Here is a 41,416-nt window from a genome sequence, read left to right on the forward strand (position 1 = left end):
ATTGGCGCCTGGATCGCCGCCGGCTCGCCACGCAGCAACTACATCGGCGTCCAGTTCGTCTTTGCCTTTGCACTGTCGCAGCTTGGCCGCTTCGGGCCGACCACGGACCTGACCGAGATTCGCGACCGCATGATCGGCATCCTGATCGGTGTTGGGGTGTCCATCGCCATTTCCACGGCGCTCTGGCCCGAACGCGAAGGCGACGCCCTGAAGCGGCTGCTCGCACGGCTGCTGCGCAGTGTCGCCGAGCTGGCACGCGCCGGACACGATGCGCCGGGCACTCCGGACGCGTCCGAACTCCGGACCCGGCGCGACGCCATCGACAACGCCAGACTGCGCGGTTGGTCGCTGCTTGCGCAAAACCGGGAAATGCAGGCGCGCGTCGCGTTGGAACCTGGCTGGCAGTATGCGCACGATACGGTCACTCTGGAAATCACCACGGCCCTCGCGCAAACACAGGAAATCCTGTTCGCCGTCAATTGGCTCCATATCCAGGTGCAGGACGCGGGGTCCTACCTGCCACAGGCGACTGCCGATGCGCTGCGGGCCTTGCGCGAGCACGCCGCGGTGCGGCTGGATCGGATCGCGAACCGATTTGAATATCCCGACGAACCCGCACCGCATGCATCCGATGTGATTCCTGCCCTGCCTCGTAGTCTTGTCGACGCCGGCGCGGCATCGACGGGATGGCTGGCGGACATCCTGCAGGCCGCCCGTGTGCTCGACGAACGCATCGCACAACTTGACCGCCGCCTGTCGGCGCCGGTCCATTGACTGACGAGGGGACCATGGACGCACGTCCAACGCATTGCCATTTCCCGGCGCGACTTGCCGCGACCGCAGCGGCCCTGTCGCTGCTGCTGGCCACCGCCGGCTGCGCGCTGATCCGCGAGGACACGGCCCCGGCGGCGCAAATTCCTACCGAACAGGTTCGCCTGGCGCAGGACAGCCAACTGCCGCAGGGCAACTGGCCGTCAACCAAATGGTGGAAGGCCTGCAACGACGATCAGCTCACTGCGCTGGTGGACCGGGCGTTACAGGATTCGCCCACGATGGCGGTCGCCAAAGCGCGTGTCGAGGCGAGCCGCGCCCAAGCGAAGCTGGTCGACGCGTCGAGCGGCCTGCTGATCGGCCTGTCCGCGTCGGTCAACCGCCAGAGCGTATCGGAGAACGGCTTCCTCGGTCCGTTCGCCCACACCGACCCTGCGCTGGGCACCACTGGCCCGTGGTACACGGAAGGCACCATCGGACTTTATGCCAACTATTCGGTCGACCTGTGGGGCAAGGACCGGGCGCGCGTCAATGCCGCGATGGGTGTCACCCGGGCCCGCGAGGCCGAGGCGGCACAGGCTGCCCTGCTGCTGTCGTCGCAGGTCGTCCATGTCTACTACGAAATCCAGACTACCTATGCCCTACGCGACCTGCTGGTGAAGGCGCGGGAAATCCGTCAGGAACAACGCGACGCCACCCAGGCCCGCATCGCGCGAGGCCTGGTGTCACGAACGCAGATGGAAGGCGCCGAAGCCCAGTGCATGCAACTTGACCAGCAGATCGACTCCGCACAGTCGCGAATTCGCACGCTGCACGAAATGTTGCGGCAGTTGACCGGCGCCGGACCAGACGCCCTCCCCGCGATTGCGCAACGGCCGCTGCCGGACAGCGCCGCTGGCGTGCCGGCGTCGCTCGGCTATGAACTGCTCGCCCGGCGGCCGGACTTGCAGGCGATGCGCTGGTACGTCCAGTCGTCGATGGATCAGATCGACGCGGCGAAGGCGGCGTTCTACCCGAGCTTCGATATCCGCGCGTTCATCGGGCTGGATTCGCTGCACATGGTCGACCTGCTGCGCAAGTCGAGCCGGCAGATCGACCTGATACCGGGCCTGAGCCTGCCGATCTTCGACAGCGGACGGCTGAACGCCAACCTCGCCGCCACGCGCGCCGAGAGCAACCTGCTGATTGCCCAATACAACGAGTCGGTACTGAATGCGGTGCGTGAAGTCGCTCAGGCCGGCATCGAACTGGACAGCCTGGGCCACCAGCAGGTATTGCAGGAAGGCAAGCTGAAGGCCGCTGCCTTTGCCTACGACAGCGCCACCGCCCAATATCGGCAAGGGCTGCTCGACAAATCCACCGCGCAGGAGGCAATGCTGTCGGTGCTGATGGAGCAGAGCCAGGCCGTCGAAATCCGCAGCCAGCAACTCCAGGCGGCGGTCACGCTGTCGACGGTGCTTGGAGGAGGCTACGTTGCCGAGGGCGAAGGCAAAGATCATGTGGTGAAGCCCGAGTGAACGGACGCGCTTTGTCGTATTCACATTGTTCCCGCCGCACCGGGATCACGGAGCGCCGGGGCTAGAGCGTCAAGGAGGTCTGGTCGCACGGCCTCTGCAACGAAGTGTCTTCTGACCTGCGACCTCTACATGTCAGCACCGCTGTTGTCGCTCAATGTCCCACAGAGGTGTTGCCGATTCCTCTGCTTATATTGCAGCGCTCCATAGGAATGCGCGTGTTGCCAGTTGGTTAAACGATTATTATGCTGACTTTGCTAGGCAATTCGAAACCATCAGCCAGGAAGCGAGAGATGCACGGTCCATATCGACTATATACAGACGTCGGTCGCGCACACGAAGTGCACTTGGACTTTCCGGCACCGGCGGAGCGATCATCGCGTAAAACCCCGTCCGGAGCGGACCCAGCGTCGAGTGGGAGAGCGAAATACGCTGGCCGGCAAGCATAACGGTGCCGTCTAGTCCGAGCAAGCCCTCCCCCTTCCAAGAGCGCCGCCGCAGTTTTCGCGATCATGGCCAATTGTCCCGCCACTACGTTCATAACGTGCCGGATGGGGCCAACCATTCGGTGGCGTCTTGGGGAGTGGTCAATGCACCAAGCACCCGCAATACATCCCTGCCCTCGTTCGTAATCGAAAACTCCTGCCAGCCCGGTTCGCGCTCAATCCGTTGCGCGAGCCCTGCATCGTGAAGCGCAGTCATGTCAAGATCCTCCACTTCCACGTCGACCTTGACTGGCGCATTGGCGAGCAGCATCAATGCCGCCATCTCGTGCGCGCTCAGACGCGGCGAGCCTGATTCCGGATTCACTACACGTGGATTTTTCATTAGCATTCCTTCTTCAATGAGGCGATTTCAGCCCCTTTGCGGAAACCCCATGCGCTGCGATGACTCTGTCTGAAGCACGACGCAAGTCGGACGCGCGGCCAGATTCCGAGCTTGCTACCGAAACCCGCGCAAGGTTCGAAGTGGCCGCACTTCGCTCACGGACAGTCGCAATACCGATATCTACGTGGCGCGATGAGGTTCCTGGAAAGTAATTACGATGCTTACCGCTTGGCTGATTTGCAAGACGGTGGCTCAAAGGAAAGAGACGCAGACGTCCTGCCTTTCAGGCAGCGAAACGACTCGGGGGACGGGAACTTCGGATGGCGCTCAAATGAACGGCTTTATCTTTCGGATATTCAAATGTTCTATCACGCAGTGGCGGACCGGTAAGTAAAAACATCGTAAAGGCCCCAAACTACTCTGCCGCGGCAAATCCGCCCTCCCATTCCACGTGCAGCACGACGAGCCAGCGGCGCGGGCATTCCGGCCGGATCACGACCGCGCTGCCGCGGGCTATCGCGACGGGGCTGACGAACCCAGATTCGACCGCGTCCTCCCACGCGTGCTTCCCATCCGTCCGAATCCAGACAATCAGCACGGCACATAACGCGACGCTGAACAGCGTAGTGAGGCCGAACGCGACGTCGGGGTAATTGCTGTGCGCAAGAAAGGCAAACGCTGTAGTGAGGATCTGGTTGGCGAGCACAACCAGGACCGCGATCTTGACAAGTGCACGCCTGTGCGGCGAGCCTCGACCGCGGCGCAACGTTGCGGCACGAGTGCCCCGCGGTCCGGGCTTTTCATTTCTTGCACTCATTCCAGCATCTCTCTGCGAAAGCACCTATTGGGGGCAATGGTACGTGGAGATCTTGCTCATCGCGAGCGATAGCGGACCCGCGACATTCGGAAACACGGCCAGCCGGGCAGGCTCGGCCGGGTAAAGACGGCACTTTCGTATCCACAGCCAGGAAATCGGACTGTATCAACCAGACTGAAGCCCTGGCTGCGGTAGAAATCCAGCAGGCCCTGCGCGTTCATCGGCGCTTCCAGGGCCAATTGCATATATCCGTGCGCGGCGACCCAGCGGTTGGCGAACGAAAGCAGCGTCCGACCGATGCCCCGCCGCTGCCTCGATGGTTCCACACCATACCGATCTACCGTGGCGACATCTGGCCGTCGAAAGTGCCGACAGGCCGAAACCGGGTCCGCCCCGCGCAGGGTTAGCGTTCCCGCGAGGCGACCCTTGCACACAGCGACAAAGCACGCTTCGTCCACGGTGCCCCGATGCACCGTACGCTCCCTTCGGTGACAATGGCCCGGGAGGTTGCTCGGCACATCAACCGACGCGGCTGCCCGGCGCAGCAGTTTCGCGGTCTGCGAACTCAGATCGAGGTCGGGGTCAAACGGCCTGATGCTCACCCGGCCAGTATCCAGTGAATTCTGCATGAAGCTAGCGTCAGTTGGTATCGAAGTGGGCGTGCACCGCATAGCGCCTCCTGCCTCACCGGGAAAGGATGATCAGCGGCGCAAGCGATGCGAGGTATGCAGCAAGGCCAACAACGGCCCAGCCCGACGCGACCGCGACGCAGGCAACGAGCGCACCCGCGATACCGATCGCGCGCATGAATTGCAGACGTGCGCACTGGCGATCAAATCCCATTCCAGAATCGTCCGGATTTCGACCACTGGTTCGAAGTGTAAAGCGCACCAAAGTAGACATACGGTAGTCCTGTTGGAGCATTGCAACTTTGCATGCATTAGAGCTTACGACACGCAATCTAAAAATCGCGTAAAAGGGATTTGGCGCTCCATAAACGTTTTGTTTCTGCCGACGCCGTTCCACCTGATTCACCGGGTTGCCCCTTGATGCACCGTGCCGACGGCCGCCCGATGCCGGACGAAGATGACCTTCCAACACCCTCCAGCTTTTATGAGGTTTATCCGATTTTTACGTGCACTACTGATTTTTTTTGAAAACTACAACGATATCGTCTTTACAGTGCTTGCATCCGGGCTCCTCCCTGATCATATGCACGAACATAAACCTGGTGTTGCCAAAGCATGTCGGAAGTACGCACTATTGCGCCTTGCCTTGATGACGGCGGCCCTCGCACTATGTAGCCTCTTGCACTACGCGCATGCGCAAACGTTAGGCGCCTCTGCTGCAAGCGAGGCTCGTCCCTTTTCGAGGCCCGACGACATCGTCGCAGCGCTGCGCGCGCAGTTTCGCGTGTCGGCTGCTGACTCGTTGAAGATTGCACAAGCTGTCCTGACCGAAGCGAACCGCTATTCGATGTCCCCTATTCTGCTTTTGTCGGTGATGGCTGTCGAATCCGGCTTCGACCCGCATGCGGTGAGCGCGGTCGGTGCACGTGGGCTGATGCAGATACTGCCCGCCGCCCATCCGCAGGCGTTCGCTAGCGTCAACGAACTCGACGATCCCGCAGTCAATGTCCGCATCGGCTCGTCGATATTGCGCGACTACCTTGACGCTTCCGGGGGCGACGTTAACGCCGCGCTGTGGCGGTACAGCGGTGGCGAAAAGGGCTATGCGCGCCGCGTTGGCATGCATATGCAGCATTTTGCGATATTACTGGGCACACAAAATGAGTAACCAACGATCTGATCAACTGCTCCAGCTCGACCACCAACCGTCGGGGAACAGTACAAAGCCCTTCTTCGTTTCCTCGAGGCGAAAGACTACTTCTGAAGAACAACAAACGGGACCGTTAGGTGTGTGGGCGAATCTTGCTTACAGTTGACGTTGCATTGAACTGCCTTGCTCCCGGTCCGTCACGTTCCGCAGCATCTTGCACCTCGAAATCGGCAAAGAGTTGACATACAGCGTGCGGGTCCGCGCAGGCGCGGAGTCGCTCCCGGAACCGTTGATCGCAAAAGCGCTCCGCCACTTCAGCGAGTAAGTGCAGATGCGTCATGTTCGCCCATTCCGGCACGAACAGCACAACCAGGTCGGTCACGGGCTCGCCGTCTGGCGCATCGAACGGAATCGGCATGACAGGACGTACATACAGCACCAGAGCGCCCCGCAGTCCTTTGATCTGGCCATGAGGCACGGCCACGCCCTGGCCGAGCGCCGTGGAGCCCAAAGCTTCGCGGGCGGCAAGACCGGCCATCACGGCCGCTGCCTCCAGGCCATAGCGTTGCTCGAGTAGTTGTGCAAGACGTGCGTACAGAGATTCGCGATCAGCAACCGCGAGATTTAGCAAAACATGACTCTCGGTCAGCAGGTAAGCGATCGTATCCTCGTCCGTGACCTCGCCCTTGCGTCTTCCATGAATATCGGCATGCGGCGACTCGGGGCGTTGCATCAGTTTGCTCCACCTGTCGGTGGGTGTATCCGGTACTTCCAGCAATTGCGCAATCTCCGCGGTCGGCGCCAGCTGCGTCACCCGCTGCATCGCCTCCTTCAACGCCGACCTCGGCAGGTAGAGTATGAGGCGCACCCGATCCGTTCCGTGCAGCGGCGTCATGCGGATCGTCCACGACTGGCCGGCACAGTCGCGGATCAACGCCAGACGCAACGGCATCGCATGCTGTGCGTCGAGCGTGATGCGCATGACGACATCGCGGCTCGCAGGCGGCTGGGAAGTGCGATGAGATCCAATGTGCCTCAGATCAAAGAGGGTTTTCAGATCTGCCAGAGAATGCTTCATGTTGTTCCTCGATTTGCCGTTCCCGTCTCTGTTTGATTCGGCAGCTTTGGGCAGCGATTACGCAGGCGGCCCATACCGGTGGCGCAGCTCGAGATTGATCTCAAGCACGTTGACAAGAGGCTCGCCGACCAGCCCTGCAAACGGCGCGTGAGCAGTGTCGCGCAACATTGCGCCGATTTCCGCGCGTATCCCGGCAGGATGGTGCTTCGTATCCTTCGCCCACGCTGCCGCCACGCAGTCGAGCTGATACATCGCATTGGCGAGCGTGATGTCCGGATCGAGCCCTGAGCCGGAGGTGGTGACGAAATCACCCGGAACGTCCTGCAGAGCAATGTCCGGATTATCCTGCCGCCACATATCAAAGAACATCGCCTGAATGTCCGTGCCCTCCTTCACCGATTCGATCGCGGTCACACTCTTTCCATCGCTGCCCGTGCGGGTCACGGCCGAAGGGAACAACCCCGGATGCTCGCCCGAGAACGACTCGAAGAACGGCACCGCGAGATCCGGCGCCTTCGGTTGCGGCGTGCCGGGATTCGCCGCGATCCACTGTTGCACCACCTGCGCATGTTGCTTCGCCCAGTCGTCCACGTACTTCGCGTGCGACGGATCCGCCTTGACCCACGCCTGCGCGAGGCTGTTGTGCGCGTCGGCCCATTGCGCGACGATATGCGGTTTGCCACCCGCGTGATCGCCCTGGAACCAGGCTTCGACGTCGGGCGCGACAAGTTGCCCGGCCTTGGGCCCTTGCGCATAGTGCGCAATCGCCCCCAGCATGCGCGCAACGCGGTCGCGCAGCGCGTAGTTCGCAGCACCCAACGTCGATGACCCCGAGGCGGAGGCATCGTATGAGACCGCCGATGGCCGCGGCTGGAAATATTCATCCTTTGAATGGCTGGGCAATCAATATCGAGCCAACCGGCTTGCCGTCCGGACCGTCCACGATGCTGCCGTTCGCCTGAAACCGGAACGCCGTTTGGCCGATGACCCAGAGGATACCGGGATAGATACCAGATGCGCGTGAAGAATGCCGCGTATAACACCGACGGTGATATTCCGAATGCGAACATCGGCGCATTCGACCCAACCTCGGGCTTGCACGACGGTCGGAAGGAAACGCTGTATTGGTCCGCGTTTTATCATCTGTCAAAGCGCACCGAAGTGTATCTGGCCGGCGACTATATGAGGCTGCATGGCGGCTACACGGTCGGCACCACGTTCGGCGCGACGAACCAGCTCGAACTGACCAGGGGTGTGCGTACTCGATTCTGATCGGGAAACACGGCCTCGCAGCGCATCCGTTTCGATTGACGTTCTTTAGCTAGCGGCCGCGGACCTTTCCGCGGCCGCTTCTTCTTGTGCGCCGGGCCGGACGCACTCCTGCGGATGCAAGTCCCGCCATCAGCGTGTCACAGCAAGTGAAGTGAAGCGCAACCGCGGCGCGGTTGCGGTGTTACGGTTGACCGAGCCGCACAATTTTCCCGGCGAGCAAACCGGGAAGCGGGCTGTGGCAGTTTCCGGACTTTCGACCGATTGCGCATCCTGATGCCCGCGACATTGATGCGACCGCGGCCGCCAGGGTCATGGCAACACAACCTGTGCGGCGATTGAAGGTCAAAACGGCGAAGAGGGGGGAACAAGGGGGCGAAATGGACACTCGAACGATGCCGCGCAGGGTTGCGACCGTTTTGCTCGCAGGAATGGTTTTCTTTTGCCTCGGCGGTTGCGAAGCGTTGAGGGGGCCGCCCGCGGCGGAATGGCCAGGTCCGCACGCACCGTATCCCTTCCCTGACGATGTTCCGCATCGAACGCAGTGATTCCGACGACGCCCCCGGATAGCCCAGTTCGACCCGCTGATCGTCGTGGCTAGGCTACCGTCAAACCACTTTCGCCGAACGATCCACCGCGCCACCGCGACGATACAGCACAAGCGTCGCAACCAGCCCGCACAACGCGGCGAAGCTCATCCAATATCCCGGTGCTGCCTTATCATGCGTGACCTCAATCAGAAATGTCGACACCGCAGGCGTAAATCCGCCGAAGAGCGCCGTCGCGAGACTGTATGCCAGCGAAAACCCTGCCACGCGGACACTTACCGGCATCACTTCGGTCAGCGCGACGACCATCGCCCCGTTGTAGATGCCGAAGAAGAATGAGAGCCACTGCAGGACGAGCAGCATCCGGAGGAAGCTCGGCGCTGCCGCCAGCCACGAAAGCGCCGGATAGGTGGTGAAGATGGCAAGCACCGTAATCCCGATCAGAAGCGGCCGGCGTCCAATACGATCCGATAGCGCACCGCCAATTGGCAGCCAGATGAAATTGGAAACGCCAACGCACAGCGTGACGACAAGACTGTCGGCGGTGCTGAGTTTCAGGACGGCCCGGCCGAACGTCGGCGTGTAAACGGTAATCAGATAGAACGTGGTGGTCGTCATCGCCACCAACAGCATGCCGGCGAACACGATTTGCCAGTTCGCGATCATCGTCGCGAGAATTTCCTTTGTCTTCGGATGGTGCTGCCTCGCTTTGAACTCCTCGGTTTCCTGTAGCGAACGGCGCAATACGAACAGGAACGGTACGATCGCGCAGCCGATAAAGAACGGGATGCGCCAGCCCCACACTCCGATACTCGCCGCGGACATCAAGCTGTTGAGCCCATAGCCGAGCCCCGCTGCAACCACAATCGCGACCTGCTGGCTTGCAGACTGCCAGCTCGTATAAAAGCCCTTATGGCCTGGCGTCGCCATTTCAGCCAGATAGACCGACACGCCGCCCAGTTCGGCGCCAGCCGAGAAACCCTGTAGCAGCCGGCCGATCAGCACCAGTGCCGGCGCCAGCATTCCGATCGTTGCGTAGCCGGGGACTGCGGCGATGAGTATCGTGCCACTCGCCATGAGCGACAGCGTCACGATCAGGCCCTTGCGACGGCCGACTTCGTCGATGTAGGCGCCAAGCACGATGGCGCCTAGCGGCCGCATCAGGAAGCCCGCGCCAAACACGGCGAACGTCAACATCAGCGAGGCGAACTCGCTGCTCGACGGAAAAAACACCTTCGAAATGTAGGTGGCGTAAAAGCCAAACAGAAAGAAGTCGAACTGTTCGAGCAAGTTACCGCTGGTGACGCGCAAAACGGCGCCGACCTTGGAGCGGGACGGTTTCCGTGCGTCTGCCACCACGCCGGTTGAAGGGTTCATGATTAATGTCTCCTTGCGCTTGTCTGTCTGGCTTGTGAGCCGGCAGATCCAGGGCATTTGTATTGCTGACCTGACGGCACCGCACTGTGAAAACGAACCGCGCACAGCGTCAATCCGATCCCACCTGTGCACCGCTCTTCTGTCGCCTTTCGATTGCCGATTTCGGTAATGCCGCGCCGCGGTAGTGCCATTGCGTCTGTGGAGCGCACCATGAACGGTGGCCATGGATATTCAGCATACTTCCCAGCACGAACTTTCGCCATTGCCGCCGCAATCGTCCGCGCAGACTCGTACGGAGGCGTGTACTGGCAGCGCGCAATAGAGGTCTGTCTGACGAATGTACGGCAGGGGTAGAGACGCTATCCGCGCAGCGCACGCAGTGCTGCGCTCTGAATGCTCCGCGCACGATGCCATTAAGTGCCGACTTCAGCCAAGCTGCGGACGATCCATTCAGCGGTTGTGGTGGGAATTGCGGTGCGAGCATGAACGGCGAGAGACCGCAGCCGGCTGCGCGGCGTGGCAGTCGCTTCCCCCGATATTTCGGACGACGACGTGTTGCAGCTGAACAGGCAAGGTGCCCATGATGCTAACGGAAGGCGGGCACCGATCGACAGGACCGAAAGCGTGCGTCGGTTGTTCGGGTTGGTACGGACATTCTAACGGCCGCGTGCAGGACTGGTTGAATGTCTCTGGATGGCCGAGAACACCAGTTCAGCGAACTTCCTGCCGGAGCTGGCGCGGGAGTCTTCAATGGCAGCTTTCGGCGAGGGAGCCGAATGCGTACTTCCGGCCATGCAGCGACGCTCGATTCGTCGAAGTAAAAGTCCGCAGGATTGCGCAAAAGAGCCATTCGCCAAAGAGCGTCGCTTTTAAACGCCACCGCTCGCACGCCACCGCCCCATCACCGGATCAGCGATGGTCGCTGCCGTGGATCTGGGTCGGCCGCGCACGGCGGTTGCGAGGCGGGTAGACCCTCGGCGGCCGTTATCGGCGCCGAATTCAGTGTCCTGCGCTGTGGCGCACTGTCAGTATGGCCCAGCGCATACGGGCTAGACGGGTAAGCTATCTGGAAGAGCCAGCAGCGCTTCACCCTTGGCGGCAGCCCTTCCAAAGGCATCTCGCTGTGTAACCCTGCCAACATACTCCAGGAAGGCGTCACGCTTGGGCAGCGTCCCGAGCCCCAGACCCCAGCCGATATGCGATCCGACGTAGACGTCAGCAGCAGTGAATCGCTCTCCGGCAATGAAAGTGCTTGAACGCACTGCGCGTTCGAGCTGGTCCACCGTGCGCTCATAGCTGCCGTGGCCGAAGAAGAACTCCTCCTGCGGAGCCGGCACGAACCCGGCTCGATGGTTGGTGACAGCCTGCTCGACCGGTCCCGCCGCGAAAAACATCCACCGGTAATAATTAGCGCGCTCCTCCGCAGTCGGCGCCAGCCCCGCGTCCGGGAAGGTTTCGGCCAGGTACGCGCAGATTGCCGCACTCTCGGATATCACCCGGCCGTCATGCACAATCGCCGGCACCTTACCCATCGGGTTCACTTCCGTGAAAAAGCGACTGCGCTGGTCGAGAATGCCGTACGAACGCGCGAGCGCTGCGCCACCCCATCGATCCGCCTCGCTGGAGCGTTCGTAATCGAGCACAACCGTTTCGTACTCGCACCCCACCTCTTCGAGCATCCAGTGCACAATGCGGCCGCGGGAGTTGGGGTTGGTATAAAACGTCAGTGGCAATGTCCCACTCCTCCGAACCCGATCTTCAGCTTCGTTACTCACTCTCGTCTGCATAGTTACTCTCCTCTGGACATTGCGCCCGCTACGTGGATGACGGGAGAAAGATAAAACAATGGCCGCATGGCCGCATTGACTTGACACGCCAGATAACTTGCGGAGTACGCCAATCGCGAATACAGTGCGATCCAATGCGTGATTGCAGACGAAAGTTGCTATCAAATCCTTCGCAGAGCGGACGGCCGCCTCTTTCTGCACGGCCACGGCCGCAGCGAAGGGTTCCTTCGCGTCCGCCAGAAATCTTTGATGTGGGAGGCGACCAGGCAGTCCAAGTCGTTAAATACAGATGGCGCCATTGAAGGGAAACTCTGTGAAAGATGTTCGTGGGGACCGCTGCAAAGTGCCAGAATCCTTCTGGCGAGCCGTTGAGCTACAAGGATTGCGCGCTGAGGCGGTCCTGAGGGCGGCCGGTCTTCCTGTCATGCTCCGCCACAATGCTGCGGCGAGCATCAGCACCGCTCAGCTTTTCGCAATTTGGCGAGCCATCGAATCATTGTCAGGCGATGCAAGCTTCGGCATCAAGATGGTCCGTGATACCAGCACCGCAACGCATAAGCTCGCGTTCCTCGCCGCGACCTATGCCGAAAATTATCGTGATGGTCTGGCGAGGGTCATACGATTCAAGCGGCTTTGCAGCCCCGATAAGCTCCATTGCGACGAGAAGAACGGCCGGGTCTCAATCACGATCGAATGGCCGCCGGGCACTGAGCCTGAGCCTGATCTCTCAGTCGATGCCAGCTTTGCAATGCTGATTGAGTTGGGACGTCGAGGAACGGGTCAAAATCTAGCTCCCGTCGCGGTTGAGTTCAAGCGGGCTGGCCCCGTCATGGACTTGCACGGCGCCTACTTCAACTGCCCGATCCGTTGCGGCGCGACCCAAAACCGGTTCGTTCTGGCTTCCGCCGATCTTGACCGCCCGTTTATCAATCACAACCCGGAGCTCTTGCATATGCTTGCGCCCGCACTGGCGCAAGCGATGGGCGAACTGGAAGCCGAAAGCACCTTGGTTGAGCAAATCAAAACGGTGCTCAAGCGAATTATGCCGAGCGGCCGTCCCGAGATCACCAGTGTCGGTCGCGAGCTCGGCATGAGCGAACGCACTTTACAGCGTCGCATTACAGCGGAAGGCACGACGTTCCGTGCGCTCCTCGGCGATGCTCGTCGGGAGCTCGGCATGCAACTGCTGTCGGACCCCGCTTTAGATATCCAGGAAGTGGCTTGGCTCTTAGGATACCAGGATACAAATTCGTTCTACCGTGCCTTCCGGGAATGGGCGGACACGACGCCAGGGAAATGGCGTCAATTGAAACGATCAGCAAATAACGGAAAACACCTCAGTTGAACAAATCAAAGCAGCACTTAAGCAGGTCATGCCTAGCGGCCGCTCCCTGTCGCTTGACGGTCACTCGCCGGAACTAGGCGACAGGCAGTTCAGGGTCGTGAAGACTCGTTCGCCAATAGGGAATGCTGACACTCGCCGACACCGGATCGCGAATGTCCGCGAGACGATCTAAAACGGCCACACGTTCCTGATCGGCCGCCGTCGGCTATGGCCGAATTCTGTGCGTAGCTCGTCCGTCAGGTCTCTGAGTACAGCAGCCATATGCCGAGCAAGCTGACCGGCAAGTGCTCGACCATACCTGACCTTCAGGTATCGCATCCGTCAGGCGGCAACGAGTCGGCGAAACCCTGTCATCGTTCGACAACGCACACTACCCTCGCACAGACATTCCGCCGGACTTATACGCTTGGTCTGTCGAACGCGTATTACCGTGCTGCTCGATAAACTCGGTGCCGTCAGGGGTGTGCCCACGCCGGCGTCTGTCAGGATTGTCTTGAATGGGCCAGCCCTGATTGAACCCAAACTGCAAGGTGGCGCGGCGAAACAAGTGGCCATCCGAGATTAAGCTTCAGGGCCGTTTAAAAACCAGAAGGCGCATTTCCACTCGCTGACAAAGCTCACCTTGCTGGTTCATCGTGTCGCTGCGGACTGTCGCGATGCCGCGGTCGGGTTTGGAACGCGACGGCGCGATCTCCAGGACGGTGCTGACGACGTGCAGGACATCGTTCGGGCGAGTGGGTCTTGGCCACGCGATTTCGCCGCTCGCACCAATAATGCCACCCGCAATCGGCAGGCTCTGAACGAGAAGTTTCATGGTGATCGCTGCCGTGTGCCAGCCGCTCGCTGCAAGCCCCGCAAAGAAGGAGCGTTGAGCGCTTCCTCGTCCAGATGGAAAGGTTGGGGATCGAACTGTCGCGCGAAGGCGTGTATCTGGTCGACATCGAGTTTATGCTCCGCGCTTTTGTACACCGCACCCACGGCGAGATCTTCCAGATACAGAGTCTCTGATTTCATGCGTTACTCCTGAAACGTTTTATTCGCTGATATTGGCTCTTCGAACGCCCCTTCTGTGGTGACGTTCGACGTTGATGGTGCTATCCCTATCCGAAGGATAGTCTTGCGCGGAGAATCCGAGAGTGGCCCGGGGGCCTCGCCGCTAGCGACTTCGAAGCCGGTCGCACTGCCTGCCCATTAGCTGCGCAGCGGGCGAAAATCGGCATCTCAAAGGCTGCGGGGCAAGTCTGACGATGCGACGACAAGGCTCCATAGACGAGCATGCATCCATTCGGGGCCAATTGACGCGCAAGCGCGGCGCCCGTGCGGCCGCGACGCAGTCGATCGCCTTCGCGATGCCATTGCCGCCAGTGGCCGTCTTCAACTGCTCGGACCAGTTTTGGTCCGCAGTGCATAGCACGACGTCACCCCCAAGCGCCTTGATTTCCGTGACCTGCTCTTCGCGGCGATCGAGGTTGATGGTGCGGAACCCCTGCGCTTTAGCGATCTGCAGGACGAGCCGACCGACCGTCGAGCCGGCCGCGCTCTGCACAAGCCAGTCGCCGCACCCGAGCTGGTGCTCGCTCACCGTCATCGCCCATGCCGTCATCGGGTTGATGAGTGCCTGTGCTGCGTCCTCGTCGGAGATCGCCTGCGGTACAGGTATCGCACGGTCGGCCGGACTAATAACCTGCTCTCTCCAGGTTCCGGGCACGTCCAGCAAGACGACACGCTCTCCTGTCCGCGTGCGGGCACGTCGTTGCCCACGGCGTCGATGATGCCGACGCCCTCGGATCCCGGTGAAGCCGGCAGTTCCGGCTGACGCTGACAGGCGAAACGGCCACGGATGACGTGCAGGTCAGACGGGTGCACGGGCGCCAGCAGCATCCTCACGCGGACTTCGCCCCGCCCGGGCGTGGGATCGGGCGCATCACGCCAGTGAACTACTTCTGACGGCTCCCCATTGCGTTCGAATATCAGGGCCTTCATGTACTGTCTCCTTCACCTGCGTAGGTATGAACGTACGATGCCCAACGGCTCGCGCCCTTTGGCAACGATGGGTGCCAGACACTTTCACGACGGACGGCGACTCGCTGCATCGCTACGCGTATTGCTACGGCCGCACTTCCTCGGCGAATAGTAAGAGGTGGTCAATAGGAGGCGTGGCGGTCGGTTTGTCGCGCTGCCCGGGGCGAGCCCGTCCGACAATCACTCTGGTTGACCATGGAAGAATCCGGGCCACCCAAACAAATCTCCGTTTTGGTATCGAGCGATACCTCTAGAAAGACTTGGGCGAAAGCCCGGTTTTCACCGCAGTCGTTCGAGTTCAAGCCCCTGCTAGTTGCGGAACTGACTGATGCACTCAACCTTCGCTCGGCTCATATGGCGACGCCCGGTTTTCCAGCTTCCATTTCTTCTCAGCTTCCGTGTCAGGCCGAGGTGGTCGAATGCCATCGATCAACCACAGTTCGCGCGGCGTTTCGCCGACGTGCAGCTCGTAGTGATAGCCCCGCTCCTGGACAAACGGCGCAATCGCAGCGTTCGCCTTGCGCAACCACGACTCAGTCCACACGGGGTCCTTGGCGATGTGCCTTGCGAATTGATCTAATCGGATTCTGACAAAATCGTCCCGCGACACTCCCCCCATAAAGAAGGAGTCTTTCGGCTGTTCGTGAAACAGTACACCGACGTAGAAGCGAGGGATGATGTAAATGTCGGCAATTCGCTTCGCCATCTCCTGCTTGTCTTCTGCCGTGTAGGCACCGACGGGATGATAGATATTCCACAAAGGCATTTTTCTCTCCATGCATCGATAGATGCCGCATTCCCTATTCCAGAGCATCCAGATCTCCTGAAACAAAGGATGAACCAGACATGAGTGAGGCGGCGGTATGAATAGCCAAAGAATAGGCTACCGCTTTAAAACAATGCTTTCGCAACGCAGCATTTTTAGTGAATTCAGTCCCGCATCTATTGGCGATGGGGAAGGCCGAGTATTTTGCGCGTCTCGTCAGGTGTTGCCACGTCCGCGCCAATGCTTCTGACGATACTGACCGCGCGTTTGACCAGTGCAGCGTTGCCCGGCGCCAGTTCCCCTTTGGCAAGATAAAGGTTGTCCTCGAGGCCGACGCGAACATGTCCGCCAAGAATTACACTCTGCGCCACGATTGGAAATTGAGCGCGCGAGATGCCGAATGCCGACCAGCGGGCGTTCTCCGGCAGATAGCGTTTCATCTGCAGAAGGCTCTCGGTGTCGGCGGACGCGCCCCATGGCACGCCAAGACACAGCTGAAACAGCGGAGCCTGCAGAATGCCCTGCGTTTCGATCAGGTGGCGCGCCAGCCGCACGTGGCCCAGATCGAATACCTCGATTTCTGGCTTCACGCCCGCTTCTTCAATCAAGGTTGCCATCTTGATCAGATGGTCGGGCACGTTCACGAATGCGTGACTGCCGAAGTTCATCGTCGCAATGTCCAGGGTGCAGATTTCCGGACGCAACTCGAGCACATGCCGCACGCGCGCCTCGGGCGTCATCATCGTACTTAGTTCGCTTCCCCGATTCGGGTCTTCGTCGCTGGGAACGAAACGTGCGCCTGGGCCCGTCGTCAGATTGATCAAAATCGGGCACCCGCTATCGCGGATGCGCGAGACGACTTCACCATAGAGCGACAACTCAGTGCTCGGAGTGCCTGTTTTGGGATCCCTTACGTGAATGTGCGCGATGCTCGCACCGGCTTCACACGCAGCGATGGCCTCATTGGCGATTTGCTCGGGCGTCACGGGCACTGCGGGGTTCAGCCGCGGTGTATCGTCGCTTCCTGTGAGTGCACAACTGATAATCGTCTTGCCTGTCATGATGTTCGTTCAAAAAATTGGGAATCAAGCAATGCCATCGTGCGTTCATGCGGCCCGCGCGGGGCCGAACGGCGCAGCCCCAACGGGTGCAACCCTGATCAGCTTTTTGTTGACGAATTCGTCGAAGCCCAACTGAGACAGCTCCCGGCCAAAGCCTGAACGTTTGACACCACCGAACGGCAGTTCGGCCGCCGTGCCGAACGGCTGATTGATGAACACCATGCCGCTGTCGATCTGCGCGGCGACCCGCTCGCCGCGCTCGGTATCCGCAGTGAACACCGACGCACCGAGACCGTACGGCGTGCCGTTGGCGAGCGCAATTGCGGCGGCTTCGTCGTCGACGACGTGAAAGGCGGCCACCGGGCCGAACAGCTCTTCGGCGAACACGGGATTCTGTGGCGAGATGTCGGTCAGGACAGTCGGCTGCAAATAGAAGCCCGGGCGCTCGACGCGCTTTCCGCCACACACGATGAACGCGCCGTGCGAAGCCGCGCGATCGATTTGCTCAAGCAGCAGATTCAATGCGCGCTCGGAGGACAGCGGTGCGACTGCGGTGGCTGGATCGGCTGGATCGCCCGTCGAGAGCGCGGCCATCTGCTTTGCGAAGCCTTCGAGGAAAGCGTCGCCGCGCGCCTTGCCGACCACGATGATTCGCTTGGATCCTACGCAGCATTGACCCGCATTGAGCATTCGTCCCGCGACCGCGCTTTGAATCGCCCAATCGAGCGGCGCATCCTCCAGCACGATGAACGGATCGCTGCCGCCCAGTTCGAGAACGACTTTCTTCAGATTCCGGCCGGCACGCTCAGCAACGGCAGCGCCAGCGCGCTCGCTGCCCGTCAGTGTCACGCCCTGGACGCGCGGATCGTCAATGACACGCCCCGCCTGGTCGATCGAAATGAACAGATTCGTATAGACGCCCTCGGGCGCGCCCGCTTCCTCGAACAACCGCGCGAAGGCCAATGCGGATTGCGGAACGCTTTCCGCATGTTTGAGCAGCAGGACGTTGCCGACCATCAGTTGCGGGCCGGCTACGCGCGCGATCTGGTAGTACGGAAAATTCCATGGCTCGATCCCGAAAAGCACGCCGATTGGCTCGATGTGCACGGTTGCGTCGGGCGCTTCCGCGAGTGGACGGGGTTGCAGATAGGTGCCCGCATGCTTTGCGTAGTAGTCGAGAATGTTTGCAGACGATTCCACTTCCTTGCGCGCTTCGCCGCTGCGCTTTCCCATTTCCAGCGTCAGATAGCCCGCGTATTCGTCGGCCTTCCTGCGCAACAGGGCCGCCGCGCGCGACATGATGCGCGCCCGATCGCTGACGGGACGACGGCGCCAGTCAGTTTCGAACGCGCGCTGCGCGGCAGCGAGCTTCGTTTCGAGCAACTCGTCGGATACGTCGTCGTAGGTGGCAAGCAGTTCGCCGGTTGCAGGATTGGTAGTCGTATAGGGCATGAAGTTCTCCGCTGAAAATTGGCATCGAGTCAATGCGTCGGCATATGCTAACACCGTTAACACCTATCCGCGCCAGCTTTTTTTTGGTCAGGAAAAACCCTCATTGATATTGATGTTTGTGCCGTTAACATTTGTACGTACCTTCAACCGGAGAGCGAAATGGCAAAAGGATATTGGGTGGCGGCTTATCGGGCGGTCCATGACGCAAGCAAACTCGCGGCGTACGGTGTCCTCGCGACACAGGTGGTGAAAGCGGCGGGTGGGAAATTTCTGGTACGGGGCGGCGAAGTCGTTGCATTTCAGGCCGGCCTCAAAGAACGCACCGTCGTCGTCGAATTCCCGAGCTTCGAGCAGGCTCTCGCCACGTTTCAGAGTGAGGCTTATCAGGAAGCGCTAGCGGTATTGGGAGACGGCGCTGAAAGAGATGCGCGCGTAGTCGCCGGTCTCGAAGGCTGAGAAGTTTCGAAGTAACCGCTAAGTCCATCCTGATTCGCCATAGTACTTATATCGCATCACATACCGCGCCTCGTATCGCGCCGTCGCCCGATTATTGCCGCTACGATACGGGAAATAATCTCTTCGGTTGTCACCTTTTTTCAACAAGAAAATGCCGACATCAACGATTTATCGCGATGTTATTCCCGTTAACATGTGGATGTGGAAATGTCCGAATCTGACGAAATGGAGCAAAGAATGGACGAAGCACTTGTTCAGAGAGAAATCAAAGGCGCCGTGACGGTCCTTACAATGAACCGTCGCCCGCACAACCTGATGGGCCCGACGCTGTATCGCGCCCTGCTCGATGAATTCAATCAGGCAGTGAAACGCGGCTCGCGCGCGATCCTGCTGCGCAGTGGTCTGCGGCACTTCTCAGCCGGCGCTGAAGTGGCGCTTTTTCCCGATCGCATTGCCACGCAAGGCAAAGCGCTGATGGATCCGCTCGACGTGCTGCGTGGCTTCGAGACACTACCGATCCCGATTGTTGTCGCGGTGAACGGAACATGCCTCGGCGGCGGATTCGAAGTGGCGCTCGCCTGCGACTTCAGCGTCGTCGCCGAATCGGCAAAGATCGGCTCGGTTGAGGTCGCACTAGGTTTGCACCCGCTGCTCGGCGGCATTCAGCGTCAGGTGATGCGAGCCGGTCCGGCACGCGCGAAAGAACTCGCGTTGCTCGGTCGCCGGTATGACGCGGCCACGCTCGAACGCTGGGGCCTGATCAATCTCGTTGTGCCCGACGACAAGCTCGATGAAGTGGCGCTGTCGCTTGCGCAGGAACTCGCCGCCGGCCCGACCGTCGCGCATGCCGCCACCAAGCAACTCGTGCGTGTTGCGGTCAATGAGGGGGTTGCCGCCGCCGACGAAGCGATGTTCGAACTGCAAAAGCCGATCTGGGCGTCGCAGGATCTTAAACGCGGACTGGAGGCCTTCGATAAGACTGGTCCTGGCACCGCTATTTTCGAAGGGAATTGACATGACCGGACCGCTCGAAGGACTCAAGGTCGTCGATTTTTCCCGCGTGCTGGCCGGCCCGCTGTGCGCGCGGACGCTAGCCGATCTTGGTGCCGATGTGATCAAGATTGAGCCTCCGCGACCCGATGTGTCGCGCGCCGCATTTCCGAATCGCGACGGCATGTCCGGCTACTACGCTCAGCAAAATAGCGGCAAACGCAACATCAGCATCGATCTGAACGCACCGGGCGCACGTGATTTCGTGCTACGCCTGTGTGACGACGCCGACATCGTCGTCGAAAATTTTCGGGCTGGTACGCTCAAGGGTTTTGGACTCGACTACGCGACACTCGCGCATCGCAATCCCAAGCTGGTCTATGTTTCGATCACGGGCTACGGCCAACACGGTCCATGGGCGTCGCGCATGGCCTATGCGCCGACCGTGCAAGCCGAAACGGGATTCACGCACAACACACTGCGACATTTCGATAACGCCAGCGACGGCCGTAAATGGACCGATCCCCTGTCGCACGCGGACGTCTATGCGGGCCTGCAAGCGACCATCGCCGTGCTCGCGGCAGTGCGCAAGCGAGAAGTCACCGGGCGCGGCCAGTACATCGACGTCGCGATGGCGGCCGTGATGCTGTCGATCAACGAGCGCGCTCACCTCGATCTCGCGGGTGTGGATACGGGCGCGGAGCCCGGCATCCTCGGTGCCGCCGACGGACCTCATTTCGTCGGCCCGGGTGGCGAAGAGTTTGTGGCGGCACAAAGCATCGTCGGCAGCAACACGTTTCCGAATTACCTGAAGGCGATGCGTCGTATGGACCTGGCGCACGATCCGCGTTTCTGCACTGCTGAGCACCGCCTGCGGAACTACAAGGCACTGCACGCAGTGATCCAGGCCTGGATGCGGTCATTCCGCGATCTCAAGACGCTCGATGCCCAACTCGACGAGGCCAAGATCGCGATCGGCCAGATTCGTACGTTGAAGGAATTGGCCGAGACCGATTGGGCCAGGCAATGGGGTGCGGTGCACGAGATTTCGGATCGCCGGGGCGGCTCATATCTGATACACGGCTATCCATGGCACTTTTCCGATGACAAGCTTGGAATGCGCAGCGCGCCCGCGTTTCGCGGCGAGCACAACGAGCAGGTTTTCCGCGAAACGGGCCTCGCGGATGCCGAAATCCGCAATGCAATCGATAGCGGCATTCTGGTCGGTGGGCCGCCGCCATCAACGAAGAAGATCGGCGCTACCGTTGTTTCGCAAGCGCGCGAATTGCAGAAAGTCGCGGACGATCTTTGATCGCCGAGGTACGACTCGTATTCCCGATATCAACGCATCACGTCGGAGGACTGGATGGAAGTGGTGAAACAAGCCTGCGTAGAAGCGTCATCGTCGGATGACAACGCCCTCCTTCGGAAAGCCTACGCTTCGGCGCAATGGAGGATATTGCCGATACTGTTCGGCTTATGGATGCTGGCGTGGGTCGGCCGCTCGAACGTTGCTTTCGCGAAGCTGCAAATGGTCGTGGATCTGCGATTCAGCGAGACAGTGTATGGACTGGGCGCCGGCCTCTTCTTCGTCGGCTACGTGCTGTTCGGCGTCCCTGCCACGATGCTGCAAAAGAAGTTCGGCGCGCGCGCCGTGCTCGCTGGTACCGCCGGCGCGTGGGGACTGACCAGTGTCGCGATGACGTTCGTCAATAACGCGCCGACGTTCTACGCATTGCGGTTCCTGCTCGGTGTGTTCGAGGCTGGATTCTATCCGGGTGTCGTGTTGTACTTCAATGCGTGGTTCCCGGGAGAAAGGCGCACGCGCAACTTCAGCATCTTCCATTCAGGATCGCTCTTCTCGACGGTCACGATCGGCCTAACGGGGGGCTTCGTGCTCGAGCACATGAACGGACTGGCCGGCTTTCAAGGCTGGCGATGGATGTTCTTCGCTCAGGCCATCCCTACGGTCGTGTTGGCGTGCGTTGCGTTCATGATACTTCCGGATCTGCCTCGCGGCGCCAAGTGGCTTTCGGCGCGCCAGCGTACGCTCGTCGAGGACAATCTCCGAAATAGCGCCGAAACGATGAACGATGCACACGACGAGGACCGGCCTCTTTTCCTCAACCCCGCCGTCTGGATCGTGAGCGCGGCCTACTTCTCCCTCCTCGCCGCGACGGCCGCACTGTTTTTCTACTCCCCGACGATACTTCGCGAGGCGGGATTCGGCGGATACAAAGAGATCGGCCGTGCAGTCGCGGGTGCCTGCATTTTAGGGGCATTGGGCAATGTGCTTATCTGTAGCATCGGGGGCAGTGCGCAGCGTCGGCGGCTCTTCTGTGCGCTGGCGTCGTTTTTTACTGCGGTGAGCCTTTCGGCGCTCGTCTTCGTATGGCACAGCAGCCTCATCGCGACGTTTTTTCTCCTCGCTCTGGGCTTCGCGGGAACTGGAGCGGGTATCACGCTCTTCTGGCAAATGACTGTCGGCCTCCTCAGCGGTAAGTCGTTAGTGGTCGGCGTGCCGTTGATCAGTTCCGCCGCCAACGTCGCAGGCTTCGTTACACCCTTTCTTATCGGATATGTCCGCGACGCGACTGGAACTTACGCGAGCGGGTTCATAATGATTGCGTGTGTCCAGGCGATCGGCGTAGCGGTTCTTCTTTTTGGCGTGCAACACATTGTCAGGAGGCGATCGCCCGTTGACGACGTATCGGTTCGATGCTCCACTTGATCAGTCGATGCCAACGGGCCGGACCGGGTAGTCATGGCAAGCGCCGCGTTGTGCGCTAAAAGGCGGCCTTCGGCGCTGTCTGCCTGGAGCAGATGGGCATGCGGTGTAGCCTGACATCCAGCCACGCCAGCAAGCCGCCAGAATGCGCGTAGTCATGCTCGCCTGTCTAGCGGCCCATCCGGATATTGCTTGCCTCTTTGCGCAGAATTTATAATCGATTCCTTGTTTTGCTCCACCAACGAAGGCCACGTGAGTCCTAAGTCATCTATCACAAAGAACGCGGATTACCACCATGGCAATCTGCGCAATGCGCTCATCGAAGCGGGGCGCAACGCGCTCAAGGATGTGTCTGCACAAGATCTGAGTCTTCGTTACCTCGCGCGAATGGTGGGCGTATCAGAAGCCGCGCCCTCGCGACATTTTGCCGGTATCGACGAACTTCTGGCCACGATCGCGGCGAGTGGATATCGCGACCTCGCTGCGTTGCGCGTTGCGATCCGTGACAGCGACGACACCGCACTTGCCAAAGCGTACCGGATGATGCGGGTGTATGTTGAGTTCGCGCAGCGCCACAATGGACTGTTCGGTCTGATGATCGGACCTCGCATCGTGGCGCATCAGGCGTATCCAGAACTCACCGAGGAAAGTAACAGGTCTTTTGGGTTGTTTTCCGAGACGATTGAAGCACTAGCTATCGAGAGTGGCTGGCCCCATGCCGATCTCAAGCTAGTGACTCATGCCGCGTGGAGCATGGAACATGGTCTCGCCACCTTGATCCTGGCGAACCGTGCACCGAGGGCGGACACCAGGGTCGCAATACCTAAGTTGATCGATTTCGTCTTGATGACGTTGCTAAGCGCGATCACGGCCGGCCCGGATCATCTCCAGCGCGTGATTCAGCAGTGCATGCTCTCTGAAAAGCCTGTGTTGACCCGCACAGCGCGCAAGCGCGCCAAAGCGTAGCCGTCGTCGCTGTCAAATGTGAGCGCCGCCGCAGCATACTGTTCTGGAGGTGTTCGACATCGTGATCAACGAGGGACGCTGTGGAGTTCGGTCGCACTCCCAGCATGGTCACGCTGTGCCCCAGCTACCACGGAATGTCGCTAACCATGTACGACCTCGCAGGTAGCAACCGACACCGGGGTAACCCATCATCAACCATTTTGTGGCTGCGCCTCGAGATAGCCGACCCGCACCGGCGGCACGAACCACGCGAGACACAAGCCGACCATCGCAGCCACAGCGGCCACGATGAGGCCAGTGTGGATCGAATCCACGAGCGCGCTGCGCGCCGAGCTCATCATCGCGTCGCCGGCGTGCCCGGCGCTCACGAGGCGACTGATCAGCGCGGCCTGCTCGGCACGGTCCACGAGCAGTTCGGGACTTGCAAACGACTTGAACCACTGCGCCGCCTGGTATGAATCTAACGAGCGATTCACGCCCATCGTGTAAAGGTGCCCCAACAGCGCGCCTGTCATCACCGTACCAAGCATGCCGCCGAATGTGCGCAGCGACTGCAGCAATGCGGTGGCGGCGCCGAGATGGTCTCGCGAGACGATCTGCTGCGAGCAGACCGTGAGGCTCGTGCCCACGAGGCCCAACCCCAGGCCGCTCGCTCCCATGCACGCCATCCACACGAGGTACGGCTCGTGGCCTCGCAGCACGACCACCGCGAGGCTCGCAAAAGCGGACAACGCGAAGCCGACGTAGAGGATCGCGTTGGCGCGCCGGATGCGCGTGACCACGCGGTTATTGATGAAGCTGCCGACCGTCGTGCCGAGCAGGAGCGGCGTGATCAGCATGCCCGAGGCACGCGGAGACATCGCATAGCCGCCCTGAAACAGCAGCGGCACGTAGAAAACGAGAGAGAACAGCGCGAACCCGCCGAGCATTGACATTGCAAAAAGCGCACCGAGCCTGCGGTCGAGCAGCATGTCCACGGGGATGATCGGATAGCCCATGCGCTTTTCCCAGAAGAAAAGCGTCAGCGAACAGACCAGCGCGATCACGGCCAGTATGATTGTAGAAGCAGTCCATCCTTGCCTCGGCAAGAGCTCGATCGCCAGCTGCAGCGCGCCGAACGTCACGGCGACGACGAATGCGCCAAGCCAGTCGAGGCGCAGCCGCGCGCCGTCGCGGGCATGGCGCAAGTGCGGAAGGAAAGCACGCACGAGGAACAGCGCCACCACACCCACCGGTACATTGACGAAAAACACCAGCCGCCAGCTTCCGTGCTGAGTGAGCATGCCCCCGAGCATTGGCCCGACCATGTTCGCAAGGCCAAACGCCGAGGTCACGAACACCAGCCAACGCAGGCGTAGCCTCGGATCGGGGAACAGGTCGGCGACGGTCGCGAACACCGTCCCCAGCATGATGCCGCCACCGATGCCCTGAAGTCCGCGCGCGAGCACCAGAAACAGCATGTTGGTCGCGATCCCGCAGAGCACCGATGCGACGGTGAAGACAAGGATGGCGGACAGCATGAAGGGCTTGCGACCGAACAGATCGCCCAGGCGCCCGAAGATCGGAATTGTGATGACCGACGTAAGCATGTAGGCCGTCGCGACCCACGCATAGAGTTCGAAACCCTTGAGCTCCGCGACGATGCGCGGCATCGCGGTGCCAACGATGGTCTGGTCGAGCGCGATCAGCATCGAAACCGACGCGACTCCGAGCATCGCGAATATCGACTGGCGAAATGGCAGCAGTTGCCGTCGTTGATCGTGAAGTTCGATGCCAGTGGCCATGAAGCGCTCCTCGCCGCTGAGAAGCGGCAGATCTGCCGCGCGCCGCCCGGTTTCGTCGAACCGGACGGCCCCGCGTGTGCAACCTTCATGCGTTCTGCAGTGATGGTACGCCCACAAACGCGAACGTGACGGCTGAATCGCGGGTGTTCGTCAGAGGCCTGCATGCGCTCAAGCGAATCGCAAGGCGGGGGGATTGCGCGATCGGAGCGCCCTCGCGACGGCGTCGGTCAACGGCGTTGACGTGAACGCATGCGACTTCCGTGTGTCCGGTCAGCTAAAAGGGCGAACGGCCGTCGCTTAGACCGACCCGCCGGATATGTGCACTGCTGCGGCGCACTTCAAAGATCCTGGCCGGTAATCTCGGTACGCTCTCCGTTAGATGGAGGCATTTTGCGTTCCGCCACTCCCGCTAGCCTTGGCCTTGCCAACTGAAACGCGAGCAGCAACTGCTTCTGGCTGTCGTCAGCCGCTCCGAGGTATTCGCAAACAACCTCTGGCCTGAGTTCGAAGGCGCGGTATCCCCAGCCAAAGCCGTATGCAGAGAACCACAGTGTTGACTGGCTGGCGACGACGGGGGCTGTCAGATTAATGTATGACGAATCCATGGCGTTCGCTCTCCAGACGAGTGGTAGACGACGCCGATTGTCCCACACCAGCCTTCATGGCCAGGTACTCGGCGGACATCAATGCGCTAGTGCGTGCGCGTGCCGGCCTGGTCGAGCATGGCACGCGCGTTTTTGGAGGTTTCGATCCGACGTCGTGCGTGGAGATTTCGAAGCACGGCACGCGCTCGTCCCCGACGCGGTAGGCCGGCTCAACCGTCGAATGATTGCGACCCCGGCTCGCAGCTGACGGCGACTCCGACGCCTATTTCCCGGGACCGAAGCGGTTCGTGGCTTCAAAGTCTGTAGCAGGTCGAACACCGGATGATGGCACGCATCGCAGCAGACAACCTGCAACCGTCGCGGTCGCCCCAGCAGATCGCCGGATTGCTCAGGCGCGCGTAGCGGCAACGTGGATTGCCCGTGTCGCAGGAGATATTTGACTCACCGCTTCCGCGCAACCTCAGCCCGCAGTTACAGCATCTCCAGCGCGAGCGCGATACCCTGACCGCCACCGATGCACAGCGTGACTATGCCGCGCTTCAAGCCATCGCGGCGCATCGAATGGACGAGACGCGTAGTCAGCACCGCGCCGGTTGCGCCGATCGGATGACCGTGCGCAATCGCGCCGCCTTCGACATTGACGATGTCATGTGGGAGTCCAAGCTGCTGGGCAACCGCGAGCGGCACCGCAGCGAATGCCTCGTTGATCTCGACGCGTTCGACGTCGCTAAGCTTCCAGCCCGCTCGTTCCAATGCAATATGAACGGCCGGCACGGGACCGAGGCCGAACATGCCGGGCTCGACTGCGGCAATACCGAAAGCGGCGAGACGCGCACTCGCTTCGATGCCCCTCGCGTCGGCATAACCGCGCTGGGCCACGATCATCGCCGCCGCACCGCTGTTCAGGCCGGGAGCATTTCCCGCGGTAATTGTGCCGTCGGGACGGAACGCGGGACGCAGCTTTGCCAGCGTTTCCACGGTCGTCTCCGGACGCGGCTGCTCGTCGCGCGCGAACTGAACGCTCCCCTTACGCCCTGCAATTTCGACGGCGACGAGTTCGGCATCGAATGCGCCGCGTTCCTGCGCAGCCGCGAAACGCTGCTGCGAACGCGCGGCCCACTCGTCCTGAACACGCCGCGTCAGGTCAGTCTTCGTCGCGAGATCTTCCGTGTGCCAGCCTGAGTGCTCACCCGAGAAGGCATCCACAAGACCGTCGCGCAGCATGCTGTCATGCACTTGTGCGCTACCCATGCGAGTGCCCCACCGAGCGGTGTCGAGCAGATACGGCGCGCGCTCCATGCTTTCCATCCCACCGGCAACCGCGACGTCACCATAGCCAAGCGCGATTTCCTGAGCCGCAGAGACGATCGCCTGCGCGCCCGAGCCACAGACGCGGTTGACGGTGAGCGCCGGCACCGACACGGGCACGCCGCCGCCGATGGCGGCCTGTCGCGCCGGATTCATCCTGTTACCGGCCTGGACGACATTGCCCATCACGACGGACGACAGCGCTTTCGGATCGAGCGCGGCGCGCCGCAATGTTTCCCTCACGGCTAGCGCGCCTAGCGCAGTCGCGGGGACGTCCTTCAACGATCCACCGAACGCGCCAATTGGTGTGCGAACGGTATGGGCAATGACAACTTCACGGGTATTCATCGATCTTCCCTGGAATGAAATGCTGCGCTGGTGTTCCTCTGGCGAAGGCGGCCGACCAAGTTTGGTCGATTCGCTGTCCCCCGGGTCTGGCAGATACTGTAAGAAAGGTCCGCACAGGAAGATAGAGTGTGCCGATCAAAGCATCATTCCAAAGCGATCAATAATCACGGCGGAGGCTGGAAAGCGCTTTTCTCAAGCGCGGCACGCGCATTGACACCACGATCATCGAGCGGTGACCGAGCTGACACTGAGCGACCGAATTAAGTATCTTACGAAATCGCACGGCGACTCAACGGCGAGAAGTCCAAATACCCGCCGCGGCATCGACATCGTATAGTTCATCCAAAGCGTTCGGTAAGCGAGGCATTTGCAAAACCTTGCGACGCTCTTCGATTCGAGCTTCCAGAAGGCCCGCATATAACGCGGCATACGTGAGGGAAACATCAAGACGTCGCAGGGATCCCGGCGACCCTGACCGCCATCGCATGCGGCTGGATCGAAGACGCCACGGTCGACATGCTCGCGGCCGACAAACGCCGCGACGCCGCGATGCGCCAGATCGCGGCGCGTTTGCTAGCCGCCGTGAAACGGATCGGCCATCCGGTGTCGTACTTTCTTTGGCTTCCGCTTGCTCAGGAAGTGCGCGCGGACGCGATCGCGATGGCTTTGAGGCGCGAGAAGATTGCCGTTTCGACAGCGCACCCGTTCGCCGCGTCGGCGCATGTGCCGCACGCGATCCGGCTCGCGCTCGGCTCGGTCGGCCTAACGCGTTCTACGAAATCGTCACGCTGTCGGAACGTGGCGAGCCAGTCAGACCGATCGGTGGCCCCACGGTGATGACCGAACCCTTCGCAGAGCGAGCGTTCGACACGGTCCTGTTCACGGGCGGCGATCCCGGCGCGGCGCGGCCGTCCCCGGGGCTGCTCGCCTACGCACGCCACAGCGCGCTGACGGCCCGGCGGGTCGCCGCGATTTGCACGGGTGCCTTCGTGCTGGCGGAAGCGGGTCTGCTCGACGGCAAGCGCGCCACCACGCACTGGGTCTATGCGTCCGCGCTGCGCACGCGTTTTCCGCGCATTCGCGTGGAGGAAGACCGGATTTACGCGGTCGACGGTTCGGTCTGGACGTCGGCGGGCATGACAGCGGGGATCGATCTCGGGCTGGCGTTAGTTGAGGCCGACCTGGGCGTGGACGTTGCGAGATCGGTCGCGCAAACGCTCGTCGTCTCTCATCGGCGCGCCGGTGGTCAGTCCCAGCATTCAGCGTTGCTGGAGCTTGATGCGAAGTCCGACCGCATTCAGTCCGCGCTGACCTACGCGCGGAAGAATCTCGCGCAACCGCTGCTGGTGGAGCAACTGGCTGAAGTGGCGCGTCTCAGCCCGCGTCAGTTCAGCCGCGCGTTCCGGGCGGAGACGGGGCAATCGCCCGCCAAGGCCGTGGAGAGACTGCGTCTCGAAGCGGCGCGCCTCATGCTGGAACGAAGCCGCCATACGGTCGAACAGATCGCGCAACAGACGGGATTCGCCGACCCGCGCCGCATGCGCGATGCGTTCACTCGGGCGTTCGGCCAACCGCCACAGGCGATACGTCGCAACGCGCGCTCGGCCGCGCTAGGGTGAGGCGCACGGCGTCGCACCGTCTACGATCAGTAGGTCTGGTCGGCAATGACGCGCGCCACCGTCCGCAGCGATTGCTCGAGTGTCGATCCAGCGGGCGATTCTCGGGGGTTTCGACTGGGGAGCGCGTACGGCAAATATCGTCGCCGCGCTGTGGCCGCGACGGTGCCAGGCGTTGGTGTCGGTGAGCGGGTATCTGATCGGGAGCCAGGGCGTCGGCGCCAAGCCATTGCCGCCGAAAGCGGAGCTTTCGTGGTGGTATCAGTTCTACTTCGCCACCGAGCGCGGCAGGCAGGGCTATGAAGCGAACCGCAACGACTTTGCGAAGCTGATCTGGCAACTCGCGTCGCCGAAATGGTCCTTCGACGATGCGACGTTCGAACGCTCGGCGGCCGCGTTCGAGAATCCGGACCACGTTGCCGTCGTGATCGACAATTACCGTTGGCGTTTGGGTTTGTCGAGCGGTGAGCCTCAATACGACGCGCTGGAGAAGCGCCTCGCAGCAGCGCCTGTCATTAGCGTGCCGACGATCGCGCTGGAAGGCGATGCGAACGGCGCCCCTCATCCAGAGCCCGCATCGTATGCGAGGAAATTCGTCGGCAGATACGCGCAACGTACTATAGGGGGCGGCATTGGTCACAACTTGCCCCAGGAGGCACCGCAGGCGTTTGCTGACGCGATAATCGAAGTGGCTCGCTACTAGCTTCGAAACCAACGTGCACGTTCGCGCGCACCTCAGTATGCGGCGCGCGGACATGCACTCGAGCGGCTAACCTCGCGGCAACCCGGGCGCCCGCACCCCTTCGATTATTGATCCGCCTGAAATAATCCATTCAGCGGCACCCTCTTACTCCTCGCCGAGCCCTTCCCTACAGTAGCTGCACGACACACGGGATACCAACGCTACCAGCCGGTCTCCCGCATCCCTGGCTCAAGAGGAGACGCTCATGAATCGGCAGGCGCTTTATTTCGACGACCTCCAGGTCGGCGACACCTCCATCACCGGTACGTACGAAGTCAGCGCGGCCGCTATCAAACGGTTCGCCGCGGAGTTCGATCCGCAGCCATTCCATCTCGACGAGGAAGCCGCCCGCGGCACCATGTTCGGCGGCCTCGCAGCGAGTGGCTGGCATACCGCGGCGATCACGATGCGCCTGCTCGTCAGCGAGGGCCCGAAGCTGATCAACGGCGTACTCGGAGCCGGCGCCCACGTCGAATGGAAGACGCCGACGCGCCCCGGCGACATCCTGCACGTGGAAAGCGAAGTGGTGGAACTGATCCCTTCGCGCTCACGCACCGATCGCGGAACCGTCGCGCTGCGATCGAAAACGATCAATCAGCACGGCCAGATCGTGCAGGACATGACCGCAAAACTGATCGTCGCACGCCGGCCTGCGTAACGCCGATTGCCCGTCACTTCGCAAGGACCTCCATCATGATCGTCGATCCCTCCACCCAGGACGCCGCCGCGAACTACAAGCTGTTGATCGGCTCGATTCTGCCGCGCGCCATTGCGTGGGTCAGCACGCTTTCAAAAGACGGCGTCGCGAACCTCGCGCCAATATCGTTCTTCACCGCGGTCGGCCGCAAGCCGCCGATGATCTCGATCTCGATGCAACCGCGTTCCGACGGCGTCACGCTGAAGGACACATTCATCAACATTCGCGACACCGGCGAATTCGTCGTCAACATCGTCAATCTCGAACTCGCGGATGCGATGCACCGCAGCGCTTTCGAATTCCCGTCCGACGTCGACGAGTTCGAAGCAGTTGGCCTGGAAAAGGCGGCATCGCTGATGGTCCGGCCGCCGCGCGTGAAGGCCGCGCCCATCGCGCTCGAATGCAAGGTCGATCGGATCATCCCGATCGGCGACCAGCACGACCATGTGGTGTTCGGCGAAGTGCTGCGCTTTCAGATCCGCGACGACCTTTACCTCGATCGCGGCCGCATCGACACCGCCGCACTGCAAGCCGTCGGTCGCCTTGCCGCCGAATACACGGTCGTGCAAAGCGCGTTCACGACGCCGCTCGACCCGCAGGTGCTCGCGCGACTCCAGGACCACCGCATCGGCCGGCTCGATGACTTCGCGGACGGTTACTCGCCGATCGACGCGGCGAACTGGTCCGCATCCGGCGCGACTCGCTGATTTTCAATTCCAACAGCCTGACAGGGAACATCTATGAATCCCACTCATCCGAGCCGGCCCTTGCTCGTGTTTATCCACGGATTCCTCGACGGTGCCGCAGTCTGGGACGACCTCGCGCAGCATTTCGGCGAGCGCGCATCCGGCGCACTGTGCGTTGATCTACCGGGAATGGGGGCGCGCGCCGCCGACCCCGGCCCATACAGTCTCGATCGTTTCGCCGCGGACATCACGACGCAGATCCGCGCGCTGTCGCGGCCGGTGGTGCTGATCGGTCATAGCATGGGAGCGCAGATCGCCGAACTCGTCGCGGTACGGCTAAACGAGCAGGTACGAGGCCTCGTGCTTCTGACGCCGGTACCGTTGCGCGGCACCCGTCTGCCGGCCGAAGCGATGCGCGGGTTCCATGCGCTCGGCGGCGATCCGGTCGCGCAACGCGAGTTACGTCGCAACGTGTCGGTGAATCTCGACGACGCCCAACTCGAGCGGCTTGGTCAACTGGGCGACCGTGTCGATGCAAACGCGACAGGCACCTTCGCCGACCTCTGGAACGAAGGCCATCCGACGGGTGCGAACCCTTCGCGATACCTCGGCCCGGTGCTGATCATCCGCGGCGATGGAGACACCTTCGCCACGGCCGAAACGATCTCGCTCGGCGTAACGCCACGTTTCAGGGCGCCGCACGTCACATCGATCGAGCGCGCCGGTCACTGGCCGCACGTCGAGCAACCCGCCGCGATCGCGCATGCCGTCGGATCTTTTCTCGCGAACATCGAGGCCAACGGGGCAGGGCTGAACGCTCCAGACGTGCCGGTGTCGCCGCAAGGATGGACCCGCGCGTTCGGGCAGAAATCCGCCGATGCGTTCGCCGAGACGTTCTCGCCCGATGTGATGCTCGAAGCGAGTGTGCTCGCGAAGCCGGTCGTCGGCATCGATCAGGTCAAGACCGTCATGACCACCGCGAGCCGGATCTATGAGTCGCTCTCCTTCACGCACGAGGCACACAGCGGGCTGCGCGATTACCTCGAATGGGAAGTGCAGGCCTTCGGCGGCGAACAGATGCGCGGCATTACCGTCCTGACGACGAATCCGCAAGGCAAGATCGTGCACGTGGCGATCCATCATCGTCCGCTCGGCGGTGCGCTCAGATTCTCGGCTGAACTCGGCCATCGTTTGCAAGGCGTGGTCGACGCGAGCCTCTTTTATCGCAGCGCGTAATCCGCGCGCTGAGTCACATTCCCTGGAGATTGAAATGGTGAAACGTACCGACGTTGAATTCGAAGTGGACGGCGGCGTCAAGCTGCGCGGCTGGCTGTTCGTTCCCGCCGGCGACGGACGCCGCCCCGCGATCACGATGGCACATGGCTACGCGGGTGTGAAGGAACACGGACTAGAACCGTTCGCGCGCGCTTTCGCGGAAGCCGGTTTCGTGGTGTTGCTGCACGACCATCGCGGCTTCGGCGCGAGCGAAGGCACGCCCCGTCACGACATCGATCCGTGGCGTCAGATCGCGGACTGGCGGCGCGCGATCAGCTTCCTCGAAACGCTTGACGTCGTCGATCCGAAGCGGATCGGCCTGTGGGGCACGAGCTACGCGGGCGGTCACGCGATCGTGCTCGGCGCGACCGAGCGTCGCCTGCGCTGCGTCGTCGCGCAAGTACCGACGATCAGCGGCTACGAACAGGGGCTGCGCCGCATTGCGCCGGAGAATGTCGCCGCCCTCGAAGAAGCGTTTGCCGATGACGATCGCGCGCAATTGCGCGGCGAGCCGCCGCGGCGTCAGGCGGTCGTCAGTAGCGATCCCGCAGTTGCCGCGTCGTATCGAGCGAAAGACGCTCTCGAATTTTATTTGCAGCCGCTGCCGGATGGAGCCTGGGAAAACAACGTAACGGTTCGCTCGACGCGTGCCGCACGAATGTACGAGCCGGGCCAATGGATCGCGCGCGTTTCGCCAACGCCGCTGTTGATGGTGGTCGCGACGAGCGACACGATCACGTTGACCGACCTCGAACTCGCAGCCTACGAACGCGCGCTGCAGCCCAAGCGGCTCGTGACGATCGAAGGTGGACACTTCGACCCGTATCTGCCGCAGTTCCGCCTTTCCAGCGAAGCCGCTGTCGAGTGGTTCAAACATCACCTCGCCTAACGTCCATCCCCACGACAAAGGATCTCTCCATGGCTCACCTGACTGTCCATTTCGACGAAGGGCTCGCGACGATCGTCATCGACCGCCCTCCACAAAATCGCATCGACGACCAGATGATCGACGAGCTGGCCGCAGCAGTCACCGCGATCGAGCGCAGCGACGCGCGCGCTGTGCTCGTGCGCAACGAAGGCGAAAACTTCTCGTTCGGCGGCGACATCATGACGTGGCCCGATGCGAACGTGCGTGAGCTGCGTGCTCGCTTCGAGCACTACATGTCCGTGTTTAACCGCTTCGAGCGTCTTCCGGTGCCGGTCGTCGCCGCTGTGCAAGGGCTGTGCTTCGGCGGCGGCTTCGAACTCGCGTTGCGCGCGGACGTGATCTTGGCGGCCGAATCCGCGACGTTCGGCCATCCCGAACAGACGCTCGGCATCGTCACCGTGCTCGGCGGCATCTATCGGGTCGCGGAGCGCGCCGGTCGAGCGCGTGCATCCGAGTGGGCGCTGACATCGGAGAAAGTCCCGGCCGCGACGATGGAACGCTTTGGCATCGTCAATCGCGTCGTTGCCGACGCCGATCTGCTGAAGGCTGCATCCGATTTCGCGCGCAAGCTCGCACACGGCCCCACGCGCGCCTATGCCGCGCACAAGGCGCTGCTGCGCGCGTGGGCGGGGGGCGGTGTCGCGGCCGCTGACGAAGCGATGTTCGACATTGCGATGCCCTTGTTCGAATCCGACGACGCACAGCGGGGCATCCGTTCCGCCGTCGAGGCGCTGAAGGCCGGACGTCCGAGGCCGGTCATGGACTTCACCGGTCAATAGCAGCGGGGCTCGCGATTTGCGGTCTAATGGCGTCTTCCCCATATAACGGAGACGCCGATCATGGACCGCATCGCAGCGATGAATGCCTTCGTCCGTGTGGTGGAAGCCGGCACGTTCACGAAGGCAGCGGAAACACTCGACATGCCGAATGCGTCGCTCACGCGGCTCATCCAGAAGCTGGAAGAAGAACTGAAGGTCCGTCTGCTGCACCGGACGACGCGCTCGGTCACCGTCACCCCGGAAGGCGCGATCTACTACGAGCGCGTCGTGCGCCTGCTTGCGGAACTCGCGGATATCGAATCGTCGACCACGCATGCGCGCATGAAACCGTCGGGCCGACTCCGTGTGGAGGCCGCGACGGCAATCGGCGCGCTCGTGGTGGTCCCGGCTCTCGACGACTTTTACCGCACCTATCCCGAGATCGGAATCGAACTCGAAGTCGGCAATGAACGCGCCGATCTGATCGCCGAAGGCTTCGACTGTGCGATCCGCGCCGGCACGGTCGACGAGCAGTTCATGGTGGCCCGGCAGATCGGCAGTTTCGGTTTCACTACATGCGCGACGCCCGCGCTGCTCGATGCGCACGGCGCGCCGGCATCACCGGACGAGTTATGCAATCTGCCGACGATCGGCATGATTCCGTCCACCGCAGGCTACCCGCCGTCGTTCCCGTTTTTGTATGACGATCGGAAAGAGGGACTCCACTTGAGTCATCGGCTCGTCGTCAACGATACGAATGCATATCTCGCGGCTGGCCTCGCCAGTCTCGGCGTCATCCAGGCGCCGACCTACTCGGTGCGCGACGCAATCGTCGCGGGCAAACTCGTGCCTCTCCTCGTGGATTGGCGGCAACCGATTATCCCCGTGCATGTCATCTACGCACCCAACCGTTATCTGAGCGCGAAAGTGCGCGTCTTCATCGACTGGCTCGTGGAACTATTCGAACGGGACGAACATTTGCGTCGTCGGTGAGGTGACAGGGATGCGCGGGCGCGAAATCGGCGAGGCTTCACCCTTCACGCTCGCTCGGGCGTGGTGATCACGCCAACGCAGGCCAAAACGCAAGCCGTTTCTAGCAGCAACAAACCCGGGTGTCAGGCTCATCCACTGCGCACGCAATGCGCTCGTCCATGCCTTCGCTGAGGGATTCAAGGCGTGGCATATCCCGCTTTCGGTGGCTTCAATCTTTCGTTGTCTATGAAGAGGCTCAAACGCGGGCAGCGCGCTTTCCGATCGAGCGTGAAAAAGTCCGGACGTCAGCGGGCATGTCGGACACTTCGCGGAACGCGGTCTGGATCATCTTTTCGGATTCCGCGACCTAAAGCACGGCAAACGAGGCCATCGCGGTGTCAGAAACCGCGTGTGCATCACCCGCGCATTCGTGCTAGTCACTGACAGGATTGCTGCCCGCGCTGAGCGCGGCCCGAACTTCGTCTACCGTCTGCTCAGGCGCTTGCAGATGCGGAAAATGGCCGAGTTTAGGGAGAATCGAAAGCTTCACGCCGTTACGGTTCGCGTACTCAACGCCCATTTCCTTCCTGATATAGATATCCTGCTCACCCCACACCACCTTCACGGGGATCTTCAGGGTTGCCATATTGGCTTCGAAGTAGTCCTGGTCGCGGGTGAAGTGAGAGTAGTAGTGAAAAAAGGCATCTGCCGAAGTGACGTCACCGCCCCACCCTTTCGCCATATCGTCCTTGAACTCCTGGGACAACGGGTAGCGCTCCCCCTCCGACAAGCCGCGGAAGAATGTGTTTGCAAGGATTTCGTCACGGTTCTTGTTCATCGCAGCGCGCACGACGTCGGACGAAGGCTTTGACTTCAGGCCCTGCAGGCTTTCGTACATGTACTGTGGGCGGTTGAACGGGGCAAAGTCGCCAACGATGATCTCCCTTGCGATATCCGGTTGCTCCAATGCCGCCAGCAGCGCAGGCAGGGCCCCGATATCGGTCGCGTAAATCACCAGCTCCGAACTGTCGATGCCGGACGTGCGGATATAGTCAGCCAGCACACGCGCATAATCCTTCGGCGCGTACCCGAAGCGATCAGCGCCTGGACGCGAAGACTGCCCGTAGCCAGGCCAGTCAAAAGCATGCACCTCGTAGTCGCTGGACAGGGATTCGGCGATTGGCTTCCACGCATACATCGTCTCCGGGAAGCCGTGCAGGAACAACACCGTACCCTTGGGATGCGCGGGCCGATAGACCATATGACGCAGCGTCATGTCGGGATTGACCTGCACCTCGCCGACTTCAAGCTTCGGCGCCGACGAGGCTGACGTCGGCACAATTCTGGATGCGGCAACGCCCACAGCTACGGCGGGAAATACTGTCGCCTTCATTACGAATTTGAACATGATAGTGACTCTCCGGTTTAGTGAGAATTTGCGCCAAGTAATTGCGCTTCGTCGTTTCCGAATTCCATGTGGCGCCGAAGCGGTGGCGCAGCGGCCCTGTACGCTCCAGCGCTTTCTACTGGGGCGAAGGCGAATTCAAAAGCTTACCCAACGGCTTCAGTGGGCCTATTGGGAGCAGCGAAAATGTCATCAAGTGCGCTTTCCCCAATGGAAGTGCCTCGAGCATTTCATGCGCTTGACTCACGTCGTTAACGTTCAAAATGAACGCCACCCCAGCCCGGTCTTGCAGTGAATACCACTGATCAATCTTGCCCTCGAGGTAGAGTTGCGCCGTCTCGCGAGCTTCGGACGGAAGAATGTCTTGGACAAGCTGCATGTCCGTGCCCGGTGGAAAAGTACCAATCGCCAGTATCTTCGTGGTCGGCGTGGCTGGCATCGGAGTGGTGTGGGCCATGGAAACTCCAGCAGAAGCGATCAGCAGAGTGGCTGTCGTCAAGTTAAGAAGAAGCCGTTTCATCGCACGGCCTCGAACACCGTCTGTGACTGCAGTTTTCAGCCGCTCGATCAGATCGGTCGTGCGATAGCGTTCGCGTACGCCATCAGGAGCATCTGTCATCGAGAAGTCGCTCCAGTGCAGCCGTCCTCGCGTGAGGCCGCGTCCGATACCTTATTCAGTGCCGCTGCTTCCGGTCCGCTCAGATAGCGATCACGAAAGCGCTCATCGACCCGCTCCCACATAAGTTTCGAAAACAGCAGCACCGCGTTGAGCGGGCGATGACTGATGACCACGGACTCCGTCTCGCCGTGCTCGTTCATGTGCGCGACGACCACCGTCTCGATCGGCATACCCTGGATCTGCGAGCGATAGGACTCCATATACAAACTATCGCCAATCGCGCCCTTATAGCTGTGTTGCTGGAATTCGTAGAGTGAGACCGCGTGTTTGATCACGGAGAGAATATCGGCTCGTCCTTCGATCGGACGCTTCAGCACGGAGGCCTCGAGCGTCGCGTTTTCAGCGAGGTTCGTCAGCCAGAGCGGCGGACCGCCTGCGGGTGCCATTACGGGGGCTGTGTCGTTGAATTTCATGCTGGGCGCTCCAGTGACGATTTGCTCGCAATGCCTGCGCTGGCGGCATTGAGCGCCGCTTCGAGCGTGATGCGCGCTTTTTCGAGGCGGCGTCGGGCAAGCCGGGCGACGCCTGCGTCGCGCTCCGGCTCGCCCGCCAGCAGCGCATGAATATCGGGCAGCATCCAGATCGCGCCGCCCGTACCCCAAGCGCCATCGGGTATCTCGGTTGGGAAGACCCAGACGCGCGGCGCGACGTCATCGAACGGCCTGTTCTCCGCGCGTGCCACCGCTTCCGTGACCTGTCTGATGAGCAAGCGCCGCGATTCGTCGGTATATTGCCCCTCGGGTACGGACGGGATGATCCGGTAGCGGATCGTGTTCGTGCGTTCACCGCCGACGTAGATCGCAGCAGGCCGATGAAGATAGAATACAGTGACACGCTGTGCGATCCGACTGGCGGGATCGTACCCTTCGGCCCTGATGAGGATGTCGGTCAGTTCCCTGACGAGGCGCGCTTCGGCTTCGGACGTCAAGGCATTCTCGGGCCACAGTGCATCGATCATTGGCATGGCGCTGCTCCTGCTTTCAGTTCATGGAATGTGGCCATGATCGGGGTTTACCGGTTCGCCCAAAAGTGGCAGAATCGCCATTATTCGTGGAATTTCGGACACGCTTATGGCTATCGTGCGCATCTGGGTCTATGACGGAATCCTCGCGTCCGGCGTCGCGGGCCCTGTCGACGTCTTGAGCGCGGCCAATCAGTTCCATGCGCGCAAGACTGCACCGGGAACGACATCCGCGCCCCTGTTCGTATGGCGCGTGGAATCGCTCGACGGTCATCCCGTCAGGTCTGCGTCGGGTCAGACCATTCACGTCGACGGCAAGATCGACCCGCGCAAACGGGCGGACGCCGTTTTGCTGACGGCACCGTTTTTCTCGAACATCGACGAGTTCATCGGGCGCCGCGAGCAGTTGAACGAACTGTCTTCCGCGCTGCGGCGCCAACGCAAGGCAGGTGCCGTGCTGGCGGCTTATTGCACGGCGAATTACCTGCTCGCCGAGGCCGGCCTGCTGGATGGCCGCGCCGCAACGACGCACTGGGCGAGAGCTGCAGACTTCGGGCGCCGCTATCCGCGTGTCGAAGTTCGCGCACACGAACTGCTGATTGCGCAAGACGGCATCATTTCGGGCGGGTCAGTGACGTCGTATCTGAATCTCGCGGTGCGGCTCGTCGAAACATTCGCCAGCGAAGAACTCGCTACGATGACTGCGAAGGCGCTGTTGATCGACATGAACCGGACGTCGCAGGCTTCCTTTGCAACGCTTCTCGACGAACATGGGCACACCGACACGCTCGTCGCGCGCGCCCAGCAGCAGATGGAAGCTACGTTGCAGCAGGGATTCCGGTTGTGCGATCTGGCGGCATCGCTTGCTGTCAGCGAACGCACGCTCAATCGCCGTTTCAAGGAAGCCGTCGGGCTGGCACCGTTGACGTATTTGCAAAACCTGCGCATCGAGGTCGCGAAACGCCTGCTGGAAACGCGCCCAATTGGACTCGAGGCCGTAAGCCAACGTGTCGGTTATGGCGATATCAGCACATTTCGACAATTGTTCAAGCGCAAGACCGGATTGTCTCCGAGTGAATATCGAATGAGGTCTTCGCGTGGCGCAATGAACATGGAAGCCGAGCCGGACAGCAAAAGCGACTGAGACGTCACGACGTTACGCCACCCCAGTGGTCACTCCCTTCCCTCTCTCGCCCCCCATCTCCGTTTTGTACCCGAGAGTATCTACAAACAGATTGGATGCGCGCCCTTAGTGCGTTTCCCGGAGAAAATTACCAGGCGTCGAAGAGTTGGACCGAAAAGGCATATCACAACCTGATTTACTTCAACAAGCCCGAAACTGGCGGGCATTTTGCGGCGTGGGAACAACCGATGAACTTCGCGAATGAAGTGCGTACGGGGTTAAGGCCCTTGCGCGCGTAAATGCGAAGCGCTCCGGCACGCAAGTGTCGGAGCGCTCACGCTGTCGGGCAGATCGAACGCAGCAGTGATCAATCTCGGCCAGATCAGCTCGCGCGGCGGCGATGTGTTCCTGATTGCGCGACACGGACTGGAAACATTCGCGCGGATGGCCGCTGGATAGCGTCATGGTCCAGCGAGTGCAAGCGGCCACAAACGGCCGCCCGCATACGTTGACGGTTCGACATTCGGGCGCGCGCTCTGCCTTGTGACGGGCCGTCCCATGTCAGAGAAGAACACTCAGTCATCGGGTAGAACGCTCATAATTCACGATGCGTTGGACGTCATTCGCGAGGAACCAGCGAAGCCCTTCAGTGCGAATGAGGCGTGCCCTCGGGGACCGTGAACGTCACCGTCTGCCGGCACTCCGTGCAATCAGCGAATACGTGATGTTGAGCGTCGACCAACTCCACGAGCATCTTGTGCTGGCCGGGTGGCAGACCCGCGACGCTGATTGTATTGACATCATTCGCTTCTACCCAACCCCAAGGTAAATCGTCGATGTGTACGTGCAGATGCCCGATTCGTGGAGACACGGTAAGCGCGGCTGCCCCGAACACCGGAACGATATGCACGTTCTCCACCCAATATTGGATCCAGACGATCCCGTGGGCCAGCCCTGCCGGAAGCGGCGTGTGATCCACGATCAGTTTGGGCTGGGGCTCGTTTTTGATGGCGACGTACGGTGAAGCGATCCCGACCTCCCCGGTGCTCTGGGCGAAGGCGTTCGTTGCGAGCACGGCACCAGCCGTAACTGCGGCAAGCGTTTTGATCAGCATGTTCATTTGCGTTCTCACTAGTTGATCCCCAAGTAGAGAAAGTCCGAATAACTTAGCTTGGAATCGCTGGGCCATGTCATGGCAGTTGGACAGATGTGACTTCCGAAGCTCTGGGACAGCGATGGCGTATTTGAGCGGGTGAGCGTATCCCGCTGATGTCAGAAAGTCGGCTGTACGTAAGCGTAGATACGGTGGGATACAAAAGGATGCGGTGCGGGGCGGACGCCTGCGCTGAGAATCAGTCGATGCTCAACGTGACGCCCGGTTGCCGGTCAGCGACAGAACCATGAGCGAACGTCGGTTGAGGCTCTGACAACGGCCCGTTCTGATGGGATCACTCTCACGGAGGCTCTGAGGTCGTGCACAGCCGCTCGACGTCAACTGAAGCTGCCGCTTGCCCAGACCGGCCGATAGAGGGTATCGGCCTTCGAGTCGACTGATTAGAGGCTGGTCGTTGACAACGAGCTGCAATTGAGATCCGCCGCGCGCCAATTCGCGTCGGATGGTCGGGGGAATTGAAATGCCCTGTCGGTCTGACGCGATTCCTGCTGCACCGCGCGCGGAAATGTCTTTGTTCAATTTGCGCCTGCGTCGGTATCCTCGCGCGCGGATTCAATACTGTCTTTGGATCTTTCTACTCGGGGCGCGGCAAGGAGCGTTCATCAATTTGCGCGACTACCGGCGACCCCGCTCACAGGATTTGCGGACGACAAAAGAACAAAATAACGACGAGAGATGGAATATCAGGGACTTTCGAGTCGGTAGTGGCACGCGCAAACTGGCGCGCACAGCGGCGCGCGAAGCGGCGTGCTGTTTTCTTCCGAACGACGAGGTGAACCATGAACAGTCCCATCACGATCG

The 41,416-nt window shown here is 61.1% G+C and carries 37 protein-coding genes and 7 pseudogenes (1 of these 44 only partly in view); 21 read left to right on the forward strand and 23 right to left on the reverse strand.

Annotated features, from left to right (window positions below):
- On the forward strand, positions 1-774 hold the 3' portion of the coding sequence (locus AB3X96_RS13375; protein ID WP_368590110.1) for an FUSC family protein. The gene continues 1,350 nt to the left of window position 1, outside the view; only the last 774 of its 2,124 coding nucleotides appear in the window; the start codon falls outside the window, past its left edge; its stop codon occupies positions 772-774.
- 14 nt (positions 775-788) lie between these two features.
- Complete coding sequence (locus AB3X96_RS13380; protein WP_368590111.1) at positions 789-2,288, forward strand: efflux transporter outer membrane subunit; 1,500 nt, start codon at positions 789-791, stop codon at positions 2,286-2,288.
- Positions 2,289-2,822: 534 nt separating this feature from the next.
- Here the strand turns inward: AB3X96_RS13380 and AB3X96_RS13385 are convergent.
- The 4 genes from AB3X96_RS13385 to AB3X96_RS13400 form a co-directional block, all read right to left on the reverse strand.
- Positions 2,823-3,113, reverse strand: a complete 291-nt coding sequence (locus AB3X96_RS13385; RefSeq protein ID WP_368590112.1) for a hypothetical protein — start codon at positions 3,111-3,113, stop codon at positions 2,823-2,825.
- Between the two features lie 415 nt (positions 3,114-3,528).
- Positions 3,529-3,819 carry a hypothetical protein gene (locus AB3X96_RS13390; protein ID WP_368590113.1) on the reverse strand — a complete coding sequence of 97 codons (291 nt, stop codon included), beginning with the start codon at positions 3,817-3,819 and terminating at the stop codon, positions 3,529-3,531.
- 167 nt (positions 3,820-3,986) lie between these two features.
- Positions 3,987-4,559, reverse strand: coding sequence for a GNAT family N-acetyltransferase (locus AB3X96_RS13395; protein WP_368590114.1), 573 nt, complete (start codon positions 4,557-4,559; stop codon positions 3,987-3,989).
- Positions 4,560-4,614: 55 nt separating this feature from the next.
- A complete protein-coding gene (locus tag AB3X96_RS13400) occupies positions 4,615-4,773 on the reverse strand; it encodes a hypothetical protein (protein WP_368590115.1) in 159 nt (52 codons plus the stop codon).
- Between the two features lie 243 nt (positions 4,774-5,016).
- On the opposite strand from AB3X96_RS13400, the gene AB3X96_RS13405 reads away from it, so the two are divergent.
- A complete protein-coding gene (locus tag AB3X96_RS13405) occupies positions 5,017-5,727 on the forward strand; it encodes a lytic transglycosylase domain-containing protein (protein WP_368590116.1) in 711 nt (236 codons plus the stop codon).
- 115 nt (positions 5,728-5,842) lie between these two features.
- Here the strand turns inward: AB3X96_RS13405 and AB3X96_RS13410 are convergent, their stop codons facing one another.
- The 3 genes and pseudogenes from AB3X96_RS13410 to AB3X96_RS13420 all read right to left on the reverse strand — a co-directional run.
- The gene (locus tag AB3X96_RS13410; RefSeq protein ID WP_368590117.1) at positions 5,843-6,787 is read right to left on the reverse strand and encodes a PTS sugar transporter subunit IIA; all 945 of its coding nucleotides are present in this window, start codon (positions 6,785-6,787) and stop codon (positions 5,843-5,845) included.
- A 57-nt stretch (positions 6,788-6,844) separates the two neighbouring features.
- Positions 6,845-7,564: a potassium-transporting ATPase subunit C gene (locus AB3X96_RS13415; RefSeq protein WP_368590156.1), complete on the reverse strand. Its 720-nt coding sequence runs from the start codon at positions 7,562-7,564 to the stop codon at positions 6,845-6,847.
- Between the two features lie 27 nt (positions 7,565-7,591).
- A pseudogene (locus AB3X96_RS13420) lies at positions 7,592-7,865 on the reverse strand (potassium-transporting ATPase subunit C); the annotation flags it as partial.
- On the opposite strand from AB3X96_RS13420, the pseudogene AB3X96_RS13425 reads away from it, so the two are divergent.
- Positions 7,799-8,059 (forward strand): annotated as a pseudogene (locus AB3X96_RS13425) (porin); the annotation flags it as partial. The pseudogenes AB3X96_RS13420 and AB3X96_RS13425 overlap by 67 nt on opposite strands.
- 605 nt (positions 8,060-8,664) lie before the next feature.
- Here the strand turns inward: AB3X96_RS13425 and AB3X96_RS13430 are convergent.
- On the reverse strand, positions 8,665-9,981 hold the full coding sequence (locus AB3X96_RS13430; protein ID WP_368590157.1) for an MFS transporter: 1,317 nt from the start codon (positions 9,979-9,981) through the stop codon (positions 8,665-8,667).
- Positions 9,982-11,030: 1,049 nt separating this feature from the next.
- Entirely contained in the window at positions 11,031-11,714 is a 684-nt protein-coding gene (locus AB3X96_RS13435; protein ID WP_368590118.1) for a glutathione S-transferase family protein, read from the reverse strand.
- A gap of 367 nt (positions 11,715-12,081) precedes the next feature.
- Between AB3X96_RS13435 and AB3X96_RS13440 the strand changes: the two genes are divergently transcribed.
- Positions 12,082-13,113: an AraC family transcriptional regulator gene (locus AB3X96_RS13440; protein ID WP_368590119.1), complete on the forward strand. Its 1,032-nt coding sequence runs from the start codon at positions 12,082-12,084 to the stop codon at positions 13,111-13,113.
- Between the two features lie 568 nt (positions 13,114-13,681).
- On the opposite strand, the pseudogene AB3X96_RS13445 reads toward AB3X96_RS13440, so the two are convergent.
- The 6 genes and pseudogenes from AB3X96_RS13445 to AB3X96_RS13470 form a co-directional block, all read right to left on the reverse strand.
- Positions 13,682-14,127 (reverse strand): annotated as a pseudogene (locus AB3X96_RS13445) (MaoC family dehydratase).
- Between the two features lie 142 nt (positions 14,128-14,269).
- Entirely contained in the window at positions 14,270-14,821 is a 552-nt protein-coding gene (locus tag AB3X96_RS13450; protein WP_368590158.1) for a zinc-binding dehydrogenase, read from the reverse strand.
- Positions 14,713-15,096 carry an alcohol dehydrogenase catalytic domain-containing protein gene (locus AB3X96_RS13455; RefSeq protein WP_368590120.1) on the reverse strand — a complete coding sequence of 128 codons (384 nt, stop codon included), beginning with the start codon at positions 15,094-15,096 and terminating at the stop codon, positions 14,713-14,715. The genes AB3X96_RS13450 and AB3X96_RS13455 overlap by 109 nt, the downstream gene beginning before the upstream one ends.
- 373 nt (positions 15,097-15,469) lie before the next feature.
- Positions 15,470-15,949 (reverse strand): tautomerase family protein, encoded by a 480-nt coding sequence (locus AB3X96_RS13460; protein ID WP_368590121.1) that lies wholly within the window; start codon positions 15,947-15,949, stop codon positions 15,470-15,472.
- Positions 15,950-16,077: 128 nt separating this feature from the next.
- Positions 16,078-16,962 (reverse strand): 3-keto-5-aminohexanoate cleavage protein, encoded by an 885-nt coding sequence (locus AB3X96_RS13465; protein WP_368590122.1) that lies wholly within the window; start codon positions 16,960-16,962, stop codon positions 16,078-16,080.
- 45 nt (positions 16,963-17,007) lie between these two features.
- The gene (locus tag AB3X96_RS13470) at positions 17,008-18,414 is read right to left on the reverse strand and encodes an NAD-dependent succinate-semialdehyde dehydrogenase (RefSeq protein ID WP_368590123.1); all 1,407 of its coding nucleotides are present in this window, start codon (positions 18,412-18,414) and stop codon (positions 17,008-17,010) included.
- 159 nt (positions 18,415-18,573) lie between these two features.
- Between AB3X96_RS13470 and AB3X96_RS13475 the strand changes: the two genes are divergently transcribed.
- The 5 genes from AB3X96_RS13475 to AB3X96_RS13495 all read left to right on the forward strand — a co-directional run bounded on the left by AB3X96_RS13475 (position 18,574) and on the right by AB3X96_RS13495 (position 23,554).
- Entirely contained in the window at positions 18,574-18,870 is a 297-nt protein-coding gene (locus tag AB3X96_RS13475) for a DUF1330 domain-containing protein (RefSeq protein ID WP_368590124.1), read from the forward strand.
- Positions 18,871-19,107: 237 nt separating this feature from the next.
- Positions 19,108-19,884, forward strand: a complete 777-nt coding sequence (locus AB3X96_RS13480) for an enoyl-CoA hydratase/isomerase family protein (RefSeq protein ID WP_368590125.1) — start codon at positions 19,108-19,110, stop codon at positions 19,882-19,884.
- A 1-nt stretch (position 19,885) separates the two neighbouring features.
- A complete protein-coding gene (locus AB3X96_RS13485; protein ID WP_368590126.1) occupies positions 19,886-21,172 on the forward strand; it encodes a CaiB/BaiF CoA transferase family protein in 1,287 nt (428 codons plus the stop codon).
- A gap of 54 nt (positions 21,173-21,226) precedes the next feature.
- A complete protein-coding gene (locus AB3X96_RS13490) occupies positions 21,227-22,591 on the forward strand; it encodes an MFS transporter (RefSeq protein ID WP_368590127.1) in 1,365 nt (454 codons plus the stop codon).
- Positions 22,592-22,840: 249 nt separating this feature from the next.
- Positions 22,841-23,554, forward strand: coding sequence for a TetR/AcrR family transcriptional regulator (locus AB3X96_RS13495; protein ID WP_368590128.1), 714 nt, complete (start codon positions 22,841-22,843; stop codon positions 23,552-23,554).
- 191 nt (positions 23,555-23,745) lie between these two features.
- On the opposite strand, the gene AB3X96_RS13500 is transcribed toward AB3X96_RS13495, so the two are convergent.
- The 3 genes from AB3X96_RS13500 to AB3X96_RS13510 form a co-directional block, all read right to left on the reverse strand.
- Positions 23,746-25,338 (reverse strand): MDR family MFS transporter, encoded by a 1,593-nt coding sequence (locus AB3X96_RS13500; RefSeq protein WP_368590129.1) that lies wholly within the window; start codon positions 25,336-25,338, stop codon positions 23,746-23,748.
- A gap of 338 nt (positions 25,339-25,676) precedes the next feature.
- A complete protein-coding gene (locus AB3X96_RS13505; protein ID WP_368590130.1) occupies positions 25,677-25,943 on the reverse strand; it encodes a hypothetical protein in 267 nt (88 codons plus the stop codon).
- A 471-nt stretch (positions 25,944-26,414) separates the two neighbouring features.
- Positions 26,415-27,599 (reverse strand): acetyl-CoA C-acyltransferase, encoded by a 1,185-nt coding sequence (locus AB3X96_RS13510; protein ID WP_368590131.1) that lies wholly within the window; start codon positions 27,597-27,599, stop codon positions 26,415-26,417.
- A gap of 471 nt (positions 27,600-28,070) precedes the next feature.
- Here AB3X96_RS13510 and AB3X96_RS13515 point away from each other — a divergent pair.
- From AB3X96_RS13515 to AB3X96_RS13555, 9 genes and pseudogenes are all read left to right on the forward strand, one after another.
- A pseudogene (locus AB3X96_RS13515) lies at positions 28,071-28,436 on the forward strand (PLP-dependent aminotransferase family protein); the annotation flags it as partial.
- Positions 28,373-29,218, forward strand: a pseudogene (locus tag AB3X96_RS13520) (GlxA family transcriptional regulator); the annotation flags it as partial. The pseudogenes AB3X96_RS13515 and AB3X96_RS13520, both read left to right, overlap by 64 nt.
- Positions 29,219-29,297: 79 nt before the next feature.
- Positions 29,298-29,918 (forward strand): annotated as a pseudogene (locus AB3X96_RS13525) (alpha/beta fold hydrolase); the annotation flags it as partial.
- 244 nt (positions 29,919-30,162) lie between these two features.
- Positions 30,163-30,615, forward strand: a complete 453-nt coding sequence (locus tag AB3X96_RS13530; RefSeq protein ID WP_368590132.1) for a MaoC family dehydratase — start codon at positions 30,163-30,165, stop codon at positions 30,613-30,615.
- Positions 30,616-30,650: 35 nt separating this feature from the next.
- Complete coding sequence (locus AB3X96_RS13535; protein WP_368590133.1) at positions 30,651-31,361, forward strand: flavin reductase family protein; 711 nt, start codon at positions 30,651-30,653, stop codon at positions 31,359-31,361.
- Positions 31,362-31,394: 33 nt separating this feature from the next.
- The gene (locus AB3X96_RS13540; protein WP_368590134.1) at positions 31,395-32,576 is read left to right on the forward strand and encodes an alpha/beta fold hydrolase; all 1,182 of its coding nucleotides are present in this window, start codon (positions 31,395-31,397) and stop codon (positions 32,574-32,576) included.
- A 34-nt stretch (positions 32,577-32,610) separates the two neighbouring features.
- Complete coding sequence (locus AB3X96_RS13545) at positions 32,611-33,504, forward strand: alpha/beta hydrolase (RefSeq protein ID WP_368590135.1); 894 nt, start codon at positions 32,611-32,613, stop codon at positions 33,502-33,504.
- Between the two features lie 29 nt (positions 33,505-33,533).
- Positions 33,534-34,322: an enoyl-CoA hydratase/isomerase family protein gene (locus tag AB3X96_RS13550; RefSeq protein ID WP_176106249.1), complete on the forward strand. Its 789-nt coding sequence runs from the start codon at positions 33,534-33,536 to the stop codon at positions 34,320-34,322.
- Positions 34,323-34,382: 60 nt separating this feature from the next.
- Positions 34,383-35,294 (forward strand): LysR family transcriptional regulator, encoded by a 912-nt coding sequence (locus AB3X96_RS13555; RefSeq protein ID WP_368590136.1) that lies wholly within the window; start codon positions 34,383-34,385, stop codon positions 35,292-35,294.
- A gap of 412 nt (positions 35,295-35,706) precedes the next feature.
- Here the strand turns inward: AB3X96_RS13555 and AB3X96_RS13560 are convergent, their stop codons facing one another.
- The 4 genes from AB3X96_RS13560 to AB3X96_RS13575 form a co-directional block, all read right to left on the reverse strand.
- The gene (locus AB3X96_RS13560) at positions 35,707-36,681 is read right to left on the reverse strand and encodes an alpha/beta fold hydrolase (RefSeq protein ID WP_368590137.1); all 975 of its coding nucleotides are present in this window, start codon (positions 36,679-36,681) and stop codon (positions 35,707-35,709) included.
- A gap of 115 nt (positions 36,682-36,796) precedes the next feature.
- The gene (locus AB3X96_RS13565; RefSeq protein ID WP_368590138.1) at positions 36,797-37,297 is read right to left on the reverse strand and encodes a hypothetical protein; all 501 of its coding nucleotides are present in this window, start codon (positions 37,295-37,297) and stop codon (positions 36,797-36,799) included.
- On the reverse strand, positions 37,294-37,770 hold the full coding sequence (locus tag AB3X96_RS13570) for a hypothetical protein (protein ID WP_176106252.1): 477 nt from the start codon (positions 37,768-37,770) through the stop codon (positions 37,294-37,296). The genes AB3X96_RS13565 and AB3X96_RS13570 overlap by 4 nt, the downstream gene beginning before the upstream one ends.
- Positions 37,767-38,321, reverse strand: a complete 555-nt coding sequence (locus tag AB3X96_RS13575; protein WP_368590139.1) for a 4-oxalocrotonate tautomerase family protein — start codon at positions 38,319-38,321, stop codon at positions 37,767-37,769. Before AB3X96_RS13575 ends, AB3X96_RS13570 begins: the two co-directional genes overlap by 4 nt.
- Positions 38,322-38,427: 106 nt before the next feature.
- On the opposite strand from AB3X96_RS13575, the gene AB3X96_RS13580 reads away from it, so the two are divergent.
- Both AB3X96_RS13580 and AB3X96_RS13585 read left to right on the forward strand, forming a co-directional pair.
- Complete coding sequence (locus tag AB3X96_RS13580; RefSeq protein ID WP_368590140.1) at positions 38,428-39,462, forward strand: GlxA family transcriptional regulator; 1,035 nt, start codon at positions 38,428-38,430, stop codon at positions 39,460-39,462.
- A gap of 101 nt (positions 39,463-39,563) precedes the next feature.
- Positions 39,564-39,740: pseudogene (locus AB3X96_RS13585) on the forward strand (epoxide hydrolase); the annotation flags it as partial.
- Positions 39,741-40,087: 347 nt separating this feature from the next.
- Here the strand turns inward: AB3X96_RS13585 and AB3X96_RS13590 are convergent.
- Positions 40,088-40,561 (reverse strand): DUF6130 family protein, encoded by a 474-nt coding sequence (locus AB3X96_RS13590; RefSeq protein ID WP_368590141.1) that lies wholly within the window; start codon positions 40,559-40,561, stop codon positions 40,088-40,090.
- Between the last annotated feature and the right edge of the window lie 855 nt (positions 40,562-41,416).

This window comes from Paraburkholderia sp. BR13439, assembly GCF_040948805.1.
Lineage (GTDB): Bacteria > Pseudomonadota > Gammaproteobacteria > Burkholderiales > Burkholderiaceae > Paraburkholderia > Paraburkholderia youngii.

What these genes read in the sequence shown, in the direction of transcription:
- AB3X96_RS13565 (WP_368590138.1), bottom strand. Translation starts at nt 37,297, where the DNA reads ATGACAGATGCTCCTGATGGCGTACGCGAACGCTATCGCACGACCGAT.
- AB3X96_RS13570 (WP_176106252.1), bottom strand. Translation starts at nt 37,770, where the DNA reads ATGAAATTCAACGACACAGCCCCCGTAATGGCACCCGCAGGCGGTCCG.
- AB3X96_RS13540 (WP_368590134.1), top strand. Translation starts at nt 31,395, where the DNA reads ATGAATCCCACTCATCCGAGCCGGCCCTTGCTCGTGTTTATCCACGGA.
- AB3X96_RS13470 (WP_368590123.1), bottom strand. Translation starts at nt 18,414, where the DNA reads ATGCCCTATACGACTACCAATCCTGCAACCGGCGAACTGCTTGCCACC.
- AB3X96_RS13480 (WP_368590125.1), top strand. Translation starts at nt 19,108, where the DNA reads ATGGACGAAGCACTTGTTCAGAGAGAAATCAAAGGCGCCGTGACGGTC.
- AB3X96_RS13460 (WP_368590121.1), bottom strand. Translation starts at nt 15,949, where the DNA reads ATGCTCTGGAATAGGGAATGCGGCATCTATCGATGCATGGAGAGAAAA.
- AB3X96_RS13485 (WP_368590126.1), top strand. Translation starts at nt 19,886, where the DNA reads ATGACCGGACCGCTCGAAGGACTCAAGGTCGTCGATTTTTCCCGCGTG.
- AB3X96_RS13380 (WP_368590111.1), top strand. Translation starts at nt 789, where the DNA reads ATGGACGCACGTCCAACGCATTGCCATTTCCCGGCGCGACTTGCCGCG.
- AB3X96_RS13505 (WP_368590130.1), bottom strand. Translation starts at nt 25,943, where the DNA reads ATGGATTCGTCATACATTAATCTGACAGCCCCCGTCGTCGCCAGCCAG.
- AB3X96_RS13575 (WP_368590139.1), bottom strand. Translation starts at nt 38,321, where the DNA reads ATGCCAATGATCGATGCACTGTGGCCCGAGAATGCCTTGACGTCCGAA.
- AB3X96_RS13490 (WP_368590127.1), top strand. Translation starts at nt 21,227, where the DNA reads ATGGAAGTGGTGAAACAAGCCTGCGTAGAAGCGTCATCGTCGGATGAC.
- AB3X96_RS13510 (WP_368590131.1), bottom strand. Translation starts at nt 27,599, where the DNA reads ATGAATACCCGTGAAGTTGTCATTGCCCATACCGTTCGCACACCAATT.
- AB3X96_RS13580 (WP_368590140.1), top strand. Translation starts at nt 38,428, where the DNA reads ATGGCTATCGTGCGCATCTGGGTCTATGACGGAATCCTCGCGTCCGGC.
- AB3X96_RS13415 (WP_368590156.1), bottom strand. Translation starts at nt 7,564, where the DNA reads ATGCTGGGGGCGATTGCGCACTATGCGCAAGGGCCCAAGGCCGGGCAA.
- AB3X96_RS13475 (WP_368590124.1), top strand. Translation starts at nt 18,574, where the DNA reads ATGGCAAAAGGATATTGGGTGGCGGCTTATCGGGCGGTCCATGACGCA.
- AB3X96_RS13500 (WP_368590129.1), bottom strand. Translation starts at nt 25,338, where the DNA reads ATGGCCACTGGCATCGAACTTCACGATCAACGACGGCAACTGCTGCCA.
- AB3X96_RS13590 (WP_368590141.1), bottom strand. Translation starts at nt 40,561, where the DNA reads ATGAACATGCTGATCAAAACGCTTGCCGCAGTTACGGCTGGTGCCGTG.
- AB3X96_RS13550 (WP_176106249.1), top strand. Translation starts at nt 33,534, where the DNA reads ATGGCTCACCTGACTGTCCATTTCGACGAAGGGCTCGCGACGATCGTC.
- AB3X96_RS13545 (WP_368590135.1), top strand. Translation starts at nt 32,611, where the DNA reads ATGGTGAAACGTACCGACGTTGAATTCGAAGTGGACGGCGGCGTCAAG.
- AB3X96_RS13555 (WP_368590136.1), top strand. Translation starts at nt 34,383, where the DNA reads ATGGACCGCATCGCAGCGATGAATGCCTTCGTCCGTGTGGTGGAAGCC.
- AB3X96_RS13530 (WP_368590132.1), top strand. Translation starts at nt 30,163, where the DNA reads ATGAATCGGCAGGCGCTTTATTTCGACGACCTCCAGGTCGGCGACACC.
- AB3X96_RS13395 (WP_368590114.1), bottom strand. Translation starts at nt 4,559, where the DNA reads ATGCAGAATTCACTGGATACTGGCCGGGTGAGCATCAGGCCGTTTGAC.
- AB3X96_RS13385 (WP_368590112.1), bottom strand. Translation starts at nt 3,113, where the DNA reads ATGAAAAATCCACGTGTAGTGAATCCGGAATCAGGCTCGCCGCGTCTG.
- AB3X96_RS13560 (WP_368590137.1), bottom strand. Translation starts at nt 36,681, where the DNA reads ATGTTCAAATTCGTAATGAAGGCGACAGTATTTCCCGCCGTAGCTGTG.
- AB3X96_RS13400 (WP_368590115.1), bottom strand. Translation starts at nt 4,773, where the DNA reads ATGGGATTTGATCGCCAGTGCGCACGTCTGCAATTCATGCGCGCGATC.
- AB3X96_RS13430 (WP_368590157.1), bottom strand. Translation starts at nt 9,981, where the DNA reads ATGAACCCTTCAACCGGCGTGGTGGCAGACGCACGGAAACCGTCCCGC.
- AB3X96_RS13405 (WP_368590116.1), top strand. Translation starts at nt 5,017, where the DNA reads ATGACCTTCCAACACCCTCCAGCTTTTATGAGGTTTATCCGATTTTTA.
- AB3X96_RS13410 (WP_368590117.1), bottom strand. Translation starts at nt 6,787, where the DNA reads ATGAAGCATTCTCTGGCAGATCTGAAAACCCTCTTTGATCTGAGGCAC.
- AB3X96_RS13535 (WP_368590133.1), top strand. Translation starts at nt 30,651, where the DNA reads ATGATCGTCGATCCCTCCACCCAGGACGCCGCCGCGAACTACAAGCTG.
- AB3X96_RS13455 (WP_368590120.1), bottom strand. Translation starts at nt 15,096, where the DNA reads ATGAAGGCCCTGATATTCGAACGCAATGGGGAGCCGTCAGAAGTAGTT.
- AB3X96_RS13465 (WP_368590122.1), bottom strand. Translation starts at nt 16,962, where the DNA reads ATGACAGGCAAGACGATTATCAGTTGTGCACTCACAGGAAGCGACGAT.